This is a genomic window from Lentibacter sp., from assembly GCF_029254145.1.
In the GTDB taxonomy this organism is placed as follows: domain Bacteria; phylum Pseudomonadota; class Alphaproteobacteria; order Rhodobacterales; family Rhodobacteraceae; genus Lentibacter.
Genome location: NZ_JAQWYD010000036.1, coordinates 1 through 50,845, shown reverse-complemented (window position 1 = coordinate 50,845; position 50,845 = coordinate 1). Strand labels below are relative to the sequence as shown.

Below are 50,845 nucleotides of genomic sequence, written 5' to 3'. Positions count from 1 at the left end.
TGCTCTATCCAGTTGAGCCACGGGGCCGTTAGGGGAGGGGATAGCGTTTTGTGTTGAGGGTGTCAGCCCCAAAGCTTTGGGGCGGGCGGCGCAGGGAGCGCCGCCCTTTTTCTGTTCAGGCCTAGAAATGGCCACCGCCGACAATTCCGCAAACGATTTCGGTACGGTTTTGCAAGAGATCGGGCGCAAGGTGCGCGTAGCGTTGTGTCATTTGCACCGAGCTGTGGCCAAGAAGCGTTTGAACCTCGTAGAGGCTGACTCCTTTGTTGATGAGCAAGCTGGCAAAGGTGTGACGCAGATCATGAATACGCAAATCTTTGAGGCCTGCTTTATCACGTGCCACAAACCATGAGGCATAGAAGCTTTGATAGGCTGTGCGCGTCATCGGGTTTGTGAACAGATAGTTATCGGCCTCGCTTGGCAGCATCATTTCATCAGACTTCTTGCGAATATCCGTCAAAACTTCGATTGCGGCCGTGGAGAGCACGATGCGCCGCGAACGGCCGTTTTTGGAACGCGGAACTGTCCAAATTCTTTTGTCAAAGTCGATATGGGACCAGACCGCCATGCGCGCTTCGCCTTTGCGTGCACCTGTCAGCAGAAGAAACCGCACAAAGAGGTAAAGAAAAGGGTGCTGATTGGCGCGGCAAGCGGCGAGAAGGCGCTCGATCTCGTCAGCACTCAGGAAGCGTTGCGTATGATCGCCGACGGAGAGGCGCTTGATATTTTCCTGCTGAGGATTGTGCGCAGGGAGGTGCCCCCAGTGGCGGGCAAGGCTCAGCATTCCGTTAAGCAAGTGTATGTGCTTGTTAACCGTGCTGCGCTGATAGCCTGCAATGACTTGCTCACGAACCCAGACGTCCATGATCGGGTTCAGGATTTCGTCAAGTTGGTAGCGACCGAGCTTCTCGCGCATGTGTTTGTTGTAGATGCTCCAGTCATGGTGAGACTGTTTTTTGGTCGCCTTGGCGTGGGGAAAATACAAATCATCAAAAAACTGGTTTAGGGTCAGTTTGACTCCTGTGCTACTCTTGTCGGTATAGGGGCCGACAGGGCGACTGAAGAAAGATATCATAGGTGCTCCTTCTGCCGATAATAATGGCAGTTTGGCTTGTTTATAGGTCATGTCGCTGGAGAGATTTCTAGCAACGTGGTTGCATACAATATTCCCACTTTACTAATACGGCGCTAACAGTAGTCTTTTCGCTACCACAGCTCTCGTCGCAACTGCTTCAGTTGCCGCAGCTGATGTAACGTTCAGCGGCTACGGCCGTTTTGGTATCGCATACACAGGTTCAACAGCCGCGACAGCTGGCACAGGCACACCAGCTCAAGTTACAGCCGCTACAACGGCAGTAACTGCAGCACAAACTGCAGCAACAGCTGCAGCAGCGACAGTTACAGCAAACACAGCGGCTGGCACACTGACAGCTGCCGACATCGCAGCAGCAGCAGCAGACGCGACACTCGCCGACGAGCAAGCGGCCCTTGCAGCCATCTCAGGCGGCGCAGCTGGCGCATCTTCAACAGACGTTACTTCACGTCTCCGCATCGTTATCACAGCAACTGCTGAATCAGATGCTGGTGTTACATTCGGCGCGATGACACGCATCCAGCAAGGCGAAGGCCAAACTGGCGCGACAAGCGGTGCACGCTTCTTCGCCAAATCAGGCGGTCTTGAAGTTGGCGTTGGCAACATCTGGGGCGCTTTCGAAAGCATGCCAGGTCAGTACCCAATCGACCTCGGCCTCACAGGTCTCGGCTATGAGTACACTGTTTACGGTGTAGGCGGCGCAGACGCTTACTCATCAGGCGGTCTGGGTTCATCAGGTGCCAACGGCATCGAAGTTATGTACTCAATGGGTGATTTCTCAGCACACATCCCTGCTTCAGACACAAACGATCGTATCGCCGCCTACGGCGCATACACGTTCAGCGGCTGGACAGTTGCTCTGGGTCTGCAAGACTCAACAGCAGCAACAGATGTTGAGCAAACGCTCACAGTTGGCGGCACAGTTGGCCCAGTTTTACTCGGTCTTGCATATGCCAAAACAAACGCTGGCGTAGATCGCACAGTACTGTCAACTGGTATGGACGTAGGCGCGGCAACAAATGTTGAAGCTTACTACGCTGACCAGTCAGACATGTCTGACTCAAGCTACGGCATCGACTTCAACCACAGCCTCGGCGGCGGCACATCGCTCCGCGGTGATGTAGCATCAAAGTTCAACGGCCAGACCGTTGCTGACTTCGGTGTACGCTTCAACTTCTAATCTTAGAAGCTGACCAATCTATAGTTAAGGGCAGGCCGCGCGCCTGCCCTTTTCTTTTGCCCGCTCCTGTTGTTATTTGACTCAAATTGTTTGCACAAATTGGCCCCACAGGAGCGCGCCCCATGTCCCTCTCAGAAATATCCGCCCGTATCGCCAAAGCCGAGGCCAAGGCAGGCCGCTCCGCGGGCAGCGTCGAGCTGATCGCCGTCTCTAAAGTCCAGCCCGATGCACGCGTCGAGGCCGTCCTCAAAGAGGGGCACCGCCTCTTTGGTGAGAACCGCGTTCAAGAAGCTGCAGGCAAATGGCCCGCCTTCCGCGAGAGCTTTCCAGACACCAAAGTGCACCTCATCGGCCCTCTGCAAACCAACAAGGCGCGCCAAGCGTTCGAGCTCTTTGATGCCATCCACACACTCGACAGACCAAAGCTCATAACGGCCTTCGCCCGCCTCGCTCAAGAGACAGGTAAATGCCCTGAACTCTTCGTTCAGATCAACACAGGCGAAGAGCCGCAAAAGGCTGGTTTGAGACCGAAAGACGCCGAAAGCTTTCTCGCCGAATGCGCGCGCAACGACTTGCCAATTTCGGGCCTTATGTGCATCCCACCCGTCGATGAAGAGCCCAGTTTACACTTCGCCCTCCTCGCCAAAATCGCGGCTCGAAACGGCCTCTCAGGCCTCTCGATGGGCATGAGCGGTGACTTCGAAAGCGCCATCGCGCTGGGCGCAACGCATGTTCGCGTCGGCTCCGCTATTTTCGGCGCACGCGCTTACGAACTATGAGCCTTCCCCCGCTTCAAACTGTTTCTACAGGGCTCGTTGTCGCCATTGTCGGCTTCTTCAGCTCCTTTCCCATTGTCCTTCAGGGCCTCACCGCGATGGGCGCGACGCCGTCCGAGGCCAGCTCGGGCCTTATGGCCGCCTCGCTCTCTATGGGCCTCACAGCCATTGTTATCAGTCTCGTCACGCGGCAGCCCTCCTCCGTTGCGTGGTCCACACCCGGCGCCGCCTTCCTCGCCGTCTCTCTCGCGCCCGCGGGCGGTTTTGCCGAGGCCGTCGGCGCCTTTCTAATTGCTGGCGCGCTCACAGTGCTCGCAGGGCTCTATCGCCCCCTGCGGCAGCTCGCCGCAAATGTGCCTCTTCCTCTCGCTCATGCGCTGCTTGCAGGCGTCCTCATAACCCTCTGCGCGCGCCCCTTTCTTGCCCTGGCCGATGCGCCCTATACTGCCGTGCCAATCCTGCTCACATGGTTTGTGGTCGGCAAACTGTCGCGTCTCTTCGCCGTGCCCGCCGCCGTGCTTATGGCCGTCGGGCTGACACTCTGGGGTGGCGCATTCTCGACGCCAGATCACTTTGTAACTCAGCCTGTCATAGTCCTCCCCGCCTTTAGCCTCGCCAGCGTCCTTGGCCTCGCGCTGCCGCTCTTCATCATCACAATGGCCACCCAGAACAGCCCGGGTATGGCCGTTCTCAAGGGAGAAGGTTTTGCGCCACGCCCCGCCTTCTTCCTCTCCGCAGTCGGCATCGCCAGCATCCTCTCCGCCCCCTTCGGCGCCCTCCAGACATGTCTTGCAGCTATCACATCCTCTCTCTGTGCGGGCGCGGACTCACATCCCGACAAAGCCTTGCGCTTCTGGTCTGCCGTCATGGGCGGTGTCTTTTACTGCCTCTTCGGCCTCTTCGCAGCCCTCATCATCTCCTTTGCCGCTGCCGCACCACCCAAAACACTGGAAGTGCTCGCAGGCATTGCGCTTCTTGGCGTCTTCGCCAACTCCGCAAGCGTCGCCCTCGCCGATGCAAAATCTCGCGAAGCCACCGCCATTACATTTCTCACAACAGCCTCAGGCGTCAGCCTCTTCGGGCTCAGCGGTGCCGTCTGGGGCCTCCTCTTTGGTGGCCTCGCCTTTATGTTCTCCCAAAAATCCTAATTTTCCGCTAATCTCGCTCTCATGTTCAACAGGAGACCAGTATGAAGCGCATCGCTCTTTTCACCGCCCTCACGCTCACCGCTGCAACAACAGCTCAAGCAGATATGCAGCTCAGCTTCAAAGGCTGGGGCAATATTCCCTCCTGCACCACGGGTCGCCCCAATACAGTCGGTAACCCTGCCTTTACGCTCAAAGTTATCCCCACAGGTACAACTCAAGTCCAGATCCGCCTCAAAGACCTCAATGTCCCCAGCTACAACCATGGCGGCGGCAAAGTCAAAATGACAGCCGATGGAACAATTCCCGAAGGGACATTCAAATACAAAAGCCCCTGCCCACCCTTTGGTTCCCATACCTACGAATGGACTGCCACAGCCAAAAAAGGCAGCAAGACTTTGGCCAAAGCGAAGGCCAGCCAGAAATACCCCTGAAGATCAGGCCAGAAGGGTGTTTCTTTTTCTTTCTATAAATATTCCAGGGGGTCTGGGGGACAGCGTCCCCCAGCGGGGCGGTTTGGCGCAGCCAAAGCGCAAGCTCTCAGCAGACAATCAGCCGCGTGCCAATCTCAATCCGCGCCGCGATCCAGTGCAAATCCGCACGCGCAAACGCAATACAGCCTTCGGTCGGATATCCGCTGCGCCGCCACTGGTGCAAAAAGATAGCCGAGCCTTTGCCTGCTTCGGCCTCGGGCCAGTTCCAATCCGTCACAATCACAAGGTCATAAAGCGGGTCGGCTCGCCGCAGGCGCTCGTGGCTGCCGCCGTGAGGCGCACGCACAGGCAGATTGTAAGAAGCGTCTCCGCTCTCGTCCGACCATAGGTCTCGCGGCCCGATCGGCTCTGCCCAGACCCGCGGCTGCACGAGGCGGTCAGGTCGATACAACATCCCGACAAGCCGGTGTACCCCCCTGGGCGTCGCCCCATCGCCCTCGCGCTTGGCCGCAGAAAGCCCGCCCTTGCCAATCACACAAGGAAACCTCCGCCCCAAAAAGCGCAGGCCCGTCGGCGTCAGAACAAGATCAGCCACACTCAAAGCAAATGCCCCGATTTCGCCGCCTTAACCTTAAGGTAGCCGTGGTTATGCGCATTTCCACCCACAACAAGCGGTACACGCTCGACCACTTTCACACCCGTCTTTTCCATCATGGATATCTTGGCTGGGTTATTCGTCATCAGCCTGATCGCGCCAAAGCCAAGCTCTTTGAGAATGGCACTGCCCACCCGAAAATCGCGCTCGTCGTCTTCAAAACCGAGGCGGTGATTGGCCTCAACCGTATCAAAGCCTTGGTCCTGCAAACTATAAGCGCGCATTTTGTTGGCAAGACCAATCCCACGCCCCTCTTGGTTGAGATAAAGTAAAATACCTGCGCCCTCAGCGCCCATCTGCGCCAAAGCGCCACGCAGCTGTGGGCCACAATCGCATTTGAGCGAGCCCATAAGATCGCCCGTAAAGCACGCCGAATGCAGCCGCGTCAGCACAGGTAGCGCTCGGTCGGGCCGCCCAATCTCAATGGCGTAATGCTCTTCGCTGCCGTCCTCAGGACGAAACACATGCAGCCGCGTGTTTTCTGCCACCTCAATGGGCACACGAGCTGCCACAATCTCCTGCAAAGCCGCGCTCGCGTCCATCGCCTGCGCCGCCGCCTCCGCATTCACCACAGTCAGCCGCTCCGCAGCCGCAAACGCCTCAGCATCCGCCAGATCGGCCACCAAAGCCGCAGGCAAAAGCCGCGCCGCCTTACACAACGTGAGCGAAAGCCGATGAAGCTGCGCCCCGCCCTCGCGCGCGCTCTGAAGCGGCCCTTTCATCGGGTTCGCCAGGTCGTCCTTCGGGTCCGCGACAGCCAAGACCCAGCGTAAATCTGCACCGTCAGGCAGCACAATTCGCGCCATATCGCCGTCATAACTCCGCGCCTTCAGCGTCTCCGCGCGGCGTGCCGTAATCGCCAACACAGGGGCCAGCCCCCGCGCGCGCATCGCCTCAAGCCGCGCGCTCTCCGCCGTCTCTGCCGCCATCACAAGCGCCGCACCATCAGCGCTCACAAGGACCACAGGCACACCAATACGCAGGTCTGCCCGCGCGCGTGCCAAGGTCTCGTTTATGTCAGGGCCTAAATTCATGGCACATCCTTAGGCCAAAAAATTGCAGAACTGAAACAAAAACAGCCTGTGCAACACGAGCGCGTGAAACCTTGCTACAAAACTTGCCAGCGCCGTGATCTGCCCTATTTCTAATAGGCACAACCCGATAGGAGGCCCTCATGGCGCAACTCAGAAAAATCCTGCTCGTCGACGATGATGATGACCTGCGCGAAGCGTTGAGTGAACAACTTGTCATGACCGAAGACTTTGACGTCTTCGAAGCCGACAGCGGCGCAACCGCCATGCAAAAGACCAAAGAAGGCCTCTATGACCTGATCATCCTCGATGTCGGCCTCCCCGATACCGACGGCCGCGAACTCTGCCGCCTGATGCGCAAACAGGGTGTCAAAGCGCCTGTCCTCATGCTCACAGGCCACGACAGCGACGCTGACACAATTCTCGGCCTAGATGCAGGCGCCAATGACTACGTCACCAAACCATTCAAGTTTCCAGTCCTGCTCGCGCGTATCAGTGCCCAACTGCGCCAGCATGAGCAAAGCGAAGACGCGGTGTTCACGCTTGGGCCATATACCTTCAAGCCCTCAATGAAGATGCTGATCACAGAAGGTGAGAAAAAGATCCGCCTGACCGAGAAAGAAACAAACATCCTCAAGTTCCTTTATCGCTCCACAGACGGCGTCGTCGCGCGCGATGTGCTGCTTCACGAGGTCTGGGGCTACAACGCAGGGGTTACAACCCATACGTTAGAGACACACATCTACCGCCTGCGCCAGAAAATCGAGCCAGATCCCTCCAATGCAAGGCTTCTGGTCACAGAGTCAGGAGGCTACCGCCTCGTCGCTTGAAAAATAAAGTGATTTGATCTGCATCAAAGATGCATCTCAAAGTTGCCAATACAAGTTAAGTATACCCTCGCATATGCGGTCTATCATATGCACCTCCCTGTTGGACTTTGGCCGAGCCCCGCGCTCGGCCTTTTTTTTGGGACAGCTCTCTTTGCCACAAAAGCCCTTCACGCTATGCTCCCAAAGCGTCAATATCACCAGTGAGGGCTTGTTATGCATCCGTTTATCCTATTTTCCGCCGTGCTTCTCTTCTGCAAAGCCCTGCTACCAGTGCCCGCAAACGCACAGGAACTTGTGGTCAACAATCTCTCCAACAACACAGTTTATGTCGGCATCTGCGCCGTACGGGACGGTCAGATCCGCATGTGCCGCTATGATTCCACGCCTCCCTTGAGCGAAGATAGCTTTGATCTAGCCCTTGGCAGCCGCTTTCGCGGTTCGACATGCGGTTTGTCCCACAAAAGCATGGAGTTTCGTGCCGAGCAGGGCGATGAGCTCTATTTCGCACTGGCCCGCGCCCGAGGCAACGTCATCCGTCCATCTCAAGGCGCCAAATATGATCGCAAGCTTTGGTATATGCCCGAAATGGGCGAGCGGACCACACCACCAACCTACAACAGCCAGCCCTTTTCGATCCGCCACAGATGCAGCTACTCTGTGTCACTCGGCTCTGATATTGCCTTGCTCTCTACTTTCCACGACACAGTGATCGACTGGGAGAAATTCTTCCAAACCGGCCAACACACCTTCCTGAAAAAGACAGCAACAGAAGGCTTCCTCCGCAGCATAGATACCACAGAGACTCTGCCAGACCTGCTCGAATACTTCTGGGATGATGCCCTGTTTTACGGGATCAAGTCTGGCACATTGACCTTTACAATCAAGCCTTAAGCACAGCTCGCCCAGGCGCAGGCACTGCCATGACAAACCCTTCCTGCGCGCGGCGGTTTCGCTCCTCAAGGCAGCGGTTGTAGCGCTCCAGCTTGGCATCATGATCAGGTCCACAGGCCCGCACACAGCGCTTCGTGCCAGGAATGCAGCTCTTCATCTCCATGCGCAGGGCAGGGTTGGACACATCATATTGTGGACAGACCTCATAGGCGCGATGTGGAATAGGCGGCCAGCATTTGTTTCGGAAATCAGCACAGGCGGCCAAGGGCAATACCAGCGCCACAAGAACAAAAACACGCATCAGACGTACAAAGAAAACCATAAAACCCCCAAACGTTTCACTCAATTTTCATGCCCAAGCATAAAAGGCCGCCCGCCGCGCGGTCAACCTCATGGGACAATTCTAAACAACCACCCCAAAAAGCCGCCCCAACAATGCGCTCACAGCCATGGCAAATATACCCCAGACCACAACCCGCAGCATGGCTGGCCCCTTTGGCGCGCCGCCCGCGTAGGCCCCCAGTGCGCCCAAAACAACAAGCGCAAACACCGTCACGGCCAGCACCACTGTTATAATAGAGTCTGCTGGCGCAAGTACGGCCGCCACAAGAGGCACAGCCGCAGCGACAGAAAAGGTCATGCCCGAAGCCAAAGCCGCCTCAAAGGGCCGCGCTCTTCATAAATTTGAACAAGCTCGTTGATTTCGGTCTCGGGGTTCTGCTCCAGAGACTTGGTTTCACGCGCAATATCGGCCTTCTCGATATCCGATTGCGACGAAACCGAAACATACTCGCCCGCCGACATCGACATCGCCCAAGCCACCAGCCCCGCAAAGCCCGCCAAAAACACGGTCTTCGCTTCGGGCTCCGCTGCAGCCACTCCGACAATCAACGCCGAAGTGGAGACGATCCCGTCGTTCGCCCCCAAGACAGCGGCACGTAGCCAGCCACTCCTGTTTACATAATGTCGCGTTTCGGGATGTGCGGGCGGTCCATTTGCCATGAGTGTATTCCTGTCTGTTCTACGAAGCATCACAAGCAATAGTCGATTCCCTGTCCATGCATGTTGTGTTAGATCTAAGGCTCTTTCAGTCAGGAGCACCACATGTCATTCACACTCGCCACTTGGAACATCAACTCCGTGCGCCTGCGCGAACCTCTGGTGCTCAAGCTGCTCTCTGAAGAAGCCCCCGATGTTCTCTGCCTGCAAGAGTGCAAAAGCCCTGTTGATAAGATCCCCCTCGATGGCTTCAAAGCGCTCGGCTATACCCACATGGTCGCACGCGGCCAGAAGGGCTACAACGGCGTCGCGATCCTCTCCAAAATCCCCATGGTCGAAGCGGGCGCCGAAGATTACGCAAGCCTCGGCCACGCCCGCCATATCGCGGGCAAGCTCGAAAACGGCGTTACTGTTCATAACTTCTACGTCCCCGCTGGCGGCGATGTCGCCGACCGTGAGGTCAACGAAAAGTTCGGCCAGAAGCTCGATTACCTCACCGAGATGCGCGACGCGTTCCATGCCGCAGCCCCTCAAAAATCGATCCTCGTGGGCGATCTTAATATCGCACCCCGCGAAGACGACGTCTGGGACCACAAGAAACTCCTCAAAGTCGTCTCCCACACCCCCATCGAAGTCGAAGCCCTCGCGCAGACGCAAGACGCAGGCAAATGGGTCGACATCACCCGTCAGGATATCCCAGAGGGTCTGCTCTATTCGTGGTGGTCCTACCGCGCCAAAGACTGGGACGACGCCGACAAAGGCCGCCGCCTCGATCACGTCTGGGCCACCCCCGACATCTCAAACGCTGGCCATTCCTCCCGCGTCCTGCGCGCCGCCCGCGGCTGGACCCAGCCCTCCGACCACGCGCCAGTCTTCGCCACGTTTGATATCTAACCGCGCCCGCCCCTTGCAAGCGCGGCGCGCATCCCTCAAATAAAGGGCAACACATCTTCCAAAGGAGTCCCCGATGGACCTCAATCTTTCACAGCCCGCCGCAACAGAAAATCTGATCTTTGACGTCACAGAAGCCACCTTCATGAAAGACGTAGTTGAAGCCTCGATGGAGACCCCGGTGATCGTCGACTTCTGGGCGCCATGGTGTGGCCCCTGCAAGACGCTCGGGCCGATGCTTGAAGGCGCCGTGACCAAAGCCAAGGGCGCGGTCAAAATGGCCAAGGTCGATGTTGATCAAGAGCAGCGCCTCGCCCAGATGCTCGCCCAGCAGGGCCTCCCGATCCAATCGATCCCCACAGTTGTCGGCTTCTACCAAGGCCGCCCCGTGGATATGTTCCAAGGCGCCGTGCCCCAGTCGGAGCTTGACGCTTTCGTGAAGAAAGTCGTCGATGCCGCGGGCGGTGATGCCTCAGGTGGGCTTGATGATGCGGTCGCTGCTGCCGAAGATATGCTCGCCGAAGGCGCAGCCGCCGACGCCGCACAAACTTTCGCTGCGATCCTCGAAGAAGAGCCGAACCATGCCGCAGCCTACGGTGGCCTCGTCCGCGCCTATATCGCGCTCGATGATCTCTCGGGCGCAGAAGCTACGCTCAATGGCGCTCCCGCCGAAATCAGCGCCGCCCCCGAGCTTGAGGCCGCTCATGCCCAGCTTGAGCTTGCCAAACAAGCCGCAAATGCTGGCCCCGTCGCAGAGCTTCAGGCCGCCTCCGAGGCCAACCCCGATGATCACCAAGCGCGCTTTGACTACGCCAATGCACTGCAAGGCGCGGGTGATATGGCCGAGGCCGTCGCCCAGTTGCTTGAGCTCTTCCGCCGCGACCGCGAGTGGAACGATGGCGCCGCCAAAGCCCAGCTCTTCACACTGTTTGACGCCCTGCCGCCACAAGACCCAATCGCGTTGGCAGGCCGCCGCAAGCTCGGCTCCATGATCCTGATCTGAGGAAAAACATGCGCAAATTCAAAGATCTTCCCAGCGTCCTTCCCATCTTTCCGCTTCCTGGTGCGCTGCTCTTGCCACGCTCCAATATGCCGCTGCATATCTTTGAGCCGCGTTACCTCACCATGCTTGATGACGCGCTCAAAACGCCCGAACGTCTCATCGGAATGATCCAGCCCGACACAGGCCCACACAGTGCCGATGATGCGCTGATGACAATCGGCTGCGCTGGCCGCATCACCCAGTTCAACGAAACAGATGATGGCCGCTACATGATCACCCTTACGGGCATATCGCGGTATCGCATCTCTTCCCAAGTCGAGGGCTTCGCGCCCTACCGTCGTGCTGAAGTAAGCTGGGATGGTTTTGAAAAAGACATGGGCCCCGAAGAGCACGACCCCGTTTTTGACCGCGCCAAATTCCTCGCACTGCTCGAGCGATTCTTCTCCGCCAAGGGCCTCAACACAGACTGGGAAACCCTGCAAGAGGCCGATGACGAACTCCTCGTGAACTCCCTCTCCATGCTGCTTGATTTCTCCCCCGAGGACAAACAGGCGCTGCTCGAAGCGCCCTCTCTTTCCACCCGTCGCGAAACCCTCGTGACCCTGATCGAATTCGCCCTGCACAGCGGCGGCGATGGCGAGGATATTCTCCAATGACCGAAACACCCGCGTTCGACCGCCACATGCTCGAAGCCCTCGTTTGCCCCGTCTCTCAAGGGCGGCTCGAATATGACGCCGAGGCCCAGGAGCTGATCAGCGCCTCCGCAAACCTCGCCTACCCTATTCGCGATGGCATCCCTGTGATGCTGTTTGATGAAGCGCGCAAGCTCGAGGCGTAACTGCGCATTCCGCGCTCGGAAAACGGCAATCTGCCAAGCCAGCCTCTAACATCGCCCAAACCCACCGCACGCAGCGTCAACACCTGCGCGTTGCCCCAAAACCCCGTTTTGTCGGTGCACGGGCTGTGCACGGGTTGTGCACGCTTTTCACCCCCCCTCTCCTGAGAGGGTTCAAAACGCGTTAACCTTTGGAGATCACAATTGCATGAGGTCGGGTAAATCGCCGTTCAAACCTGCCGCTTCGCGCATAAATCCGCGTTTCACACCAGGCATCGCATTGATCAGCCCCATGCCAAGGTCACGCCCCGCTCTGAGGATCGGATTATCATTTGAAAACAGCTTGTTGGTTAGATCTGTCGTCGCCGCCAAAGTCGCCGTGTCAAACCTGCGCCAGCCTTGGTAGCGCTCCAGCACAAGCTGGCTGGCAAAGTCCTCGCCGCGCTGCTCTGCGTGCTCGATCACATGCGCCAGCGCCGCCACATCGCGCAGCCCCGCATTGAGCCCCTGCCCCGCAATCGGATGCATCCCGTGCGCCGCATCGCCAACAAGCACAAGTCGTTGTTCTATAAAGGAATTCGCAATGGTCAACTTGAGCGGATAGGCAAAGCGCTTGCCGTCCAGTTTGATCTCCCCGAGGAAGCCCCCAAAGCGCGGGCGCAGAACTTCAAGATAGTCTGAATCACTCAGATTGTTGATGCCACTCGCCCGTTCCGTGCGCTCTGACCAGACAATAGAGCTGCGGTTCCCCGGAAGCGGCAAAATAGCCAACGGCCCCTCAGGCATAAAAAATTGATGCGCAATGCCATTATGCGGTTTTTCATGGGCAATCGCGCAAACAAGAGCCGTTTGGCCATACTCCCAGCCCGTGCGCCTGATTCGTGCGCGCTCAGCCGTGCCTGATGCACGTCCGTCCGCCCCAACAATCAGCCGTGTAGAATGCACATCGTCAGACGCCAAAGTCAGCCACGCACCGCTATCATTCACCTCTTGGGAAACAACCTTTCCCTCGATGGTTTCGATCCCCTCATGCGCCGCCACCGCCTCAAGCAACGCGCGTCGCAGGTAACGGTCTTCAAGCATATGGCCCATAGGGCCCTCTTCCAGCTCGCCCCGCTCGAAATGCAGGAAAAACGGCGCTGGCCCTTGCCCTGCACGGCCATCGCTTGCCTTGATCTCGTTCATAGGCTGTGCGTGCTCAGACACCTTATTCCAAAGGCCCAAACGCTGCAAAAGTCGGATCGAAGCGAAGGCCAAAGCATAGGCCCGTCCATCAAACGCTGCATTCGCACGTACGGTTTCAGGCTGCGCATCAATGATGCTCACACGCCGCCCCCGCGCGGCCAAAGCCAGCGCCAAAACGGGGCCGTTTAGCCCGCCGCCTACGATTGCAATATCACTGTCATATGTCATGTGTTTCACTATGCCTGAACCTGCGGGATTGTCCATGCAACAGAACGCCGCTACCGTGGTTTTGAACGCAGCGAAAAGGGATGTAAAATGGAAAAATGGCTCACAATGAGCATGGCCGATCTGGGCCGTGGTATCGCCGCAGGCGAGATTGATCCCATTGACCTTACAGAAAAATATCTCTCCGCCATCAAGGCCCACCCCTTCGGCACACGCATCTATGCCCGCCTCACAGAAGAGCGCGCCCGCGCCGAAGCAAAGGCCGCCTCCGAGCGTGCCAAAGCAGGCTTACGCCGCGGCCTGCTTGATGGCGTTCCCGTGAGCTGGAAAGACCTGTTTGATACAGCGGGTACAGCCACAGAAGCGGGCTCCGCCCTCCTCAAAGACCGCGTGCCAGATAGCGACGCATGGGTGCTTCAAAACGCAACCAAAGCGGGCCTCGTTTGCCTCGGCAAAACCCATATGAGCGAGCTGGCCTTCTCTGGCCTTGGTCTCAACCCTGTGACCGAAACACCCCCTTGTGTAAACGATCATGCCTCTGTTGCAGGCGGGTCTTCCTCTGGTGCGGCGGCCTCTGTCGCCTTTGCTCTGGCGCCTTGTGGTATTGGCTCAGATACGGGCGGAAGCGTCCGTATCCCTGCGGCATGGAACGATCTCGTCGGCCTCAAAACCACAGCCACCCGCATCCCCCTGACAGGCGTTGTTCCGCTCTGCGAAAAGTTTGACACAATCGGCCCGCTCTGCCGCACAGTGGAAGACGCCGCCCTCATGCTCGCTGCGCTCGAAGGTGGACAAGCCGCCGATCTTAAAGGCGCCTCAGCAAAAGGTCTGCGCCTCGCCATCCTTGACACCATCGCCCCAGATGATGTTCGGGGCGCGCCCAAAGCCGCCTTTGACAACGCGGTTGCGCGCCTCAAAGCCGCAGGCGCAACGATCGAACACATAGAGGCCCCCGAAGTCGCCGATGTTATGCCGCTCTCGGCCATCCTCTTCACATCCGAAGCCTACGGCACTTGGAAAGAAATCATTGAGGCCGCACCAGACAAAATGTTCCCCGAAATCCTCGCTCGCTTCCGTTCAGGCGCGGGCCATGCCGCCGCCGATTATGTCGCGGCGTGGCAAGCCATTGACGCAGCGCGCTCGAAATGGGCCACGCGTGTCGCCGGATATGACGCCGTCCTCCTGCCCAGCGCACCCATTTTGCCGCCCGACGCCGAGCGGCTAATGACAGATAGCGACTATTATATCACAGAAAACCTGCTCTCCCTACGCAACACGCGCATCGGCAACCTCCTCGGTCTGCCTGCGATAACCCTGCCAACAGACACACCCAGCTGCGGAATTCTGTTCATGGGCTCAGCTTTTGAAGAAGAAAAGCTCCTCCGCGTGGCCGCCGCTGCTGAGAAAGTCTTCTCAAGCACCTGACCTGTGCCATGATAGAAAAGCGCCGCCAACGTCCCGCGAAGGCGTCAACGGATAGCCTATTGGCAGTTCAAACCTCGCATGGGGCGCTATAAATGCCACAAACTGCCTGAATCCACACAGTTTTTCTGGACGAAGCGAGCTTGCTTGAGTAATTTGATTTCAAACGGGGCGCTAATGACCCCGACTTTGAGGCAGTATTGATATGTTTCCCGAGCGGTTTTCGAACCTTCCGGCCTATGCGTTCCCGCGTTTGCGCGCCCTGTTGGATCACCATCCTGCAGGCGGCGAAACCGTGCATATGACCATCGGCGAGCCAAAGCACCCCTTCCCCACTTGGGTCGGCGAAGAGCTGGCCGCGCACATCAAAGGCTTCAACAGCTACCCCCCCAATGACGGCAGTGAAGCCCTGCTTACTGCCATTTCAGGCTGGCTCAAGAGCCGCTTCTCCATAACGGCCGCCGCAGATACGCAAATCTTGGCTCTCAATGGAACGCGTGAAGGCCTTTACAACGCCTGCATGGCCCTCGTGCCTGAGAAGGTGCAGGGTGATACGCCCAATATCCTGATGCCGAACCCCTTTTATCAAGTCTATGCCGTTGGTGCCGCCTCTGTCGGGGCACGACCAATCTTCGCAAATGCGACAGAAAGCACTGGCTTCCTGCCTGACTTCTCTGGACTGCCCACTGATATTCTCAAGAAAACAGCTGCTGCCTTTATCTGTTCGCCCTCCAATCCGCAGGGCGCAATCGCCAGTCGCGCTTACCTGCGCGAGCTAATCTCCTTGGCGGAGCAGTTTGATTTCCAGATCTTTGCTGATGAATGCTACTCGGAAATTTATCGCAATGATCCGTCCCCCAGCGCGCTGGATGTCGCCGCCGAGATGGGCACACATCCCGAACGCGTGGTGATCTTTCATTCGCTTTCCAAACGATCCAACTTGCCTGGCCTGCGCTCAGGCTTTGTTGCAGGCGGGCCGCAAACTATCGCACGCCTGAAGCAGCTGCGAAACTATGCTGGTGCACCACTCCCGACGCCACTTCAGGCCGTAGCCGCACGCGTCTGGGCCGATGAAGAGCATGTGATTGAGAACCGTAAGCTCTATCAGGAAAAATACACCATTGCGGACAAGGTCATGGCCGATTTCGAAGGCTATCAAGGCCCCGAGGGCGGTTTTTTCCTTTGGCTTCCAGTGGAAGACGGCGAAACCGCCGCGCTCAAACTCTGGCGCGAGACAGGCGTGCGTGTGCTCCCCGGAGCCTACCTGAGCCGCGACGCTGAAGGCCGCAATCCAGGACAGAATTACATCAGGGTCGCCATGGTGGCCCCAAAAGAAGAAATGCAGCAGGGGCTCCTCCGCCTCAAAAGCTGCTTACAAAGCTGAGGACGAGGGAAAATGGCATACCAGACACGTGGACGCGATCCGCTTCTCGATAGCAAAATGGCAGAAGCCATCGAAAAACGCGGCAAAGAGCTGATCGGCATTGGGCTTGTCATCGTGGCTCTGGCGGCAGCCGCTATGATTGCCTCCTACAATCCCAATGACCCCTCTTGGCTCTCTGCCACAGACGCTCCAGTCCAAAACTGGATGGGTGGCATCGGAGCAGCCATCGCTGCACCTCTCTTTATGATCATCGGATGGGGAAGCTGGGGCATCGCAGCCGCGCTCCTTGCTTGGGGTCTTCGTTTCGCCCTCCACTTCGGAGCAGACCGCGCCATCGGCCGCTTGATCTTCGCACCAATCTGGCTTGCGCTTCTCTCCGTTTATGCTTCTACCCTCGTACCAGGCGAAACATGGACACATTCTTTCGGCCTTGGCGGCCTCTTCGGCGACACTGTTCTTGGCAGCCTCCTCGGCCTGCTGCCCGTCGGTGCAAGCTTTGGCCTCAAAGTCCTCTCTCTTGTTCTTGGCTCCGCGATGATCGCATTTGGCGCGTTTATCCTCGGTTTCACACGGCCTGAGCTTCGCTACATCGGTCGTTTCCTCCTCATCGGAACAATCATTGCCTATGCCACCGTCATGAAAGTTTTGGGCAAAACAGCAACAGGCGCGATGACTGCTGCCCAAACAATGCAAGAGCGCAACCGCGCTCGCCGCGAGCAACGCGCGATCGCCCGCGCCGAAGCCGCCGAATGGACGGCCCTGCAAGATGCCCAGAGCCTTGAGGTTCTGCCACGCGCGCCTGCCGCCTATGCCCACCATGACGAGCCACCGCTCACAAAGGAGCCCGCCGAGAAGACAGGCCTGCGCGCACTTATGCCCAATCTTATTCGTCGCGCAGAGCCTATGCCCGAACAAGAGCTTGTCGAAACCGCGCCACAATTTTTTCATGGCGAGCCCCCTGCCCCATCGGACGACCGCATCAAAGCCAAGATCGCCGATGTGATCAAATCACGCGTGCGCCACAGTCCAACAATCCAATCGGCCGTCGCTGCACCCCTTACCAAAGGCCGTGGGCACGGCCCCGTGCCTCTTGTGCTTGACACAACGCCAGCCCACTTGCGTGCCGAGCCCCCACTGACAGGTGGAGGCATCCCAAGCCTGCCGCCAGAGCCACAGCTCACAGCAGCCTACGCGCCAGAGCCCCAAGGATTTGAAGCGTCCGAGGCTAATATTTTCGACGACTACGCCGACGAAGCGGTCATCGACGAGACATTCGCACCAGAAGAAGTGCCCGCCGCGCCGCGCGCCTTTTCAATCCCGACGGCTGAACCAAAGAAGGTCGTTCAACACGCTGTCAAAAAGCCAGTTCAAACCAGCACGCGTGCCAAAGCCGAGGCCCAGCCGACCTTCAAATTCGAAGACAAGCGCCCCGCCTACGAGCTTCCTCCTCTTTCGCTTCTCGCCGATCCGGTCAAAATCGAACGGTTCCATCTCTCCGATGAAGCCCTAGAGGCCAACGCCCGTATGCTGGAGTCCGTACTCGATGATTACGGCGTCAAAGGCGAGATCGTCTCGGTCCGTCCTGGCCCTGTCGTCACAATGTATGAGCTCGAGCCCGCGCCAGGCTTGAAAGCCTCGCGTGTGATCGGCCTCGCCGATGATATCGCCCGTTCCATGGCCGCTCTTTCCGCGCGTGTTTCTACTGTCCCCGGACGCTCGGTCATCGGCATCGAGCTCCCCAATGACAACCGCGAGATGGTCGGCTTCCGCGAGATCCTCTCGGGCCGCGAATACGGCGATGGCAACCACAAACTGCCCCTCGCACTTGGCAAAGATATCGGCGGTGATCCCATCGTCGCCAACCTCGCCAAGATGCCTCACCTGCTCATCGCGGGTACAACTGGCTCAGGCAAATCCGTCGCGATCAACACGATGATTCTCTCGCTCCTCTACAAGCTTACGCCTGAAGAGTGCCGCATGATCATGATCGACCCCAAAATGCTCGAACTCTCCGTCTATGACGGCATCCCGCACCTGCTCTCCCCCGTTGTGACCGACCCGAAGAAGGCCGTGGTTGCGCTCAAGTGGACAGTCGGCGAGATGGAAGAGCGCTACCGCAAAATGTCCAAAATGGGCGTGCGCAACATCGACGGCTATAACTCCCGCGTGGCCGATGCTCTGGCCAAAGGCGAGATGTTCTCTCGCACCGTCCAGACGGGCTTTGACGACGACACAGGCGAGCCAGTGTTTGAGACAGAAGAAATGCAGCCCGAGAAAATGCCCTATATCGTCGTCATCGTCGACGAGATGGCCGACCTTATGATGGTCGCGGGCAAAGAGATCGAAGCCTGCATCCAGCGCCTCGCGCAAATGGCGCGCGCCTCGGGCATTCATATCATCATGGCCACACAGCGCCCCTCGGTTGACGTCATCACAGGCACAATCAAAGCCAACTTCCCCACGCGGATCAGCTTCCAAGTGACGAGCAAGATCGACAGCCGCACAATCCTTGGCGAAATGGGTGCCGAGCAACTCCTCGGTATGGGCGACATGCTCTATATGGCTGGTGGTGCCAAGATTACACGCTGCCACGGCCCCTTTGTCTCCGATGAAGAAGTCGAAGAGATCGTCAATCACTTGAAGGCATTCGGCCCACCAGAATATGTCTCTGGCGTGGTCCAGGGCCCACCCGATGACAACGCAAGCGATATCGACGCCGTCCTCGGCCTCGGCGGCAACACCGATGGTGAAGACGCGCTTTACGATACAGCCGTCGCCATCGTCATCAAAGATCGCAAGTGCTCCACATCCTACATCCAGCGCAAGCTCTCGATCGGCTACAACAAAGCCGCAAAGCTTGTCGAACAGATGGAAGACGAAGGCATCATCTCGGGCGCAAACCACGTCGGCAAACGCGAAATCCTCGTGCCAGAACAGCACTAAGCGGTCTTTCACCCTTAAAATCATCGAAACACCAGTTTGTTATCGCTTAACAACTGGTGTTTTCGTATTTTACCCCCAAGTCACTGGTGCAACGAAGCCCCTGAACACTTAGGTATTGGTTATGAAACTCAAACACATTTTTCTCGTCCCTGTTCTGGCCCTTGCCCTCGCAGCCCCCGCCGCCGCGGAAAAGCTTTCACTCAACGCGCTCTCGCAATATCTCAACGCGATGAAGACAGCCAAAGGCGCCTTCACCCAGATCAACGATGATGGGACAATCTCCACAGGCACGATCTACATCAAACGCCCAGGCAAAATCCGCTTCGAGTATAACCCCCCCGAAGAAACCCTCGTGCTGGCCAGCGCCAACACCGTGGCCATCTTTGACCCGAAGACAAACCAGGGCCCTGAAAGTTACCCCTTGGCTAAAACGCCCCTCTCAATCATCCTCGCGCGCACAGTAGATCTCGCAAGCGCCAATATGGTGACAGGCCACAGCTTTGATGGCACAGCCACAGTGATCACGGCGCAAGACCCTGCACACCCCGAGTACGGCAACATCCAGCTTAAATTTACAGGAAGCCCCGTAGAGCTGCGCCAATGGATCATCAATGACGACACCGGCTCAAGCACAACAGTTGTGCTGGGCGAGCTCGCAAAAGGCGGCTCTCTGCCCAACGCCTTGTTTGATATCGATGCCAATACGAAGAAACGCGGCGGGCGCTAGCCGACCGCGTCACTAGCTCAGCGAAAGCGCCTGCAGCTCGCCAATTGGGCTTTATACATCTCTGAGCGCTGGCCAACTTCTCCAGCCACCCGCATCAACCAAGCCTTTTGACGATAGGTTCCTCGGGCATAGCCTGTATGGCCGTCGTGGTAGGCCAGATACTGGTTTCGCGCATCATGAAGCGAAATACCGTTCCGCTCCCGACTGATGTTCATATAGTAGCCCATGAAGTCACTCGCATCGCGGATATTATTCCGCCGCGCCATGCGTTTGCCTTCTTTGCGTTGGTATTCTTTCCAGGTCGCATCCAGTGCTTGCGAATAGCCAAAAGCGCTCGACTGTCGCCCGACAGGGATCACCCCGAGCTTATACTGAAACGGCGTGCGCGCGTCAGACTTGAACTTGCTTTCTTGGTAAATGGTAGCCATCTGCACATGCACAGGCACGCCCCATTTGCGCTCGGTCGCCTTGAAGGCTTTGTAATAGGTTGGGCGCTCTTTCAACAGGGCACATGCATTATCGAGCTGCCTTGGCGCGCTCGTTCCTGCCCCACGACCACAGGCCGCCAGCGTTGCCACAATTAGAAATGCGCAAAGGATTCTGCTCATCTGCCCCTCGCTTGCTTATTTTTTTCAAAGCATAGCGCATCATGGCCAAAACCTAAATCAAATTTCCGGGCCGCAAGCGCTTTTCTGCGCGCAAGCGAGCCCCAGATGCATCGAACTGTCGGCGAGAGCGTCACAGAGTGTTTCCATCATTTTCACGCTCCGAAATAGACAAGCCCCCATTGAAAGCGTTAAGCTGCTCGGGTAGGGGCTAAACTCATGATGATACGCAAACGCGCCAAATACCACCTCGGACAAGTCGTCCGCCACAAGAAGCACGCTTTCCGAGGGGTTGTTTTTGATGTGGACCCGCAGTTTTCAAACACTGACGAATGGTATGAAGCAATCCCCGAGGACAGCCGCCCCCAAAAGGAGCAGCCCTTTTATCATCTCCTCGCCGAAAATGATCAGAGCTACTATGTGGCCTATGTCTCCGAACAAAACCTCGTCGCAGACTATTCAGGCGAGCCCGTCGATCACCCCGACATCCCTGATCTTTTCGGCCCCTTTCAGGACGGCCAATACCCGCTCCAGTTCCAACTGAACTGAGCTGGAATTCCAACCTGCACACTCTTCTTCTTTTTAAAAATATCCCAGGGGGTGCGGGGGACAGCGTCCCCCGCTACGGTCGGATTGTGCGTAGCACAATTCGAAACCGCTATTCCACAGGCCGCCCGTCCTTCTTCCACGCGCCAAAGCCACCATCCATCTCGGCAATATTCTCGCCGCCCATGTCCTTTAAAGCTTTCGCCGCTAAAGCCGAGCGCCATGCGCCAGCACAAAACAGGATAATCTTCTTGTCGGTGGCAAAAGCCTCTTTGTGGTAGGGGCTCGCAGGATCAAACCAGAATTCCAACATCCCCCGCGGCGCATGCATCGCGCCAGGAAAGCGCCCCTCCCGTTCAAGCTCGCGAGGGTCGCGAATATCCACGACAAGCGCCTCTCCTGCTTCCACCAGCCGCCAGACTTCGTCGCGGCTCAGCGTTTCAATCTCTTCTTTCGCCCGCATCACGAGCTCTTTCACAGGTGTAATTACCATGCTCAATACCCCAGCGCCGCGCCGTCTTTGCGCGGATCAGACGCGCCTTCCAGCACGCCATCGTTTCTGATGCGAATGGCCTGCGCCCCGCCGAGCGGTCCGTCAGGCACAACAACTTTATGTCCCATGTCGGCAAGCTCGGCACGCACAGCCTCACTATAGCCCTTCTCAACTTTTAGCTCGCCCGCATCCGAAAAACACCGCGGTGCATCAATCGCGCTCTGCGCATCCATACCAAAATCAGTCATATTAGTAACAAACCGCGCATGACCACAAGACTGATACTGCCCCCCCATCACACCAAAAGGCATCGTCGCGCGGCCATTTTCAGCCAGCATTCCGGGAATAATTGTATGCATCGGCCGCTTACCTGCGCCGTAAACGTTCGGATGGCTTTCATCCAAGGTAAATCCTGCACCACGATTTTGCAGCAAAATCCCGAATTTTTCAGAGGCAATACCAGAGCCAAATCCATGGAAAATGGAATAGATAAAGCTCACAGCCATGCGGTCTTTATCTACAACAGTAATATATACAGTGTCCTTATGGACCGCCTCACTGATAGGGGCAGCCGCAGCCCTCGCGCGCTTCGGATCAATCAGCGCAGCCAACTTTGCCGCCGTCTCCAAGCTCAGCATATGCTCTACACGCTTGGACACATCAGGATCGGCAATAAAGCGGTTGCGCGCATCATAAGCGAGCTTCGTCGCCTCCGCTTCAATATGCGCTCGCATCGCACCAAACGGCTCCATGCTCGCCAGATCAAAATGGCTCAGGATATTGAGCATCAAGTTGGCCGTTGCGCCCTGGCCGTTCGGCGGGTGCTCCAGAAGGTCTGCACCCTTATAATGGCTTCCAACAGGCTCTGTGTAAAAGCTCGCTGCATTGGCAAAGTCGCTCAGCTCGTGAACGCCGCCAAGCGCCTTAAGCGCCGCGACCATATCTTCGGCGACTTCGCCTTCATAAAAGCCCTTCCGCCCCTCTTTCGCAACACGCCGCAGCGCCTCAGCCTGCGCAGGTGCGCGAAACATCTGGCCGACTTCGCCAGGCTTGCCATCAATCATATAATGCGATCGCCCGTGCCCCTGAAGCGCTTTGCCCGCTTCTGGCCAGTCAAACGCCACCCGCGCCGCGACAGGCACACCCTCTTCGGCATAGCGGATCGTCGGCGCAAGAATAGCATCGATCCCAATCTTTCCGTAATCTTCCGAAAGGCGGCAAAATGCGTCCATTGCCGTAGGGATTGTAACAGCCTCAGGTCCGTTCAGCGGCACAGTGGTCTCCCCCCGTGCTTTCAGCGCAGCAAGGTCCGCGCCTGCAGGCGCACAGCCCGACCCGTTGAGCGCGCGAATGGCCCCGCCCTCCTTATCCTGAAACAAGACAAAGCAGTCACCACCGATCCCTGTCATCTGCGGTTCGCAAATTCCAAGCAGAACCGCGCCAGCAATCGCAGCATCCATAGCGTTGCCGCCACGCTCCATAATATCAACAGCAACTTTCGCCGCCAAAGGGTGCGAGGTCGCGCACATGCCGTTTTGGGCCAATACGGGCGAACGCCCCGGAAAATGAAAATCGCGCATATCTCGTCCATCCTGTTTCGCTTCACAGAAAAGACTATGCTCCGCAAAGACCAAAGCCAATGCGGATTCATTAGAAGGAAACGTCAGAAAGGTAAGGCCTCGGCGCCGCACACTGGGTGGGGGCTATTAACGCACAGCGCCGAGGGAAGCTATATGCAGCTACAAAGAGGGTTATGACAGTTGAATCAGGCGAATCTTCGGGCTGAATATGTCATTTTCAAGTTTTCTTGATTCCTGAGGGAACATCGCTGAAATCCTCAACGCAAGATAGAGAAGCACAGCTCATTGTGGCCCGCCTTGCGCTGATAGGTCAGATCCTTGGCCAGCTTGCGCACCAGATACCAGCCAAAGCCGCCCTCCGGCAGGCCTTCCAGCGGCCCGTCAAGTCTTGGCAAGACGCCGCGAGGCAGCTCTTTCATAGGCAAAGCCCGCCCTTCATCAACGACCAAAAAGCGCAGCTCCGCCTCCTGCAACGTCAGTTTCATCACAATACGCCCTTGTGCAGAGCTCCCTTAAGCATGTTCCACAATATTGTTGAGAACCTCGCCCAGAACAACTTCAGCGGACCCGATCACATCACCGCCGATACCCAGCTCTGCAAGTGCGCAGGCCATTTGCTTCAAAGCCTTCCGCACTTCAAATTCGCAGCTTGGAAACTCAAGCTTCAGAGACTTCGGATTTTGGTCTGACTCGCGCATCTTCTGCACTTCCTCAATCGGCGACTAACCCGCCTGATAGAGCTTCGGAATATCGTCCACGCTGCTATGGATCGTAAAAATAGAATCCATCCGCGTCAGCCGAAACACTTTATCAACAGTCGGAGTCAACCCCGCAAGATCAAGCCGCCGTGTCGTCCCCATAAGTTTCATCACAGCCACGATCGCGCCCAGCCCGCTCGAATCCACAAACTGAACATCCCGCAGATCAAGCGCCACATGGCTTGCCGCCCCTGTCAACTCGCGCAGGGCATCCTTAAACTTGAGAGCAGCAGCCGCATCAATACGCTCCGCCATAACCCTTACAATCAACACATCGCCCGTTTCCATACAGCTAAACTCCATAATTCTCTCCGTTACCGTAGAAATACGCCCTTGAGTGACAAGACTAGACGGCAAACCTTTCTATTCGGTAATGAAGGAGCAACTCAGGAGGACTCCCCATGAAAAAAGTGATGATCGCAGGTGCAGCCCGCACGCCCATGGGCGGCTTTCAAGGTGTTTTTGATGGTGTTCCCGCCTCAACACTCGGCGGCGCCGCCATCCGCGCTGCGCTCGAAAACGCTGGCGCAAACACGGTCGACGAGCTGCTCATGGGCTGCGTTCTCCCCGCAGGCCAAGGTCAGGCCCCTGCGCGTCAGGCTGGCTTCGCAGGCGGCTTGGGCGAGGATGTTCCCGCCACAACTGTCAATAAAATGTGTGGCTCAGGCATGAAAACCACAATGATGGGCTTTGACCAGATCGCCCTCGGTAACACAAACACAGTGATCACCGGCGGCATGGAATCTATGTCAAATGCGCCCTATCTTCTCGAAAAAATGCGGTCAGGCGCGCGGATCGGGCACCAGAAGGTAATTGATCATATGTTCCTCGACGGATTGGAAGACGCCTATGACAAAGGCCGCCTCATGGGTACATTCGCGGAAGACTGCGCTGAGAAATACCAGTTCACCCGCGCCTCGCAGGACGACTATGCCATCGGCTCTCTCAACGGCGCCCTTGAAGCAATCCGCTCTGGGGCCTTTGACGGCGAAATCGCCCCCGTCACCCTGACAACACGCAAGGGCGAGGTCATCATCACAGAGGACGAACAACCCGCAAAAGCGCGCCCCGAAAAGATCCCCACACTAAAACCCGCCTTTCGTGAGGGTGGCACAGTCACAGCCGCCAATGCCTCCTCGATCTCCGATGGCGCGGCCGCACTCGTTCTCGCCTCCGAAGAGGCCGCAAAAACCCAAGGCCTCACTGTCCGAGCGCAGATCATTGGCCACGCCAGTCACGCCCAAGCGCCCGGATGGTTCGCCACTGCGCCAATTCCCGCGGCGCAAAAACTCCTCAAAAACATCGGCTGGAGCGTGGAGGACGTAGACCTCTGGGAGGTCAACGAAGCCTTCGCTGTGGTCCCGATGGCCTTCATGCAAGACATGGGCATCACCCGCGACAAGATCAACGTCAACGGCGGCGCTTGCGCCCTCGGTCACCCGATCGGCGCTTCAGGCACGCGCATCATCGTCACACTTCTCAACGCCTTGGAAAAACGTGGTCTCAAACGCGGCGTTGCCGCAATCTGCATCGGTGGCGGCGAAGGCACAGCAATCGCAATCGAACGCGTCTAACCCTTTTTCTTTCTCTAAATATCCCGGGGTCTGGGGCAGCGCCCCAGCTCTGCTCTCCCAAAAGGCAAATCTATGCGTGTAAACTACGACACCCTCGCCAAGACAATTCACTCTCTCACAGAGGGCGAAACAGACGAGGTCGCCTTGATGGCCACACTGGTTTGCGAGCTTCATCACGCAGATGACCGCTTCGACTGGACGGGCTTTTACCGCGTCACAGAGCCTAACCTGCTCAAAATTGGGCCGTATCAAGGTGGTCATGGCTGCCTGCAAATCCCCTTTTCGCGCGGTGTCTGCGGTGCCGCAGCGCGCACGCGAGAGGTGCAACTTGTTGACGATGTCGAGGCCTTCGAGGGCCATATCGCTTGCGCATCGAGCACCCGTTCCGAACTGGTGTTGCCTGTGTTCAATGCCGCAGGAGATGTCATCGCTGTTTTGGACATCGACAGCGATCAGCCCGCCGCCTTTAAAAAAGCAGATGCGCAAGCTCTGACAGCGATACTGGCTGGTGTTTTTTCACGGTGAGCCAATGTCCGATTGGGCTTCAGATAATCTGCCTCATTGGGATCGCGTGAAAAAACGCTTTGAAATTTCATTCTCTTGATGCATCGTGAAAATTGTTGCGCAAATTTCACGGGAATCAAATGAACCAGGCCGCCACCTCTTCGCAAACTCTCGGAGCCGATCTGCGCGCCTTGCGAAAGGCACGAGGTCTGACCCTGACAGATATGGCGGAAACGCTGGGCCGTTCTGTCGGCTGGCTCAGCCAAGTGGAGCGTGACTTGTCCGAGCCCTCAATCACCGATCTGCGCCATATGGCTCGCAAGCTCGGCGTCTCTCTTTCAATGTTGTTCAGCCACGCTCCTGCTCCCACGCATGAGGCGGGATATGTGGTGCGCAACGGTGCCCGTCGCCCCATAGGCTCTGGCGAGGCGGGGCTTGTCGAAGAGCTTCTCTCCCCCGATCTCACTGATGATTTTGAGATGGTCCATTCTACCTTCCAGCCTCACTCCCGCATTGGCGAAGAGGTGACGCGCCCCACGCAAGAGGTCGGCTATCTGATCTCTGGCAAGCTTGATCTTGTCATCAGCGGCAAACGTTTCACAATCCATCCCGGCGACAGTTTCCGCATCCGCGGCGAACCGTTCGAGTGGATCAACCCCTATGATGACCCCGCCGTCGCGATCTGGGTCATCGCGCCTCCGGTATATTAAGCATGAGCTTCGAGGCCTGGACCATATTCGCAGTTTTCTGGCTGGTGTTTGTCACAACACCGGGCCCCAACGCTGTCAATTGTATTCAGTCAGGCATGAGTCTTGGATTTGTCCGCGCCTTACCAGCAGTCGCAGCAATCCTCTGCCAAGCCTCGCTCTTTCTCACATTGTCAGGATTTGGCATCACAGCGCTTCTCGCGGCGTCGCCAACAGCCTTTCTCGTCCTCAAATATGCAGGCGCAGGGTTTCTCGTTTACCTCGGCTTGCGCGCGATACTGACCGCACATTTGCCGATCAAGGCAGGCAAGCACGCGGGCCGCTCGCTCTTCACCCGCGCCTTCCTCATCGCCACAATCAATCCAAAATCTGTCGCAGGCTACTTTGCCGCCTTCAGCCAGTTCGTCGACCCACACACTCCGATTGCCGCTCAAATGTGGCTGATCGTACCCACTGCGCTCAGCCTCACAACCTTGAGCTATTGTACCTATACAGCGCTCGGTGCGGGCCTTGGAAAGCTCGCCCTTGGAGCCGTCTTCAACGTCTGGTTTCGCCGCGCAATGGGACTCTGCTTCATCGCCTATGGCCTCGCGCTCGGCGCCACATCAGGGAGGGCTTAAGCTTTGTTAGAGACGCTTTTTGCAATGGACGCCGCCCTCATCCTGACCTTCACAGGCGCAGGTATCCTGCTCAATATCACTCCTGGCTCCGACGTGGCCTTCTCTATGGCTTCAGGTATTTCAGGCGGCCCGCGTGCAGGCATCGCCGCGGCCACAGGTATTACCCTTGGTGGTCTCACACATGTCTTCTTCGCAGTCCTCGGCATCTCCGCGGCACTCATGGCCGTGCCACACGCCTATGATATCATCCGCTACCTCGGCGCAGCCTACCTGATCATACTGGCCGTCAAAACATGGCGCGCACCACCCGAGCTAGAGAAAGCACACGGCGCATCCCGCCTCGCCTCGGCGCTCAAGCGCGGCTACCTGACAAACCTGCTCAACCCTAAAGTCGCGCTCTTCATTGTCGCCTTCCTGCCCCAGTTCACCCGTCCAGAAGCGGGTCCAATCTGGCAGCAAATCTTTATCCTAGGGCTCATCTTCAACGCCTCAGGCCTCGTCATCAACAGCACCTATGGCATTGCCGCTGGCCTTGCAGGCCACCGCATCATTCGTATGGGCGGAACGCTCAACAAAATTACATCTATCGTCTTCGGCGGCTTAGCTGCGCGCCTCATCTGGGAGTAAACACCATGTCCGATATTCCAACAAAAGCCCGTGTGGTCGTCATCGGTGGCGGCGTTGTAGGCTGCTCTGTGCTCTATCACCTCGGTCTCAAAGGCTGGACAGATTGTGTGCTCCTAGAGAAGAACGAACTGACCGCAGGCAGCACATGGCACGCCGCAGGCAACGTGCCAACATTTAGCACCTCGTGGTCGATCATGAACATGCAGCGCTACTCGACAGAGCTCTACGCCCGCCTCGGAGCAGAAGTCGATTACCCAATGAATTACCATCAGTCAGGCTCGATCCGCCTCGCCCATACCAAAGAGCGCATGCAAGAGTTTGAACGCGCGGCTTCAATGGGCCGCTACCAAGGCATCGCCATGGAAATCTGGACACCCGAGGAGGCCAAGGAACACTACCCTTTCCTTGAAACCCACGATCTCGCAGGCGTGCTCTACGATCCGACAGACGGCGATATTGACCCCGCTCAGCTCACTCAAGCCCTCGCCAAGGGCGCGCGCGACATGGGCCAGAGAATCCTTCGCTTCACGCCCGCGACAGGCGTCACCCAGCAGGCTGACAAAAGCTGGATCGTCCACACTGAAAAAGGCGATATCGCCGCCGACTATGTGGTCAACGCCGCTGGCTACTATGCCCAGCGCGTCGGCGAGTGGTTCAAGCCCTATGGCGGACGTACCGTTCCGATGATGGTGATGGAGCACCAGTATCTGCTCACAGAACAGATCCCCGAAGTGGTGGCATGGTCCGAAGAACACGGCAAAAAGCTTCCCCTCATCCGTGATGTAGACGTCTCTTATTACCTGCGACAAGAAAAAGGCGGCTACAATCTCGGCCCCTATGAGCCGAATTGTAAAGCCCACTGGGAAGGCGGCGACGCAGAGATGCCCGATGATTTCTCCTTCCAGCTCTGGCAGGAAGACCTCGACCGCATCGAGGATATCGTCACAGACGCGATGGAGCGTGTGCCACTTATGGCCACAACAGGTGTCTCAAGCGTCATCAACGGCCCGATCCCTTATGCCCCAGATGGCCTCCCACTGATCGGCCCGATGCCGGGTGTTGATAATGCCTTCGAGGCCTGCGTCTTCACCTTCGGAATCGCCCAAGGCGGCGGTGCTGGCAAGGTCATGGCCGAATGGATCGTTGATGGCGCAACAGAATGGGACATGTGGGCCGTCGATCCGCGCCGCTACACGGATTACACCGACCACGAATATTGCGTGGCCAAAGGCATGGAAGTCTACGGCAATGAATACGCCATGCACTTCCCATGGCATCGTTGGCCCGCCGCCCCCGACCGCAAGCTGTCTGCCGTCCACGCACGCGTCAAAGCCCTCGGCGGGCAGATGGGCGACTACAACGGCTGGGAGCGCGCCAATTGGTTCGCTCAGGAAGGCGACGACACCTCAGAAGAAGCAACACATACATGGGCCCGCTCTGGCCCATGGGAGCAGCGAATCCGTGAAGAATGCGAAGCAGTGCGCGACGCGGTCGGGGTGCTCGATCTCCCCGGATTCTCCCGCTTCAATCTCGCAGGCACAGGCGCAGCAGAGTTCCTGCGCACCCAGATCACTGGCGCTCTGCCCAAAATCGGCCGCATGAATCTCATGTATTTCGCTGACAATCGCGGGCGCATCCTCACCGAAATGAGCTGCGTGCGCCACGAAGAGGACAGCTTTACGCTGATCACAGCCGCCACCGCCCAGTGGCATGACTTTGAGCTTCTGCGCGCACGCCTCCCCGAGGGCCTCAGTCTCACAGACCACTCCACTGAGTTTGGAACCCTCATCGTCACAGGCCCGCAATCTCGCGCGCTCTTCGAGCAAATCGGAACAGAAGCAGACCTCTCTCTGCCATGGCTCTCTCACCAGTCGGCCACAGTCGCAGGCCAGCCCTGCTCCTTCGCCCGTGTCTCCTTTGCAGGTGAGCTCGGCTGGGAAGTCCACGCCGCCAATGCCGCCCTCCCCGCAATCTACGAGGCCCTGCTTGCAGCAGGAGCCAAGCCCTTCGGCATGTGGGCGCTCAATTCGCTCCGCCTAGAAAAAGGCTACCGCGCTTGGAAGGGTGATCTCTCCACGGATTACTCACTGTTCGAAGGCGGCCTTGAGCGTTTTGTGAAGCTCGACAAGCCTCAAGACTTCCCTGGCAAAGCCGCGCTCCTCGCTGAAAAGCAGCAAGGCAGCAAAAAGCGCTTCGTCACACTTCTGGTTGAAGCTGGCGACACAGACGCGCCCTATATGTCCTGCATCTACTCCGGTGGTGAAATCGTCGGTGAAACAACCTCGGGCGGCTGGGGTTACCGCATCGGCAAGTCCATCGCCTTGGGCATGGTCAGAGCCGATCTTGCACAAGCAGGCACAGAACTCGAAGTCGAAATCTACGGCACGCGCTACAAAGCCGTGGTGCAAGAAGACGCCCCCCTCTGGGACGCCAGCAACGAAAGGCTGCGCGCATGACCAACATAACCCTCCTCGACGGCTCCATCGGCCAGGAGATCGTCAAGCGCTCGGGCAGCCGTGCCACCCCGCTCTGGTCCACATCCGTAATGATGGAGCAGCCCGAAGCGGTGCGCGCCGTGCATCTTGACTACTTCAACGCAGGCGCAACCATCGCCACAACCAATACCTACGCTGTCCATGTCGACCGCCTCGCGCGCGTCGGCCTTGAGGCGCAGCACAAAACCTTGCTTGATATCGCAATGGCCGAGGCCGTGGCCGCCCGCACAGCCCATGGCTCGGGCCGGATCGCCGCCTCCCTCGGCCCCCTCGGCGCGTCCTACCGCCCCGATATCGCTCCGCCTCTGGCAGAGGCTCAAAAGGCCTACGCCAGCATCGTCGAAGCGCTCGATCCCTTGGCCGATCTCTTCCTCATCGAAACGGTCTCCTCCCTCCACGACGCCCGTGGCGCGCTCATGGGCTGCGCCGCCACAGAAAAACCCGTCTGGCTCGCCGTTACAGTTGATGATGATGACGGAACCAAGCTCCGCTCCAGCGAATCTGTCTCTGACCTTGCCCAGATCGTCTCCGAGTTCGCTCCCGCCGCCCTCCTCGTCAACTGCTCCCGCCCCGAGGCCATCGCCGCCGCGCTCGAGCTCATCTCGCCCATGGGCCTGCCCTTTGGCGCCTATGCCAATGGCTTCACACGCATCTCAGAAGGCTTTCTCAAAGACGCGCCAACCGTTGACGCATTGGAGCAACGCAAGGATCTTGGCCCCAAAGACTATGCCGCCTTCGTCATGCATTGGATCGCCCAAGGCGCAACCATCGTGGGCGGCTGCTGCGAAGTGGGGCCCAAGCACATCACCGAGCTCGCCAATCAACTCAAAGCCGCAGGCCACACAATCATCTAGCCTTTTTCTTTCCAAAAGTATCCCGGGGGTGCGGGGGCTGGCCCCCGCCGCTCCACCAAGCCAAGCCCCATCATCCATGGAGTCACCCAAATGCCCACTCTCCCCTCAAAAGCCCGCGTCGTTATCATTGGCGGCGGCATCGTCGGTTGCTCCGTCGCCTATCACTTAACAAAACTTGGCTGGAAAGACGTGGTCCTGCTTGAGCGCAAGCAGCTCACCTCAGGCACAACATGGCACGCCGCAGGCCTCATCGCCCAGCTGCGCGCCACGGCCAATATGACCAAGCTCGCGAAATACTCCCAAGAGCTCTACGGCAACCTTGAGGAAGAAACAGGCGTCGCCACAGGCTTTAAGCGCGTCGGCTCCATCACAGCTGCCCTTACAGGCGAGCGCCTCGAAGAACTGCACCGCTCCGCCGCCATGGCGCGTGCGTTTGGCGTCGAGGTTGAAGAGATCAGCCCAAGCGAAATCAAACAGCGCTACGAACACCTCAACATCGACGGTGTCACAGGCGGCGTCTACCTCCCCCTAGATGGTCAGGGAGACCCAGCCAACATCGCCCTCGCCCTCGCCAAAGGCGCACGCCAGCGCGGCGCAACCGTTCAAGAGCGCGTCAAAGTCACTGATATTGCCAAAAATGGCCGCCGCGTGACATCCGTCAACTGGCAAGGCGAAGACGGAACAACAGGCGAAATAGAGACCGATATGATCGTCAACTGCGCAGGCATGTGGGGCCACGATGTCGGGCGCATGGCAGGCGTCAATGTCCCCCTTCACGCTTGCGAGCACTTCTATATCGTTTCCGAGCCCATCACTGGCCTCACACAGCTGCCCGTTCTGCGCGTCCCCGACGAATGCGCTTACTACAAGGAAGACGCGGGCAAGCTGATGCTCGGCGCCTTCGAGCCACGCGCCAAACCTTGGGGCATGGACGGAATATCCGAGAGCTTCGAGTTCGACCAGCTTCAGGAAGATTTCGATCACTTCGAGCCGATTCTCGAAAAGGCCGTAAACCGCATGCCCATGCTCGGCGAAGCTGGTATCCATACCTTCTTCAACGGGCCCGAAAGCTTCACCCCCGACAACGCCTACCACCTCGGCCTCGCTCCCGAGATGGACAACGTCTGGGTCGCCGCTGGCTTCAACTCAATCGGGATCCAGTCCGCTGGTGGCGCGGGTATGGCCCTCGCCGCATGGATGGACACGGGGAGCAAACCGTTTGATCTCGGCGATGTCGACATCTCCCGCATGCAGCCCTTCCAAGGCAACAAACACTATCTCTTCGAGCGCTCCAAAGAAGCCCTCGGCCTGCTTTATGCCGATCACTTCCCCTTTCGCCAGAAAGACACCGCTCGCGGCATCCGCCGCACACCCTTCCATGACAAACTCCTCGCAAACGGCGCCGTCATGGGCGAGCTCGCGGGCTGGGAGCGCGCCAACTGGTTCGCGACCGAAGGCCAGAAGGCAGAATACGAATACACATGGCAGCGTCAGAACTGGTTTGAAAACCGCGCCGCCGAACACGCCGCCATCCGCGAAAACATCGGCATGTATGATATGTCGTCCTTCGGCAAACTGCGCGTCGAAGGCCCCGATGCGGAGGCCTTCCTCAACCACGTCTGCGGCGCAAACATGTCTGTTCCTGTGGGCAAGATCGTCTACACGCAATTCCTCAATACGAAGGGCGGCATAGAGGCCGATGTCACAGTGACACGCCTTAGTGAAACCGCCTACCTCGCGGTCACACCCGCCGCCACGCGCCTCGCTGATGAAACATGGCTGAGGCGCAATCTAGGCTCTAACATTGCTGTCATCACCGATGTCACAGCAGGCGAAGGTGTCCTCGCCGTCATGGGCCCCAACGCGCGGGCGCTCCTGCAAGCCGTCTCGCCCAACGACTTCTCAAACGAGGCAAACCCTTTCGGAACAGCACAGCAGATCGAGCTTGGCATGGGCCTCGCTCGGGCCCACCGCGTCTCATATGTGGGAGAGCTTGGTTGGGAGATCTATGTAAGCACAGACATGGCAAGCCACGCCTTCGAAGCGCTCCATGCCGCTGGCCGGCCCCTCGGCCTCAAGCTCTGTGGCATGCACACAATGGACAGCTGCCGCATCGAAAAAGCGTTCCGCCACTTCGGTCACGATATCACCTCCGAGGACAATGTCGTCGATGCAGGCCTCAGCTTCGCAGTCGATCTCTCCAAACCCGACTTCATAGGCAAATCCGCCGTCGTCGCCCGCAAGGAAAGTGGCCCCAAGGCGCGCATGGTGCAGTTTCTTTTGCAAGACAGCCAGCCGCTCCTCTACCACAACGAGCCGATCCTGCGTGATGGCGAAATTGTCGGCTACCTAAGCTCGGGCGGCTACGGCCATACCCTCGGCGCAGCCGTCGGCCTTGGCTACGTTCCCAGCGAAGGTCAATCCGCCGCTGAGGTGCTGGCAAGCTCCTATGAAATCGATGTCAAAGGAACTCGCGTCAAAGCAACGGCCTCCCTCAAGCCGATGTATGATCCGAAGTCGGAGAAGGTGCGCGTCTAGCCTTTCTTCTCTTTACAAATATCCTGGGGAGCGCGAGGGGCAACGCCCCTCGCCACGCTCGGATTGTGCGAAGCACAATTCGAAACCAAAGCGTTACGTCACGGGACTAGCCCTCCCCATCAAAACAGCCTAGTCATTCAGAGAAGAGGAGCGCCGCATGCCAGAGAACCGCGACACACCCCAAGGCCTCGGCTTTGCGCTCACAGCCTACGTGCTTTGGGGGTTCCTGCCCCTCTACATGAAATTGCTCAGCCATATTCCCCCTGACGAAGTCGTCGCGCATCGCGTGATCTGGTCTCTCCCCATCGCCGCGACCCTGCTCATAATACTTGGTCGCACAGGCGATATCAAAACGGCTCTCACAACGCCCAAAATGCTCGCTATGGGCTGCATCACTGCCGCGCTAATCTCGATCAACTGGGGCTTCTACGTCTGGGCCATCACATCAGGCCACGCCCTAGACGCCGCGCTTGGATACTACATCAACCCGCTTTTCTCTGTCTTCCTCGGTGCGGTCCTACTCGGCGAGCGGCTCAACAAACTCCAGCTCGCCGCTCTTGCTCTCGCCTTTGCCGCCGTGGTGATCCTTACGCTTGAAGCAGGCAAGCTCCCGTGGGTCGCGATCGCACTCTTCGTCACATGGGGCTTTTATGCGCTGGCGAAGAAGTCGCTCCCCATTGGGCCCAATCAAGGCTTTCTGCTTGAAGTAATGATCCTCACACCCCCTGCGATAGCCTATCTCATCTGGCTTGGCCCAACAGGCAACTTCCTCGGAAGTACCTATGATACATGGCTTCTCCTTGGCTGCGGCGTAGTTACAGCTGTGCCCCTTCTCATCTACGCCAACGGCGCCAAGCTCTTGCGCCTCAGCACAATAGCAATTTTGCAATACATCGCCCCCACAATGATCTTCCTCATCGGCGTGTTTGTGTTCAAAGAGCCCTTCGGTGGCGCGCGTATGGTGGCCTTCCCGATGATCTGGATTGCGCTTGTGCTCTATTCCATCGCCATCTTGCGCAACATGCGCGCCGCACGCAAACTCGCGGTCAAAACAGCGGCGACGCCATGACAAAAACACTCCTCACCATAGGCCAAGGCTACTCGGCCAACGCCCTCACTGGCCACCTTGCCCCCAAGGGCTGGAAGCTCTTCGGGACAACCCGCTCGCCCGAGAAATTCCCCGCGATACAGGCCCTTGGCGTTAGCCCATTGCTCTTCCCCGAAGGGGATCTGACGGACGCGTTGTCCGAGGCAACACACCTGCTGATCTCCGTCTCCCCCTCCGAGAACGGCGATCCCTTCTTGGCGAAATACGGTTCTAAACTGCACAAACATGCGCCCAATCTCGAATGGGTCGGCTATCTCTCAACAACTGGCGTCTATGGCGACCACGCGGGAGGCTGGGTCACGGAAGAGACCCCTCTCACGCCAAGCAGCCGGCGTGGCCTGATGCGCGTCGAAGCAGAAAACCAGTGGCGCGGGACAGGTTTGCCGCTCCACATCTTCCGCCTCGCAGGCATCTATGGTCCCCATCGCGGCCCATTTGAAAAAATCCGCAATGGCACAGCCAGACGGATCATCAAGGAGGGCCAGGTTTTCTCACGTACCCATGTGGACGATATCGCCCAAGTGCTCCTCGCATCGATCAATAGCCCGAACGCGGGCGCGGCCTATAATGTCTGTGATGATATGCCAGCGCCTCCACAAGACGTCCTCGCCTATGCCGCCGAGCTTCTTGGTATGGCCCTGCCGCCAGAGGTGCGCTTTGAAGACGCCGAGCTTTCCCCCATGGCGCGCAGCTTTTATGGCGAAAGCAAACGCGTCGCAAACGAACCCATCAAGAATGACCTCGGCGTGACACTCCTTTACCCCGACTATAAGTCTGGCCTTCAGGCTGTCCTCGCGGCCGAAACGCGCAAATAAACTTGCCTTTCGCTCCCCAGCCCCTACCTAACTCTAAACCCTAGCTTTCGAGGCCCATATGTCCCTGCGCGCAACGCTCGCCAAACTCGTCGATCACCCGAGAACCGCAACGATCATTACAGCCGTGATCATCTTTAACGCGATCATCCTTGGCTTGGAGACATCCCAAAGCGCCATGGCAAACTACAGTGGGCTGATCAAAACGCTTGATACGCTCTGCCTGACCATCTTCGTGGTCGAACTACTCGCCAAGCTCGTCGCCCACGGCCCCCGCTTTTTCCGCTCGGGCTGGAACATATTCGACTTTGTGATCATAGCCATTTCGCTCATCCCTGCGGGCCAAGGCTTCTCCGCAATGCGCGCGCTGCGCATCCTGCGGGTGCTCCGGGTGATCTCAGTGGCTCCGTCTCTGCGCCGCGTGGTCGAAGGCCTCATCACAGCGATGCCCGGCATGGGCTCGGTCTTCATGCTGATGGGCCTGATCTTCTACATCGGCGCCGTCATTGCCACAAAACTCTTCGCCGATGCCTTCCCGCAGTGGTTCGGCTCGCTCGGGGCATCCGCCTACACACTCTTCCAGATCATGACACTCGAAAGCTGGTCCATGGGGATCGTGCGCCCCGTGATGGAAGTCTACCCCTACGCATGGGCCTTCTTCCTGCCCTTCATCCTCGTGACAACTTTCGCAGTGGTCAACCTGCTGGTCGGCCTCGTGGTCAACTCCATGCAAGACGCCCACCACACCGAAGACGTCGCCAACACCGACGCCTACCGCGACGATGTCAAAGCACGCCTCGATGCGATTGATAAGAAGTTGGATGCTTTGGGCGGCGAGCGGAAGGGTTAAGCCCTCAAGGCCTTTGACGGACGACAGACATAATTTTCAGTTCGGGCCTGATCCACTTTGCCGTCTCAGGACATATCCAGTGCAAAAGCTCCACCGTCTCTGAATAGTCCCGTGTTATGTCCCTCGTGATGAGGGTTTCATGGTGAGAAATTCTGTTTCGCAAAGCTCTGATCTTGTTGCAACGCTCAAGAAGTTTCTCCCGCGTCACAGCACTATCCAATGTGGCTTGCCGGCAGAAACCTGCCCACAAATGTTCTTCATATTTTGGCAGAAACATATTGGTCCAAAATCCGAAGCTCAGCTCTGCAGTCACCCGCCCCTCTGTCAGGGTGCGGTCCGCATCCACAACTTCTTTCACGGCCCTCAAAAGGATGCCTTTTCCACCCTTGCCTAGCAAATCGTGAAACTGTTCACTCTCCCACCAAATCGATCCAAAAGCCTGCGCAAGACACGCAATGACGTTGTTGCGCAGCGCAACTTCAATCGAAGCCAGCAAAGGGTAAAATGCCGATGAAAGATTCAGGTTCCAAACATAAAGCTTGATTGCGCGCTCTTCTTCAAATCCAGCCGCCTTGAGATATGGCTCAAATCTGTCTTGCGAGAGTGAAAATATGACTCGATCTATCAATATATTGTGTCTTTATGGAATTACTTCACCAGATCGCGCCATCCTGAGTGCGGCGAGTCAAGTATTTTATTGAATCTTTAAGGCGATTACCCCATTTTAGAAGTGTCGAGAGCGAATCGAAGCTCTCAATCAGTCAGAGCCCCGCGACAGCCCTAGGGTCCTCGCGGGGTTTCGCTTTTTCAAGCCCGCTTCACCTGAGCAACTCCCAACACACCCAGCACTTTCGTGACGATGTCCGCGGCCTCTAGCCCTGCCTCGGCATACATCTCCGCGGGCGATCCTTGGTCAATAAACCAGTCAGGCAAGACCATTGAGCGGAACTTGAGCCCCGCGTCAAACGCGCCTTCCTCGGCCAGAAGCTGCGCCACATGCGAGCCAAACCCGCCCACAGCGCCCTCTTCCAGCGTGATCAGCACCTCGTGTTCACTTGCCAGTCGCAAGATCATCTCTTTGTCCAAAGGCTTCGCAAACCGCGCGTCTGCAACCGTCGGAGTAATTCCCTTCGCGGCCAGCTGCTCGGCGGCTTTCTCGGCCTCGGCCAGCCGCGTGCCAAAGCTCAAAAGCGCTACGCGCGCGCCCTCGCGCACAACACGGCCCTTACCGATCTCAAGCGCAACGCCGCGCGCCGGCATCTCAACGCCCACGCCCTCGCCGCGCGGATACCTGAAGGCAATAGGCCCCGCATCATAGCTCGCCGCCGTGGCGACCATATGCTTCAGCTCGGCCTCATCCGCTGCCGCCATCACAACCATATTGGGCAGGTTCGCAAGATAGGCGATGTCATAGCTCCCCGCGTGCGTCGCCCCATCGGCGCCAACAAGCCCCGCACGGTCAATCGCAAAGCGTACAGGTAGGTTCTGCAACGCCACATCATGCACAATCTGGTCGTAACCGCGCTGCAAGAACGTCGAATACATCGTGCAAAACGGCTTCATCCCGCCCGCCGCCAAAGCCGCGCAAAAAGTGACACCATGCTGCTCTGCGATACTCACATCAAAGCAGCGGCTGGGGTAGCGTTCGGCCATAAGGTCAAGCCCCGTACCGCTCGGCATCGCCGCCGTGACAGCGCAAATCTTGTCGTCCTCCGCAGCAAGCGCGACCAGCTCATCACCAAACACAGCCGTATAGCTCGGTGCATTGCTCGGCGTTTTCACTTGCTTGCCCGTGATTACATCAAACTTCGCCGTCGCGTGGCCCTTGTCGTCCCGCGCCTCGGCGGGGGCATAGCCCTTGCCCTTCTTCGTGATCGCATGAATGAGGATCGGCCCCGTTGCGCGCGCCTTCACAGTGCGCAAAAGCGGCAAGAGCTGGTCCATGTCATGGCCATCAATCGGCCCGATATAGCTAAAGCCCAGCTCTTCGAAAAGCGTGCCGCCCACGGTCATGCCCTTGAGCATTTCCTTGGCCCGCTTCGCGCCTTCTTGAAAGAACGGTGGCATAAGGCTCACCGCGCCCTTGGCCGCAGCCTTGAGTTCCTGAAAAGGCTCTTCAGAATAAAGCCGGCTCAGATAACTCGAAAGCGCGCCCACAGGCGGCGCAATACTCATCTCGTTGTCATTCAGGATCACAATCAGCCGCTTGCCCAAATGGCCAGCGTTGTTCATCGCCTCAAAGGCCATACCCGCGCTCATCGCGCCATCGCCGATAACAGCAATCGCATCGCCCAGTCCTTCGGGGCAGTTTCCACCCAAGTCGCGCGCCACAGCAAAGCCCAGCGCCGCGCTGATCGAAGTCGACGAGTGCGCAGCCCCAAAGCAATCATACGGGCTCTCAGAACGTTTGGTAAATCCGCTCAGGCCCCCACGCTTGCGCAAAGTGCGGATACGGTCCCGCCGCCCTGTCAGGATCTTGTGAGGGTAAGACTGATGCGAAACATCCCAGATAATCTTGTCTTTGGGCGCATCAAAAACAGCATGCAGCGCCACGGTCAGTTCAATCACACCCAAACCAGCGCCCAAGTGTCCGCCCGTTTCACTCACCGCCGAAATCGTCTCGGCGCGCAGCTCTCCAGCCAGCGTAACGAGTTCGCTGTCGCTCAGCCGCTTCATATCAGCGGGGCTGGCCACCTTATCTAGTAGCGGGGTCTTGGGGCGGTCGGTCATAATCACCCTTTCAAGGGAACACTCACTTGCGCCGCGAAATAACGAAGCGCGCAGCCTCTCGCAAGCAATCAGCATCGTTTTTATAAACAGATAAGGCCTCACAGGCCTCTTCCACAAGGCTTGCCGCTTGGCGTTTTGCCGCATCAAGCCCCAGAAGCGAGACAAATGTCGCCTTGCCCGCCTCTTCGTCCTTGCCCACGGCCTTGCCTGTCTCGGCGGCGTCGCCCTCTACATCAAGGATGTCATCAGCAATCTGGAAGGCAAGCCCGAGCCTGTCGCCATAGGTCTCTAATCCAGCACAATCAGCGCCCGCCATCACAGCGCCAGCCGTCGCTGACCAACGGATCAGCGCGCCTGTCTTGCCGTTCTGAACAGCCTTGATCTCGGCCAGAGTCAGCGGCATCTCACTTGTTTCCGCCGCAATATCCATCATCTGGCCGCCAACCATCCCGCCATGACCACTCGCCTCAGCCAGCCCCCGCAACAGCGGGAGCACATTGGGCATATCCTCGCTCGCCAGCAGCTCAAAGCCCTTCGCCTGCAAAGCGTCCCCCGCCAAAACGGCAGTGTGCTCGTTCCATTTCTTGTGCACCGTCGGCTTACCACGGCGCAGATCGTCGTCGTCCATGCACGGCAGATCATCATGAATCAGCGAATAGGCATGGATACACTCCACAGCCAGCCCCACACGTGTCGCAGCTTCAAGCCCCTGCCCGTGCAGTCGCGCCGATTCGATCACAAGAAAAGCCCGCAAGGCCTTTCCACCATCAAGCGCATAAACCATCGCATAAAGAAGCTCGGCCTCAGGCAGCGACTTACCCGCTTCAAAGTAATCAAACGGCGCTTGCTGCATCAGGCTCTGCGCCCGCGTCAGCGCCGCCTCAAAGCCCAGTGGTTCAATCAACGTCAAGCGGCTTCGTCCCTGTCGGATTGCCTTCGCCATCCAGCGTAATAGCCGCGACTTTTTCTTCCGCGTCCTTCAGCTTACCTTCGCAATGCTTCTTCAAAAGCGCGCCGCGCTCATAAAGCTTGATAGAGTCATCCAGTGGCACATCGCCCCGCTCAAGCTGGCCCACAACTTTCTCAAGTTCGGCCATAGCCGCCTCAAAGCTCATCTCGGTAACAGGTGTCTCGCTCATGCGTCTCTCCAGCTCAATTTCCCCGACCATACAGGCGCTTCGTTTAGGGTTCAATTCACAACCGCCCGCGCATATGCTCTCTCTATGACAGTGGTTGAGACGAGTAACATTGAGCTTTTCCCCGAAGAGGCCCGCGCCGCTTTGGACAGGTTGACCCATGTCGCATCCACAGCCCTTCAAGGCCGCGTCTACAGCATCGGCCCGGCGCTCCACCTCGTACCAAGCCGTCACGCCGTGTTTCAAGGCAGCTTTCAGGGCCAAGACGCTGTATTCCGCCTTACGCTCTCCGCCGAAGCGCAAGCGACAACCACAAAGGAATGGGATGAACTCGCCCGCGCCTGGGCTTATATGAATACGGCTCCGCTCACCGTTCAGGAGCCTCTCTTTCACGCCGCCGAAGCTGGCCTAACCATTACGGCGCTGGCCAAAGGTGAGGGCCTGCTAACGGCGCTCTGGCGTCTGCCGTCTGAGGAACGCTCCGCCCCCATAGCGCTCGCCGCCGACTGGCTGCGCAAATTTACCGCGCCAACCGAAGAGTGGCGCGCGCCCAATCGGCGCCCATGGCGCAGCTGGGCCGAGAAAGCCACCGAACAACAGCCCCATGACACACTCCGCGCCATTGAGGCCCGCGTGTTTCAGAAAATGAAAAAACTGTACCGCCAGATCGACTTTCCCGAATGGCGCGTGGCGCTCGCCCATGGCGACTTTCATCTCAACAATCTCTTCTGGGCTGGCCAGACCGTCACCGCCATTGATCTTGGCGCAACCAATCACGCCCCACTTTACAAAGACATCGCCCGTGCGCTCGTTCATATGGCCCGCCGCGGCATGCTTCCCTCAGGCTCACGCAGCTTCGGTGTCGACGCCGCCGCCTTTGAAGCCTTCACAAAGCGCTTTGAACTTTCCGACCAAGAAGAAAACGGCTTCTTGCCCTACTTCATCTGCTTTGAAGCCCTAATCAAAGTCGAGCATCCAAACATGCCCCAAGCGCGGCTAGATCATGCCGAAGCCATGTCAAAATCGCTTCTGGATGATCTCAAGCAGATCACTTAGCCATCTTTGCCTTCAGCTCGTAAAGCACAGCCAGCGCCTCGCGCGGCGTCAGCTCGTCGGGGAAGATTTCGGCCAAAGCGCCTTCCACTTCGCTCTCTTTCGCCCTCATCGGGGCGGGCGCAGATGTGGCACTAAACAATGGCAAATCGTCAATTACCGCCTTATTAGAGCCTTCCCGTTCGCCCTTCTCCAGCGCCTCAAGCACAACACGCGCCCGCGCAATCACGCTCTCGGGCAGACCAGCCAGCTTGGCAACCTGCACCCCATAAGAGCGGTCCGCGACACCTTTGCGCACCTCATGCAAGAAGATGATATCACCTTCCCACTCTTTCACCATGACAGTGGCGTTGGAGCAGCGTGCAAGCTTGTCAGACAGCTGGGTCATTTCATGATAGTGCGTCGCAAAAAGCGCGCGGCAGTGGTTGCTCTCGTGCAAATGCTCCAGAGTTGCCCAGGCAATCGAGAGGCCATCATAGGTCGCCGTCCCGCGCCCGATCTCGTCCAAGATAACAAGCGCACGATCATCCGCCTGATTAAGGATCGCGGCGGTTTCCACCATCTCGACCATAAAAGTCGAGCGCCCCCGCGCCAGATCATCGCTCGCGCCCACACGGCTGAAAAGCTGGCTCACAATCCCCACACGCGCCGCCACTGCAGGCACATAGCTTCCCATCTGTGCCAGCACAGCAATCAGCGCGTTCTGGCGAAGAAAGGTCGACTTACCCGCCATGTTCGGCCCCGTCAGAAGCCAAAGCTGGTCATCTTCAGCCAACACGCAGTCATTCGGAACAAAACTTGTGCTTCCCTGCCGCCGCAAGGCCTGCTCCACAACGGGGTGGCGCCCTTGGCTAATCTCAAGCGCATGGCTCATGTCAACGGAGGGCCGTGCCCAATCTTCTTCCCGCGCGATGCTGGCAAGCCCAAGGGCAAGGTCAATCTCCGCAAGCGCCCCCGTCGCCGCAAAGACAGCCTCCTGCGCCTCCAGAATAGCGCGGCGCAGCTCGCCAAAAATCCGCAGCTCGATTTCGGTCGCGCGGCCCCCTGCATTCAAGATCCGCGTTTCCATCTCGCTCAACTCTGGCGTGGTAAAGCGCACTTGGTTCGCGGTGGTCTGGCGGTGCTTGAAGCGTTCGTTGAGCGGCGCGCCCAGCATTTTCTCTGCATGTGTCGCTGTCACTTCGATGAAGTAGCCCAGCACATTGTTGTGCTTGATCTTGAGCGCCGAAATCCCTGTGTCAGCAGCATATTCCGCCTGCATCTTGGCAATCACGCCGCGCCCCTCGTCGCGCAAGGCGCGGCTGGCGTCGAGCTCTTCGTCATAGCCAGCTGCCACAAACCCGCCATCGCGGGCAAACAAAGGCGGCTCCGCCACAAGCGCCGCATCAAGCAGATCCACGAGTGCATCATGCCCCAAAAGCTTCTGGCCTGCTTCTCTCAAAAGCGTGGGCAGCTCAAGCTCGGCCATATTAGAGCCTATATCACCCGCTTTCCCAAGACCGTTGCGAATACTCGCCAAGTCTCTCGGCCCGCCGCGCTCAAGCCCAAGCCTTGAAAGCGCGCGCTCCATATCTGGCACATGGCGCAGGCTGTCACGAGTGTCCGCCAGAAACCCTGTATCAACCAGCCCAACACTCACAGCATCCAGCCGCGCAGAAATCTCGGCGACGTCACAAGAGGGCGAGCTAACCCGCCGCTCCAAAAGCCGCGCGCCCTGCGCTGTCAACGTGCGGTCAATCGCGCCCAGAAGCGAGCCAGCGCGCGCACCCTGCATAGAGCGCGTCAGCTCAAGATTGCGCCGCGTGGCCGCATCAATCTGCATGACCCGTCCCGCCACTTCGCGCACGGGTGCAGCCAAAAGCGGCAGCTTCCCCTTCTGGGTGATCTCCAGATAATCAAGCACAGCCCCCAGCGCCGAAACTTCAGCGCGTGAAAATTGACCAAAAGCATCCAAGGTCTCGACTTCAAAAAAAGTACAGAGCCGCTTCTGAGCCCCCTCGCTGTCAAAGCTGGCCTTGCCCAGTTCGCTCACAGCGACGCCTTGTTCCTCAGCCAGCGGCGCAAGCTCGTTAAACTGCGCATCCGCAAAAACAATCTCACTCGGTGAAAGCCGCGCAAGCTCTGGCCCCAACCGAACGCGCGATAGCTCCATGACCCGGAAGTCACCTGTGGACATATCAAGCCAAGCCAACCCTGCCACATCGCGGATCTCGACATAAGCCGCCAAAAAGTTGTTGCGACGGGCCTCCAAAAGGCTGTCTTCTGTCAGCGTGCCAGGCGTGACAAGCCGCACAACATCTCGCCGCACAACTGATTTATAGCCGCGCTTCTTGGCCTCTTCAGGGCTTTCCAGTTGTTCACAAACAGCCACACGAAAGCCCTTGCGAATAAGTGTCAAAAGATAGTTCTCCGCTGCATGATGCGGCACACCGCACATAGCAATATCCTCGCCGTCGTGCTTGCCTCGCTTGGTCAGCGCAATATCCAGCGCTTCCGACGCTGCCACAGCATCGTCAAAGAACATCTCGTAAAAGTCGCCCATGCGATAAAACAAGAGCGCCTCGGGGTAATTCCCCTTAATCTCAAGATACTGCGCCATCATTGGCGTCACAGTTGGCTTGGCAGCGCTCACAGGCTCATCCCCCCGAATGGTTGGGGCCAAACTAATCCGCCAAGCGACCGCGCGAAAGCCGAAAGTCTGAAATCGTTTGAGAGAAGCGCCGACAAAGGCTATGACTGCCCGACCCCTTATTAAACCAGTATTGAATCAGGCCAAAAATGACCAAGCAGAAGATCTCCCGCGAAGACGCCCTTGCCTTTCACCTTGAGCCAACACCTGGCAAATGGGAGGTGCAGGCAACTGTCCCCATGACAACACAGCGGGATCTTTCTCTTGCCTACTCTCCGGGCGTTGCCGTCCCTTGCGAAGACATCGCCGCCAATCCAGAGCTCGCCTATGACTACACCAACAAAGGCAATCTCGTCGCAGTCATTTCCAACGGCACGGCCGTCCTCGGCCTTGGCAATCTCGGCGCGCTCGGCTCCAAGCCCGTGATGGAAGGCAAGGCTGTGCTCTTCAAGCGCTTCGCGGATGTCAATTCAATCGATCTTGAGCTTGATACAGAAGACCCCGACGAGTTTATCAACGCCGTGCGCCTGATGGGCCCGACATTCGGCGGCATCAACCTCGAAGACATCAAAGCGCCCGAATGCTTCATCATCGAGCAAACTCTCAAAGAGCAGATGGATATCCCCGTCTTCCACGACGACCAACACGGCACAGCCGTGATCTGCGCCGCTGGGCTTCTCAACGCACTGCAAATTTCCGGCAAGAAAATCGAAGACGTCAAAATCGTCGTTAACGGCGCTGGCGCAGCAGGCATCGCTTGTATCGAACTGATCAAAGTCATGGGCGCAAAGCACAACAACTGCATCCTCTGTGACACCAAAGGCGTGATCTATCAGGGCCGCACCGAAGGCATGAACCAGTGGAAATCGGCTCACGCCGCCAACACGCCTGCGCGCACACTCGCAGAAGCCATGGATGGCGCCGATGTCTTCCTCGGCGTCTCCGCCAAAGGCGCGGTCACGCAAGAGATGGTCGCCTCCATGGGCAAAAACGCCGTGATCTTCGCCATGGCCAATCCTGACCCCGAGATCACACCCGAAGAGGCCCATGCCGTGCGCGAAGACGTGATCGTCGCCACAGGCCGCTCGGATTATCCCAATCAGGTGAACAACGTCCTCGGCTTCCCCTATCTCTTCCGCGGCGCGCTCGATATCCACGCGCGTGCCATCAACGACGAAATGAAAATCGCCTGCGCCGAAGCGCTCGCCAAACTGGCGCGCGAGGATGTCCCTGACGAAGTCGCAATGGCCTATGGCAAAAAGCTCAGCTTCGGGCGCGACTATATCATCCCGACACCGTTTGATCCGCGCCTGATTTATGTGATCCCTCCCGCCGTCGCCAAGGCAGGTATGGACACAGGTGTCGCCCGCCGCCCAATCATTGATATGGACGCCTATGAGGCCTCCCTCAAATCGCGGATGGACCCGACAGCCAGCATCCTGCGCAGCCTCAACGCCCGCGCCCGTCAAAATCAGGCGACAATGATCTTCGCCGAAGGCGATGATCCCCGCGTGCTGCGCGCCGCCGTCCAGTATCAACGCTCTGGCATGGGCCGTGCCCTCGTCGTAGGCCGCGAGGATGACGTCAAAACCAAGCTCACCGCCGAAGGCATGGCCGATGCTGTTGGCGAGCTCGAAATCGTCAACGCCGCCAATTCGCCCCACTTGGCCGAATACAAGGCCTTCCTCTACAAGCGTCTCCAGCGCCAAGGTTTTGACCGCCACGATGTGCACCGCCTCGCTGCGCGCGACCGTCACGTGTTCGCAGCGCTTATGCTGGCCCATGGTCACGGCGAAGGCCTCATCACAGGTGCCACCCGCAAGTCGGCACACGTAATGCAACGCATCAACATGGTGTTTGACGCAAGCGCCGAAGCGGGCGCCGTCGGCGTCACGGCACTGCTTCACAAAGGTCGCATTGTTCTCGTTGGCGATACGCTCGTCCACGAATGGCCTGACGAACAAGACCTCGCCACAATCGCCGAGCGCTCAGCCGATGTTGCGCGCCACTTGGGCCTGGAGCCCCGCGTCGCATTCGTCAGCTTCTCCACATTCGGCTACCCGCGCTCCGAGCGCGCCGAGAAGATGCACAAGGCACCAAGCGTTCTGGAAGCCCGTGGCGCTGATTTCGAGTATGAAGGCGAGATGACAGTCGATGTCGCGCTGAATGCTCAGGCGCAGAAAAGCTACCCCTTCTCGCGCCTCACAGGTCCCGCCAATATCCTCGTCGTTCCTGCGCGTCACTCCGCCTCGATCAGTACAAAGCTGATGCAGGAAATGGCCGGCGCAACAGTCATTGGCCCCATTCTTGCAGGCATCGACGAAAGCATCCAGATTTGTTCCACTGTCTCGACAGTGAATGACATCCTGAACATGGCCGTGCTCGCCGCCTGCAAAGTCGGGTAAACCATGACGCTCTTTTGCCTCGGCTCGATCAACCTCGACCACTTCTACGAGGTTTCTCACCTCCCCGCGCCGGGCGAAACCATCCTCGCCGAGAGCCACAGCACAGGCCTCGGCGGCAAGGGCGCAAACCAGTCTGTCGCCGCGGCCCAAGCTGGTGCGCGTGTGGTGCATATCGGCGCAGTCGGCCCCGATGGCGCATGGGCCGTCTCCCGCCTCAAAGCGCTCGGCGTCGACACCACGCATATCTCCGAGGTCACCGCCCCAACAGCCCACGCGATTATCAATATGGACCCAAAGGGCGAAAACGCCATCATCGTTTTCCCTGGCGCCAACATGCAGCAGTCTCTGACACAGCTCAAAACAGCTCTGCTTACCGCAAACCGCGGCGATATGCTGCTTCTCCAAAACGAGACCAATCTGGCGTTTGAGGCCGCCACACTCGCGCGCAGTCTTGGCCTCAAAGTGCTCTACGCCGCCGCGCCCTTTAATGCCGCGACAACAGCCGCGCTCCTGCCGCTGACCGATATTCTCATTCTCAACGCCGTCGAAATGAAACAACTGTCTGAGGCCACAAACGCAGCCGATCTTTCCCCCGAAACGATCGTGGTCACTGAAAGCTCAAAAGGCGGCCGCGCCATCACGGCAGCAGGCGAAACCCGCTTCCCTGCCTTCCCCGTGCAAGCGCTCGACACAACAGGCGCAGGTGATACTTTCACAGGCTACCTCGCCGCCGCCCTGCAGGAAGGCCAAAGCCTGCAAGACGCCCTGCGCTGCGCCGCAGCCGCCTCTGCCCTCAAAGTCACAAAAAAAGGGACAGCTGATGCCATCCCCTCTCGCACCGACGTCGACAGCTTTCTAAAGGCTCAAGCCTAGCTGACTCTTCCTCTTCCCAGAAATATCCTAGGCGATAGGTTTCAAAAGCCCTCGGCTTTTGAAACTGATGGGGCAAAGCCGCCGCGCAACCCTATCCCGCAAACGGCGCTGCCCCGCCCCAGAGGGCCTTCACCTTAGCGTCACGACCACAGGCCTTGCGATAAAACTTATACGCACTTGCCTTGCTCTTCGGCCCCGCCCGCGTCAGGACAATATCAGAGCTCTTGTAATAATCCTGATGATAGTCCTCGGCTGGATAAAAGCCGCTCAGCGGCAAAATCTTGGTGACGATCTTGCGCCCCAAGTCCTGACCAGCCACGCTCACAGCCTGCTCAGCAGCCGCCCGCTGATCTGCACCGTTGTAAAACAGCGCTGTCTTATAGGCGGGCCCTCGATCACAAAACTGCCCGCCATCATCCGTCGGATCAATCGAGCGCATGAACTTGTGCAAAATCTCGTCACGGCTGATCTTTCCTGCATCAAAAGTGATCTTCACAACCTCATAATGCCCCGTGTGATCCTTGTAAGTCGGGTTTTTCAATGTCCCGCCAGCAAAGCCTGAGACCCCTCCAATCACACCGGTAACCCCCTCAAAGTCAGACTCCACACACCAGAAACAGCCGCCAGCGACAACAATCTCCTCGCGCGGACCCGCCTCAGCCATGACAGCTTGCATCATCAGCGCCAGCCCAATCAACACCGCCAGCATCAAGGCCTTTATTTCTCTCACACAGCACATCATAGCTTTCACTCCTGCTAAACATGCCCTCACTCTAGGGCCTAAAAACTCCCCTGTAGACAGGCCTCACAGAGAGGTTACTACTGATACCCGAAATGTGAGAGGCCGAAACATGAGTGACAAAATAACAACCCACGCCGCCGAAGAAGATGCCCGCAACGAAGACCTCCAGATCTGGCTCAACGGCCGCTGCGTCCCCAAAGCCGAGGCGCTTGTGTCTGTCTATGACAGCGGTTTCATGCTGGGCGATGGTGTCTGGGAAGGTCTGCGGCTCTACAACGGTCAATGGGCCTTCTGGGATGAACATTTTGACAGGCTCTTTGAGGCCGCCAAAGCGATTGATCTTGATATCGGAATGACCCGTGATGAGCTCTATTCGGCCCTGTTAGAGACACAATCCGCAAATGATATGACAACAGACGCCCATGCGCGCCTCATGGTCACTCGGGGGGTCAAAACGCGCCCCTTCCAACACCCCTCACTCAGCCGCCAAGGCCCCACCATCACAATTATCATGGAGCACTCCCAGGCCAAAATCCCGCGTCCCATCCGCCTCGCCACAGTCCCTCACCAGCGCGGCCTGCCGATGACACAGGATCCCAAGCTCAACTCGCATTCCAAGCTCAACTGCATCCTCGCCTGCATCGCCGCTGAAAAGGCAGGCGCCGATGAGGCGCTGATGCTTGATGTCCACGGCTTCGTTAACACAACCAACGCCTGCAACTTTTTCATCGTTCGCAAAGGCGCCGTCTGGACCAGCACGGGCGACTATTGCATGAACGGAATCACCCGCCAGAAGGTGATTGATGTTTGCCGCGCTGATGGCATCCCGGTCTATGAGCGCAATTATTCGCTTGTGGACACCTACGGCGCCGATGAGGCCTTCCTCACAGGCACATTTGGCGCACAAACTCCCATCAGCGAGATAGACGGTCGCCAAATCGGCACAGGCGAAATGGGCCCCGTAACCAAGCGCATCCGTACGCTCTACAAAGCACTGATCGAGGCCCACGCATGACCAAAATCGCGATGTGGTCCGGCCCACGAAATCTGTCGACCGCGCTCATGTACAGCTTCGGCAACCGCGCCGATTTCGCCGTGGTCGATGAACCCTTCTACGCCCATTACCTGCGTGAAACGGGTCTCGCACACCCCATGCGCAATGATGTCCTCGCCTCCCAGCCCCAAGATGCAGATCAGGTTATACAGTCTCTAACAAACCCCATATCACAGCACTTCTACCAAAAGCACATGTGCCAACACATGCTGCCCTCCGTGCCGCGCGGCTGGATGAACACCGTCAAAAACGTCTTTCTGATCCGTCACCCCGCCCGCGTGATCGCCAGCTTCGGCGCAAAATATGAAGACTTCGGCCTCGCTGATATCGGCTTCTCCCAACAGCTCGAACTCTTCGAGATGCTCCGCGCCGAGGGCCATGCCCCCCTTGTCATCGACAGCGCAGATATCCGAGAAAAGCCCGAACCGATGCTTACAAAACTCTGCGCCGCACTCGATCTCTCCTTTGATCCCGCGATGCTGAGCTGGCCCAAAGGCGGCCACCCCTCCGATGGAATCTGGGCCGCCCATTGGTACAATGCGGTGCACAGCTCCACAGGCTTCGCTGGCCCCGAAGGGCCGCTGCCCGTCCTGGAAACAGAGGCTCAGCAAGAGCTCCTCGCAAAAGTCCTGCCCATCTACGAGCGCCTCGCCGCCCAAAAACTCGCGCCCTAAAACCATAAACGAGTCAAGATTCAGCCCCAAAAAGCTACCTTTTAGCGCAGGTTTGCCAAAAAAGTCATATTCCCCCTTCCCTCATGCCCTCGTTGCTTTATGTGTTTGCAAAGAAAAAATTAAGACAGAGACGTATGAACATCGCATCCGCCTTCCCGACCGAGCAGACCAAAACAGTCAAATCCGCCAAAGAATGGGTCTCCACCCTCGCCAAATTCCGCGAGCCCAATCCCGCGCGCAGCAATTTTGAACTTTTGGTCACAGCCGTCCCCTTCCTTGCTCTTTGGGCAGCAGCATGGGTATCTCTCTCGGTGAGTTACTGGCTCACATTGGCTCTCTCCGTGCCAATCGCCATGTTCCTGCTGCGCCTCTTCACAATCCAGCACGATTGCGGCCACGGTTCGCTCTTCAAAAATCGGACAGCAAGCGATTGGGTCGGCCGCGTCCTCGGTGTCGTCACACTGACACCCTATGATGTCTGGCGTCGCACCCATGCGATTCACCACTCTTCACACGGCAATCTCGAAAAGCGCGGCATCGGTGACATCGTCACCCTAACAGTTGCCGAATATCAGGCCCTCTCACCGCTCTGGAAGCTTCAATACCGCGCCTATCGCAACCCGTTCTTCCTCTTCGGCTTTGTGCCCGCCTATCTCTTTTTCATCCAGCAACGCTTCCCGGTCGGCCTGACAAAAACACCCAAATACTGGGTCTCCGCCATGCTTACCAATCTGGCGCTTTTGGCAGTCCTCGGAACGATCTACTATTTTGGCGGCTGGGCCCCGATCCTGCTGATTTTCGTCCCTTCAACGCTCATCGCCGCGACGGCAGGCATGTGGCTCTTCTACGTCCAGCATCAGTTCGAAGAAACAACATGGGACCACGACGAAAACTGGGATTTGCACGATGCCGCGCTCTACGGTAGCTCGCACTATATCCTCCCTTCATGGCTCAACTGGTTCAGCGCCAATATTGCGATCCACCATGTACATCATCTCTATTCGCGCATCCCGTTCTATCGCTTGCCAGAAGTGCTGCGCGAAAATGCCGAACTCGGCGAGATTAACCGCATGACAATCCGCGAAAGCCTTGCCTCCGTCCGCATGCACCTTTGGGATGAAGACGGCAAGCGCCTGCTCTCCTTCCGCCAAGCCCGCGCTCTCACAGCCTGAACACAGCCTGGCTTTTTCTTTCTAGAAATATCCCGGGGGGAGTTTGAGGGGGGCAGG

The 50,845-nt window shown here is 57.9% G+C and carries 49 protein-coding genes and 1 pseudogene; 32 read left to right on the top strand and 18 right to left on the bottom strand.

Annotated features, from left to right (window positions below):
- Positions 1-121: 121 nt before the first annotated feature.
- Positions 122-1,075 carry a site-specific integrase gene (locus tag P8O11_RS04440; protein WP_300292051.1) on the bottom strand — a complete coding sequence of 318 codons (954 nt, stop codon included), beginning with the start codon at positions 1,073-1,075 and terminating at the stop codon, positions 122-124.
- 205 nt (positions 1,076-1,280) lie between these two features.
- Here P8O11_RS04440 and P8O11_RS04435 point away from each other — a divergent pair, with 205 nt between their 5' ends.
- The 4 genes from P8O11_RS04435 to P8O11_RS04420 all read left to right on the top strand — a co-directional run bounded on the left by P8O11_RS04435 (position 1,281) and on the right by P8O11_RS04420 (position 4,628).
- Positions 1,281-2,273 carry a porin gene (locus P8O11_RS04435; RefSeq protein WP_300292059.1) on the top strand — a complete coding sequence of 331 codons (993 nt, stop codon included), beginning with the start codon at positions 1,281-1,283 and terminating at the stop codon, positions 2,271-2,273.
- 122 nt (positions 2,274-2,395) lie between these two features.
- A complete protein-coding gene (locus P8O11_RS04430) occupies positions 2,396-3,052 on the top strand; it encodes a YggS family pyridoxal phosphate-dependent enzyme (protein ID WP_300292049.1) in 657 nt (218 codons plus the stop codon).
- Entirely contained in the window at positions 3,049-4,197 is a 1,149-nt protein-coding gene (locus tag P8O11_RS04425) for a benzoate/H(+) symporter BenE family transporter (protein WP_300292047.1), read from the top strand. Before P8O11_RS04430 ends, P8O11_RS04425 begins: the two co-directional genes overlap by 4 nt.
- A 41-nt stretch (positions 4,198-4,238) precedes the next feature.
- The gene (locus tag P8O11_RS04420) at positions 4,239-4,628 is read left to right on the top strand and encodes a hypothetical protein (RefSeq protein WP_300292045.1); all 390 of its coding nucleotides are present in this window, start codon (positions 4,239-4,241) and stop codon (positions 4,626-4,628) included.
- 106 nt (positions 4,629-4,734) lie between these two features.
- Here the strand turns inward: P8O11_RS04420 and P8O11_RS04415 are convergent, their stop codons facing one another.
- Positions 4,735-5,229 carry a L,D-transpeptidase family protein gene (locus tag P8O11_RS04415; RefSeq protein WP_300292043.1) on the bottom strand — a complete coding sequence of 165 codons (495 nt, stop codon included), beginning with the start codon at positions 5,227-5,229 and terminating at the stop codon, positions 4,735-4,737.
- Entirely contained in the window at positions 5,226-6,317 is a 1,092-nt protein-coding gene (gene ribA, locus P8O11_RS04410) for a GTP cyclohydrolase II (RefSeq protein WP_300292041.1), read from the bottom strand. Before ribA ends, P8O11_RS04415 begins: the two co-directional genes overlap by 4 nt.
- A 140-nt stretch (positions 6,318-6,457) precedes the next feature.
- Here ribA and P8O11_RS04405 point away from each other — a divergent pair, with 140 nt between their 5' ends.
- Positions 6,458-7,144, top strand: a complete 687-nt coding sequence (locus P8O11_RS04405; protein WP_300292039.1) for a response regulator transcription factor — start codon at positions 6,458-6,460, stop codon at positions 7,142-7,144.
- A gap of 213 nt (positions 7,145-7,357) precedes the next feature.
- The gene (locus tag P8O11_RS04400; RefSeq protein ID WP_300292037.1) at positions 7,358-8,035 is read left to right on the top strand and encodes a hypothetical protein; all 678 of its coding nucleotides are present in this window, start codon (positions 7,358-7,360) and stop codon (positions 8,033-8,035) included.
- On the opposite strand, the gene P8O11_RS04395 is transcribed toward P8O11_RS04400, so the two are convergent.
- A complete protein-coding gene (locus tag P8O11_RS04395; RefSeq protein WP_300292035.1) occupies positions 8,025-8,357 on the bottom strand; it encodes a hypothetical protein in 333 nt (110 codons plus the stop codon). The two genes, P8O11_RS04400 and P8O11_RS04395, sit on opposite strands and share 11 nt — an antisense overlap.
- Positions 8,358-8,438: 81 nt before the next feature.
- Positions 8,439-9,037 (bottom strand): annotated as a pseudogene (locus P8O11_RS04390) (VIT1/CCC1 transporter family protein).
- Between the two features lie 102 nt (positions 9,038-9,139).
- Between P8O11_RS04390 and P8O11_RS04385 the strand changes: the two are divergent.
- The 4 genes from P8O11_RS04385 to P8O11_RS04370 all read left to right on the top strand — a co-directional run bounded on the left by P8O11_RS04385 (position 9,140) and on the right by P8O11_RS04370 (position 11,766).
- A complete protein-coding gene (locus tag P8O11_RS04385) occupies positions 9,140-9,928 on the top strand; it encodes an exodeoxyribonuclease III (RefSeq protein WP_300292033.1) in 789 nt (262 codons plus the stop codon).
- Positions 9,929-10,001: 73 nt separating this feature from the next.
- Positions 10,002-10,928 carry a tetratricopeptide repeat protein gene (locus P8O11_RS04380; RefSeq protein WP_089893979.1) on the top strand — a complete coding sequence of 309 codons (927 nt, stop codon included), beginning with the start codon at positions 10,002-10,004 and terminating at the stop codon, positions 10,926-10,928.
- An 8-nt stretch (positions 10,929-10,936) separates the two neighbouring features.
- On the top strand, positions 10,937-11,584 hold the full coding sequence (locus P8O11_RS04375; RefSeq protein WP_300292029.1) for an LON peptidase substrate-binding domain-containing protein: 648 nt from the start codon (positions 10,937-10,939) through the stop codon (positions 11,582-11,584).
- Complete coding sequence (locus tag P8O11_RS04370; RefSeq protein WP_300292027.1) at positions 11,581-11,766, top strand: Trm112 family protein; 186 nt, start codon at positions 11,581-11,583, stop codon at positions 11,764-11,766. The genes P8O11_RS04375 and P8O11_RS04370 overlap by 4 nt, the downstream gene beginning before the upstream one ends.
- A 195-nt stretch (positions 11,767-11,961) precedes the next feature.
- On the opposite strand, the gene P8O11_RS04365 is transcribed toward P8O11_RS04370, so the two are convergent.
- Positions 11,962-13,212 carry a UbiH/UbiF/VisC/COQ6 family ubiquinone biosynthesis hydroxylase gene (locus tag P8O11_RS04365; protein WP_300292025.1) on the bottom strand — a complete coding sequence of 417 codons (1,251 nt, stop codon included), beginning with the start codon at positions 13,210-13,212 and terminating at the stop codon, positions 11,962-11,964.
- A 51-nt stretch (positions 13,213-13,263) separates the two neighbouring features.
- Here P8O11_RS04365 and P8O11_RS04360 point away from each other — a divergent pair, with 51 nt between their 5' ends.
- From P8O11_RS04360 to P8O11_RS04345, 4 genes are all read left to right on the top strand, one after another.
- Positions 13,264-14,598 (top strand): amidase, encoded by a 1,335-nt coding sequence (locus P8O11_RS04360; protein ID WP_300292023.1) that lies wholly within the window; start codon positions 13,264-13,266, stop codon positions 14,596-14,598.
- A 202-nt stretch (positions 14,599-14,800) separates the two neighbouring features.
- Complete coding sequence (locus P8O11_RS04355) at positions 14,801-15,979, top strand: aminotransferase class I/II-fold pyridoxal phosphate-dependent enzyme (RefSeq protein WP_300292021.1); 1,179 nt, start codon at positions 14,801-14,803, stop codon at positions 15,977-15,979.
- Positions 15,980-15,991: 12 nt separating this feature from the next.
- A complete protein-coding gene (locus tag P8O11_RS04350; protein ID WP_300292019.1) occupies positions 15,992-18,922 on the top strand; it encodes a DNA translocase FtsK in 2,931 nt (976 codons plus the stop codon).
- 121 nt (positions 18,923-19,043) lie between these two features.
- A complete protein-coding gene (locus P8O11_RS04345; protein WP_300292017.1) occupies positions 19,044-19,649 on the top strand; it encodes an outer membrane lipoprotein carrier protein LolA in 606 nt (201 codons plus the stop codon).
- Between the two features lie 17 nt (positions 19,650-19,666).
- Here the strand turns inward: P8O11_RS04345 and P8O11_RS04340 are convergent, their stop codons facing one another.
- Positions 19,667-20,257, bottom strand: a complete 591-nt coding sequence (locus P8O11_RS04340; protein ID WP_300292014.1) for a lytic transglycosylase — start codon at positions 20,255-20,257, stop codon at positions 19,667-19,669.
- A gap of 219 nt (positions 20,258-20,476) precedes the next feature.
- Here P8O11_RS04340 and hspQ point away from each other — a divergent pair, with 219 nt between their 5' ends.
- Positions 20,477-20,803 (top strand): heat shock protein HspQ, encoded by a 327-nt coding sequence (gene hspQ, locus P8O11_RS04335; RefSeq protein WP_300292057.1) that lies wholly within the window; start codon positions 20,477-20,479, stop codon positions 20,801-20,803.
- 109 nt (positions 20,804-20,912) lie between these two features.
- Here hspQ and P8O11_RS04330 read toward each other — a convergent pair whose 3' ends face one another.
- From P8O11_RS04330 to P8O11_RS04310, 5 genes are all read right to left on the bottom strand, one after another.
- Positions 20,913-21,293, bottom strand: coding sequence for a rhodanese-like domain-containing protein (locus P8O11_RS04330; protein WP_300292013.1), 381 nt, complete (start codon positions 21,291-21,293; stop codon positions 20,913-20,915).
- Between the two features lie 2 nt (positions 21,294-21,295).
- Positions 21,296-22,873, bottom strand: a complete 1,578-nt coding sequence (locus tag P8O11_RS04325) for a gamma-glutamyltransferase family protein (RefSeq protein WP_300292011.1) — start codon at positions 22,871-22,873, stop codon at positions 21,296-21,298.
- Positions 22,874-23,130: 257 nt separating this feature from the next.
- The gene (locus P8O11_RS04320; protein ID WP_367186832.1) at positions 23,131-23,364 is read right to left on the bottom strand and encodes an ATP-binding protein; all 234 of its coding nucleotides are present in this window, start codon (positions 23,362-23,364) and stop codon (positions 23,131-23,133) included.
- A 21-nt stretch (positions 23,365-23,385) separates the two neighbouring features.
- Positions 23,386-23,571 carry a hypothetical protein gene (locus P8O11_RS04315; protein ID WP_300292007.1) on the bottom strand — a complete coding sequence of 62 codons (186 nt, stop codon included), beginning with the start codon at positions 23,569-23,571 and terminating at the stop codon, positions 23,386-23,388.
- Between the two features lie 24 nt (positions 23,572-23,595).
- The gene (locus P8O11_RS04310; protein WP_300292005.1) at positions 23,596-23,934 is read right to left on the bottom strand and encodes an STAS domain-containing protein; all 339 of its coding nucleotides are present in this window, start codon (positions 23,932-23,934) and stop codon (positions 23,596-23,598) included.
- A gap of 98 nt (positions 23,935-24,032) precedes the next feature.
- Here P8O11_RS04310 and P8O11_RS04305 point away from each other — a divergent pair, with 98 nt between their 5' ends.
- The 11 genes from P8O11_RS04305 (at position 24,033) to P8O11_RS04255 (ending at position 36,320) form a co-directional block, all read left to right on the top strand.
- The gene (locus tag P8O11_RS04305) at positions 24,033-25,205 is read left to right on the top strand and encodes an acetyl-CoA C-acyltransferase (RefSeq protein WP_300292003.1); all 1,173 of its coding nucleotides are present in this window, start codon (positions 24,033-24,035) and stop codon (positions 25,203-25,205) included.
- 72 nt (positions 25,206-25,277) lie between these two features.
- Positions 25,278-25,730 carry a GAF domain-containing protein gene (locus P8O11_RS04300; RefSeq protein WP_300292001.1) on the top strand — a complete coding sequence of 151 codons (453 nt, stop codon included), beginning with the start codon at positions 25,278-25,280 and terminating at the stop codon, positions 25,728-25,730.
- 119 nt (positions 25,731-25,849) lie between these two features.
- Positions 25,850-26,419, top strand: coding sequence for a helix-turn-helix domain-containing protein (locus P8O11_RS04295; RefSeq protein ID WP_300291999.1), 570 nt, complete (start codon positions 25,850-25,852; stop codon positions 26,417-26,419).
- A 2-nt stretch (positions 26,420-26,421) separates the two neighbouring features.
- The gene (locus tag P8O11_RS04290; RefSeq protein WP_300291997.1) at positions 26,422-27,036 is read left to right on the top strand and encodes a LysE family translocator; all 615 of its coding nucleotides are present in this window, start codon (positions 26,422-26,424) and stop codon (positions 27,034-27,036) included.
- Positions 27,037-27,039: 3 nt separating this feature from the next.
- The gene (locus P8O11_RS04285) at positions 27,040-27,663 is read left to right on the top strand and encodes a LysE family translocator (RefSeq protein WP_300291995.1); all 624 of its coding nucleotides are present in this window, start codon (positions 27,040-27,042) and stop codon (positions 27,661-27,663) included.
- Between the two features lie 5 nt (positions 27,664-27,668).
- Positions 27,669-30,119 (top strand): FAD-dependent oxidoreductase, encoded by a 2,451-nt coding sequence (locus P8O11_RS04280; protein ID WP_300291993.1) that lies wholly within the window; start codon positions 27,669-27,671, stop codon positions 30,117-30,119.
- Positions 30,116-31,012, top strand: a complete 897-nt coding sequence (locus tag P8O11_RS04275) for a homocysteine S-methyltransferase family protein (protein ID WP_300291991.1) — start codon at positions 30,116-30,118, stop codon at positions 31,010-31,012. The genes P8O11_RS04280 and P8O11_RS04275 overlap by 4 nt, the downstream gene beginning before the upstream one ends.
- Before the next feature lie 90 nt (positions 31,013-31,102).
- Complete coding sequence (locus tag P8O11_RS04270; protein WP_300291989.1) at positions 31,103-33,550, top strand: FAD-dependent oxidoreductase; 2,448 nt, start codon at positions 31,103-31,105, stop codon at positions 33,548-33,550.
- A gap of 157 nt (positions 33,551-33,707) precedes the next feature.
- Positions 33,708-34,619, top strand: coding sequence for an EamA family transporter RarD (gene rarD / locus P8O11_RS04265; RefSeq protein WP_300291987.1), 912 nt, complete (start codon positions 33,708-33,710; stop codon positions 34,617-34,619).
- Positions 34,616-35,473 (top strand): SDR family oxidoreductase, encoded by an 858-nt coding sequence (locus P8O11_RS04260; protein WP_300291985.1) that lies wholly within the window; start codon positions 34,616-34,618, stop codon positions 35,471-35,473. The genes rarD and P8O11_RS04260 overlap by 4 nt, the downstream gene beginning before the upstream one ends.
- A gap of 58 nt (positions 35,474-35,531) precedes the next feature.
- On the top strand, positions 35,532-36,320 hold the full coding sequence (locus P8O11_RS04255) for an ion transporter (protein WP_300291982.1): 789 nt from the start codon (positions 35,532-35,534) through the stop codon (positions 36,318-36,320).
- 4 nt (positions 36,321-36,324) lie between these two features.
- On the opposite strand, the gene P8O11_RS04250 is transcribed toward P8O11_RS04255, so the two are convergent.
- The 4 genes from P8O11_RS04250 to P8O11_RS04235 form a co-directional block, all read right to left on the bottom strand.
- Positions 36,325-36,948, bottom strand: a complete 624-nt coding sequence (locus tag P8O11_RS04250) for a hypothetical protein (protein ID WP_300291980.1) — start codon at positions 36,946-36,948, stop codon at positions 36,325-36,327.
- 179 nt (positions 36,949-37,127) lie between these two features.
- A complete protein-coding gene (gene dxs, locus P8O11_RS04245; protein WP_300291978.1) occupies positions 37,128-39,050 on the bottom strand; it encodes a 1-deoxy-D-xylulose-5-phosphate synthase in 1,923 nt (640 codons plus the stop codon).
- Positions 39,051-39,072: 22 nt separating this feature from the next.
- The gene (locus tag P8O11_RS04240) at positions 39,073-39,903 is read right to left on the bottom strand and encodes a polyprenyl synthetase family protein (protein WP_300292055.1); all 831 of its coding nucleotides are present in this window, start codon (positions 39,901-39,903) and stop codon (positions 39,073-39,075) included.
- Between the two features lie 43 nt (positions 39,904-39,946).
- Positions 39,947-40,189, bottom strand: a complete 243-nt coding sequence (locus P8O11_RS04235) for an exodeoxyribonuclease VII small subunit (protein ID WP_089894126.1) — start codon at positions 40,187-40,189, stop codon at positions 39,947-39,949.
- A gap of 84 nt (positions 40,190-40,273) precedes the next feature.
- On the opposite strand from P8O11_RS04235, the gene P8O11_RS04230 reads away from it, so the two are divergent.
- Positions 40,274-41,242, top strand: coding sequence for a phosphotransferase (locus tag P8O11_RS04230; protein ID WP_300291974.1), 969 nt, complete (start codon positions 40,274-40,276; stop codon positions 41,240-41,242).
- Here the strand turns inward: P8O11_RS04230 and mutS are convergent.
- Positions 41,235-43,841 carry a DNA mismatch repair protein MutS gene (gene mutS / locus P8O11_RS04225; RefSeq protein ID WP_300292053.1) on the bottom strand — a complete coding sequence of 869 codons (2,607 nt, stop codon included), beginning with the start codon at positions 43,839-43,841 and terminating at the stop codon, positions 41,235-41,237. The genes P8O11_RS04230 and mutS overlap by 8 nt on opposite strands.
- Positions 43,842-44,017: 176 nt before the next feature.
- Here mutS and P8O11_RS04220 point away from each other — a divergent pair, with 176 nt between their 5' ends.
- Positions 44,018-46,273, top strand: a complete 2,256-nt coding sequence (locus P8O11_RS04220) for an NADP-dependent malic enzyme (protein ID WP_300291972.1) — start codon at positions 44,018-44,020, stop codon at positions 46,271-46,273.
- A 3-nt stretch (positions 46,274-46,276) separates the two neighbouring features.
- The gene (locus P8O11_RS04215) at positions 46,277-47,146 is read left to right on the top strand and encodes a ribokinase (protein WP_300291969.1); all 870 of its coding nucleotides are present in this window, start codon (positions 46,277-46,279) and stop codon (positions 47,144-47,146) included.
- Positions 47,147-47,237: 91 nt separating this feature from the next.
- Here the strand turns inward: P8O11_RS04215 and msrA are convergent, their stop codons facing one another.
- A complete protein-coding gene (msrA, locus tag P8O11_RS04210) occupies positions 47,238-47,888 on the bottom strand; it encodes a peptide-methionine (S)-S-oxide reductase MsrA (RefSeq protein WP_300291967.1) in 651 nt (216 codons plus the stop codon).
- 109 nt (positions 47,889-47,997) lie between these two features.
- On the opposite strand from msrA, the gene P8O11_RS04205 reads away from it, so the two are divergent.
- The 3 genes from P8O11_RS04205 to P8O11_RS04195 all read left to right on the top strand — a co-directional run bounded on the left by P8O11_RS04205 (position 47,998) and on the right by P8O11_RS04195 (position 50,788).
- Positions 47,998-48,903, top strand: a complete 906-nt coding sequence (locus P8O11_RS04205; protein ID WP_300291965.1) for a D-amino acid aminotransferase — start codon at positions 47,998-48,000, stop codon at positions 48,901-48,903.
- Complete coding sequence (locus tag P8O11_RS04200; RefSeq protein WP_300291963.1) at positions 48,900-49,616, top strand: HAD family hydrolase; 717 nt, start codon at positions 48,900-48,902, stop codon at positions 49,614-49,616. The genes P8O11_RS04205 and P8O11_RS04200 overlap by 4 nt, the downstream gene beginning before the upstream one ends.
- A 134-nt stretch (positions 49,617-49,750) precedes the next feature.
- Positions 49,751-50,788: a fatty acid desaturase gene (locus tag P8O11_RS04195; protein WP_300291961.1), complete on the top strand. Its 1,038-nt coding sequence runs from the start codon at positions 49,751-49,753 to the stop codon at positions 50,786-50,788.
- Positions 50,789-50,845: the final 57 nt, after the last annotated feature.

What these genes read in the sequence shown, in the direction of transcription:
- P8O11_RS04290 (WP_300291997.1), top strand. Translation starts at nt 26,422, where the DNA reads ATGAGCTTCGAGGCCTGGACCATATTCGCAGTTTTCTGGCTGGTGTTT.
- hspQ (WP_300292057.1), top strand. Translation starts at nt 20,477, where the DNA reads ATGATACGCAAACGCGCCAAATACCACCTCGGACAAGTCGTCCGCCAC.
- P8O11_RS04400 (WP_300292037.1), top strand. Translation starts at nt 7,358, where the DNA reads ATGCATCCGTTTATCCTATTTTCCGCCGTGCTTCTCTTCTGCAAAGCC.
- P8O11_RS04205 (WP_300291965.1), top strand. Translation starts at nt 47,998, where the DNA reads ATGAGTGACAAAATAACAACCCACGCCGCCGAAGAAGATGCCCGCAAC.
- P8O11_RS04300 (WP_300292001.1), top strand. Translation starts at nt 25,278, where the DNA reads ATGCGTGTAAACTACGACACCCTCGCCAAGACAATTCACTCTCTCACA.
- msrA (WP_300291967.1), bottom strand. Translation starts at nt 47,888, where the DNA reads ATGATGTGCTGTGTGAGAGAAATAAAGGCCTTGATGCTGGCGGTGTTG.
- P8O11_RS04255 (WP_300291982.1), top strand. Translation starts at nt 35,532, where the DNA reads ATGTCCCTGCGCGCAACGCTCGCCAAACTCGTCGATCACCCGAGAACC.
- P8O11_RS04280 (WP_300291993.1), top strand. Translation starts at nt 27,669, where the DNA reads ATGTCCGATATTCCAACAAAAGCCCGTGTGGTCGTCATCGGTGGCGGC.
- P8O11_RS04440 (WP_300292051.1), bottom strand. Translation starts at nt 1,075, where the DNA reads ATGATATCTTTCTTCAGTCGCCCTGTCGGCCCCTATACCGACAAGAGT.
- P8O11_RS04275 (WP_300291991.1), top strand. Translation starts at nt 30,116, where the DNA reads ATGACCAACATAACCCTCCTCGACGGCTCCATCGGCCAGGAGATCGTC.
- P8O11_RS04195 (WP_300291961.1), top strand. Translation starts at nt 49,751, where the DNA reads ATGAACATCGCATCCGCCTTCCCGACCGAGCAGACCAAAACAGTCAAA.
- P8O11_RS04270 (WP_300291989.1), top strand. Translation starts at nt 31,103, where the DNA reads ATGCCCACTCTCCCCTCAAAAGCCCGCGTCGTTATCATTGGCGGCGGC.
- P8O11_RS04345 (WP_300292017.1), top strand. Translation starts at nt 19,044, where the DNA reads ATGAAACTCAAACACATTTTTCTCGTCCCTGTTCTGGCCCTTGCCCTC.
- P8O11_RS04295 (WP_300291999.1), top strand. Translation starts at nt 25,850, where the DNA reads ATGAACCAGGCCGCCACCTCTTCGCAAACTCTCGGAGCCGATCTGCGC.
- P8O11_RS04420 (WP_300292045.1), top strand. Translation starts at nt 4,239, where the DNA reads ATGAAGCGCATCGCTCTTTTCACCGCCCTCACGCTCACCGCTGCAACA.
- P8O11_RS04220 (WP_300291972.1), top strand. Translation starts at nt 44,018, where the DNA reads ATGACCAAGCAGAAGATCTCCCGCGAAGACGCCCTTGCCTTTCACCTT.
- P8O11_RS04370 (WP_300292027.1), top strand. Translation starts at nt 11,581, where the DNA reads ATGACCGAAACACCCGCGTTCGACCGCCACATGCTCGAAGCCCTCGTT.
- P8O11_RS04200 (WP_300291963.1), top strand. Translation starts at nt 48,900, where the DNA reads ATGACCAAAATCGCGATGTGGTCCGGCCCACGAAATCTGTCGACCGCG.
- P8O11_RS04230 (WP_300291974.1), top strand. Translation starts at nt 40,274, where the DNA reads ATGACAGTGGTTGAGACGAGTAACATTGAGCTTTTCCCCGAAGAGGCC.
- mutS (WP_300292053.1), bottom strand. Translation starts at nt 43,841, where the DNA reads ATGATGGCGCAGTATCTTGAGATTAAGGGGAATTACCCCGAGGCGCTC.
- P8O11_RS04425 (WP_300292047.1), top strand. Translation starts at nt 3,049, where the DNA reads ATGAGCCTTCCCCCGCTTCAAACTGTTTCTACAGGGCTCGTTGTCGCC.
- P8O11_RS04330 (WP_300292013.1), bottom strand. Translation starts at nt 21,293, where the DNA reads ATGGTAATTACACCTGTGAAAGAGCTCGTGATGCGGGCGAAAGAAGAG.
- P8O11_RS04395 (WP_300292035.1), bottom strand. Translation starts at nt 8,357, where the DNA reads ATGGTTTTCTTTGTACGTCTGATGCGTGTTTTTGTTCTTGTGGCGCTG.
- P8O11_RS04360 (WP_300292023.1), top strand. Translation starts at nt 13,264, where the DNA reads ATGGAAAAATGGCTCACAATGAGCATGGCCGATCTGGGCCGTGGTATC.
- P8O11_RS04385 (WP_300292033.1), top strand. Translation starts at nt 9,140, where the DNA reads ATGTCATTCACACTCGCCACTTGGAACATCAACTCCGTGCGCCTGCGC.
- P8O11_RS04365 (WP_300292025.1), bottom strand. Translation starts at nt 13,212, where the DNA reads ATGGACAATCCCGCAGGTTCAGGCATAGTGAAACACATGACATATGAC.
- rarD (WP_300291987.1), top strand. Translation starts at nt 33,708, where the DNA reads ATGCCAGAGAACCGCGACACACCCCAAGGCCTCGGCTTTGCGCTCACA.
- P8O11_RS04305 (WP_300292003.1), top strand. Translation starts at nt 24,033, where the DNA reads ATGAAAAAAGTGATGATCGCAGGTGCAGCCCGCACGCCCATGGGCGGC.
- P8O11_RS04350 (WP_300292019.1), top strand. Translation starts at nt 15,992, where the DNA reads ATGGCATACCAGACACGTGGACGCGATCCGCTTCTCGATAGCAAAATG.
- P8O11_RS04405 (WP_300292039.1), top strand. Translation starts at nt 6,458, where the DNA reads ATGGCGCAACTCAGAAAAATCCTGCTCGTCGACGATGATGATGACCTG.
- P8O11_RS04310 (WP_300292005.1), bottom strand. Translation starts at nt 23,934, where the DNA reads ATGGAGTTTAGCTGTATGGAAACGGGCGATGTGTTGATTGTAAGGGTT.
- P8O11_RS04235 (WP_089894126.1), bottom strand. Translation starts at nt 40,189, where the DNA reads ATGAGCGAGACACCTGTTACCGAGATGAGCTTTGAGGCGGCTATGGCC.
- P8O11_RS04325 (WP_300292011.1), bottom strand. Translation starts at nt 22,873, where the DNA reads ATGCGCGATTTTCATTTTCCGGGGCGTTCGCCCGTATTGGCCCAAAAC.
- P8O11_RS04430 (WP_300292049.1), top strand. Translation starts at nt 2,396, where the DNA reads ATGTCCCTCTCAGAAATATCCGCCCGTATCGCCAAAGCCGAGGCCAAG.
- P8O11_RS04380 (WP_089893979.1), top strand. Translation starts at nt 10,002, where the DNA reads ATGGACCTCAATCTTTCACAGCCCGCCGCAACAGAAAATCTGATCTTT.
- P8O11_RS04315 (WP_300292007.1), bottom strand. Translation starts at nt 23,571, where the DNA reads ATGCGCGAGTCAGACCAAAATCCGAAGTCTCTGAAGCTTGAGTTTCCA.
- dxs (WP_300291978.1), bottom strand. Translation starts at nt 39,050, where the DNA reads ATGACCGACCGCCCCAAGACCCCGCTACTAGATAAGGTGGCCAGCCCC.
- P8O11_RS04240 (WP_300292055.1), bottom strand. Translation starts at nt 39,903, where the DNA reads ATGCAGCAAGCGCCGTTTGATTACTTTGAAGCGGGTAAGTCGCTGCCT.
- ribA (WP_300292041.1), bottom strand. Translation starts at nt 6,317, where the DNA reads ATGAATTTAGGCCCTGACATAAACGAGACCTTGGCACGCGCGCGGGCA.
- P8O11_RS04375 (WP_300292029.1), top strand. Translation starts at nt 10,937, where the DNA reads ATGCGCAAATTCAAAGATCTTCCCAGCGTCCTTCCCATCTTTCCGCTT.
- P8O11_RS04260 (WP_300291985.1), top strand. Translation starts at nt 34,616, where the DNA reads ATGACAAAAACACTCCTCACCATAGGCCAAGGCTACTCGGCCAACGCC.
- P8O11_RS04355 (WP_300292021.1), top strand. Translation starts at nt 14,801, where the DNA reads ATGTTTCCCGAGCGGTTTTCGAACCTTCCGGCCTATGCGTTCCCGCGT.
- P8O11_RS04340 (WP_300292014.1), bottom strand. Translation starts at nt 20,257, where the DNA reads ATGAGCAGAATCCTTTGCGCATTTCTAATTGTGGCAACGCTGGCGGCC.
- P8O11_RS04215 (WP_300291969.1), top strand. Translation starts at nt 46,277, where the DNA reads ATGACGCTCTTTTGCCTCGGCTCGATCAACCTCGACCACTTCTACGAG.